The organism is Actinoplanes couchii (genome assembly GCF_016862075.1).
GTDB classification, from domain to species: domain Bacteria; phylum Actinomycetota; class Actinomycetes; order Mycobacteriales; family Micromonosporaceae; genus Actinoplanes; species Actinoplanes couchii.
Map to the genome: position 1 here is coordinate 112,454 of NZ_BOMG01000052.1, position 47,105 is coordinate 159,558.

Here is a 47,105-nt window from a genome sequence, read left to right on the forward strand (position 1 = left end):
GAGTGGCTGATCCAGCCGAAATAGGTCGGGCCTGGGAGTGGCCCGGTCCAGCCGAAGAAGGGGTCAGTGACCCCAGCGCAGCAGGCAGGCGCCCATCGACATGCCGCCACCGAACCCGGCGAGCAGCACCAGCTCACCGTCACGCAGCGAACCGTTGCGGTTGGCGTCGTCCAGGGTGACCGGGAGCGAGGCGCTGCCCACGTTGCCGTACCACGGCAGCGTGAGGTGGGTGTGCGCGTTCTGGAAGCCCGCCGACTCGACCAGTTCCTGCAGCATGATGCCGTTGGCCTGGTGCGGGACGAAGTGGTCGACGTCCTCGGCCTTCAGCTCGTTGCGGCGCAGCAGCGCGTCCAGGGCCGGCGGGACCGCGGTCGACACGAAGTCCCGGACGCCCCGGCCGTCCATCCGGAAGTAGTGGTCACCGTCGGCGACCGTCTGCGGTGAGGCGGGCAGCCGGCTGCCGCCACCCTTGACGTAGATCAGGCCGTTGGCCTCGCCGCGCGAGGACAGGTCGAGGTCGATGATCCCGAAACCGTCCGGCACCCGGCCGACCACCGCGGCGCCGGCTCCGTCACCGAAGAGCACCGAGGTGCGCCGGTCGCCGAAGTCGAGGATCCGCGAGTAGATGTCCGACGCGATCACCAGGACCTTGGCGTCCGGGTTGGTCTGGATCAGGCCGTTCGCCACGCTGAGGGCGAAGACCCAGCCCGCGCAGACCGCGTTGACGTCGAAGCAGGCCGCGCCGGTGGCGCCGATCAGGTTCTGCACCAGGTTCGACGTCGGCGGCTGCGGTGAGTCACCGGTGGAGGTGGAGACGATGATGAAGTCGATCTCGCCGGCCGTGAGCCCGGCCCGCTCCAGCGCCGCCGAGGCGGCCTTGGCGGCCAGGTCGGAGGTGGCCTCGTCGGGGGCCGCGAAGCGGCGCGCCTCGATCAGGGTCTTGCGGGACACCCATTCCGGGTCGGCGTCCGGGACCAGGGACCGTAGATCCACATTGGTCACCACCTGCTCGGGGAGATAGGAGCCAGTTCCGAGAATTCCTACCGCCACGCCGATCCCCCCAGGTACTGCCGTGTTCCGTAAACCGTTCACGTCTCCGCCCTGCAAACCCTAGCCATGCGGGGCGGAGACGTGGGGATCGAACAGCTGACGGTTCGGTCATAAAAGCCGGACAACCGGCTGACCTGGGAAATCAGCCCATTACGAGCGGTCGCGGTACGTCCACGAAGCGTCGCCGAGGGTGGACCGGCCGGCCCGTCCCTGGGGCTGCTGACTCGCCGGCGGACCACCGAACTGGGCCTGCTGGACGGGCGGCTGCGGGTTCGCCAGCCGGTCCTCCATGCGCTGCGCGAGGTAGGCGATGGCCTCCCGGTCCTCCTCGGTGGGCGCGGACACCAGGGCGTACCCCATGCCGATGATCGCGAAGACGACCGCGGCGCCGACCGGCACGAGCAGACCGGCGGCGGTGGCGCCCTCGACCGAGCCGAAGGTGTTGGGTTCACCGGTCACCGACATGGCGAGCATGCCGGTGAAGTGCATGCCGTTGACCGCGATGCCCATCACCAGGGCGGAGATGAAGATCGCGATCGGCTTGGTGACGGTGATCGCGAGGTAGAGCGCGACGGTGGCCGCGATCACGGCGATCGCGATGGAGAGCCCGACCTCACGGCCGGCGTAGTGGATCTCGCCGCGCAGTTCCATCGCGGCCATGCCGCAGTAGTGCATCGCGGCGACGCCCAGACCGGCCAGCACGCCGCCGATCAGGATGCGGCCCTTGGAGGCGGTCCGGCCGAGCAGCGCGATCGCGAGACCGACGCCGACCGAGACCAGGGCGATGAGTGCGCTCGCCACGGTCAGGCCGATGTCGTACCGGATCGGGGTGCCCTCGACGTCGAAGCCGAGCATGGCGACGAAGTGCATGCTCCAGATCGCCGTGGCGCCGATGGCGACCGCGGCCAGGGTGAGCCACCAGAAGCGCTCGCCACGGGTCTTCGATGACCGGAGACGCACAGCGCTGGTGAGGCCGAGTAGGGATCCGAGTACAGAGAGGATGTAACTGACCGTGGGGGTCAGGGCACCGTATTCGAAGTGATGGATCTGCGCCATCTCGCGCTGTTCCTCTCGTTTCGCGATTCCGCGGGGCTGAATGCGGCCGTACCACTGCCATGGGCGTGACTGATTGTGACGCACGTTTCCTTACCGGGAAACGAGCATCAGGTCTCGATTCAGATCACGCCGAAGATGACGCCGTAGGGCTCTGCCCGCACCTATCGCGACACACGGGCACAGATCATTGCACAGTGATCACCAGGACAACAGTGCCGACTGAGGTAACTATCCGTAATGTTTGGGAAAGCGGAAGAAAAGCACGGATCAGCCCGCTCGAGCGAGAAGTACCAATGCCTGGGCCCGCTGCGAATGCAGGATCTGGACGGTGTCCTCGGTGCAGGTACCCGGCTTGAAGTCCATCACACACAACGTTCCGACCACGTGCCCCTCGGCCGAGTTGAGCGGCACGCTGGCGTACGAGCGGACTCCGCTGACCGAGAACAGCGGTGAGGTGGCGTACTCCTCGTCGGTGGTGCTGTCGCCGATCAGCACCGGGACGTCCTCGGCCACCACGATGGTGTCCGGTGACCATTCGACGGGCACGCCGCCGGCCTCGCGGACCCACCGGGGCATGCCGTGCGATCCGGCGACCACCACGCTGTCGTTGAGCACCAGCGTGATCGCGGCCGACGGCACCCCGGTCAGTTCGGAGAGCCGCTCGGCGAAGGCGTCCAGCGCCTCGGCGTGGGCCGGCCGGGTCAGGTAGTCGGAGACGGCGAGCAGCCGGCCCACGTCGACGAGCTGGCCGGCCGGGTCCTGGTGGTGGTCGATCGCCCCGTCGATGCGGGACGCCAGCAGTTCGTTGGCGGCGTCGAGCACGTGTTTCGGGCGTACCGGCTTGGAGATCGTCATGTCGCACAGCCCGCGGGCGGCGGCGGGTGTCGCGGCGGACAGCATGATCACCGGAATTCCGGCGGTGGCCGGGGCGCCGCGCAGCCGGCCGGCCACGTCCAGCCCGCTCAGGCCGGGCATGTGGTGGTCGAGGATGACCAGATCCGGACCCTCTTCGGAGATCATGTCCAGGGCGCCCTGGCCCGAGTCCGCGGTCCGCACGGTGTGACCGGCGTTGCTCAGGACGGTGGAGAGCAGCGAAGCGATGTCACTGTCATCCTCCGCGACCACGATCGACGCCATATGGTGTTCTCCCTCGCTCGGCCCGACGATAACCCCATCGGCCGGAACCCCGGCGATGAACAGGGAATACCTCGAGATTCACGGTCGACGTAGGGTTGGCCCATGCGGGAGCGTCTGACCAACTGGGCCGGGAACATCGTCTTCGGAGCACAACGGCTGCACCGGCCGGGAAGTGTCGACGAGCTGCGGGAGACACTGGCCGGCACCACCCGGGCCCGGGTGCTCGGAAGCGGACACTCCTTCAACCGTCTCGCCGACACCGACGGCGACCTGATCTCCCTGGCCGGTCTGCCGCGCACGGTCGAGATCGGTCCCGGCCGGGCCACGGTCCGCACCGACGGCGGCATCCGCTACGGCGAGCTGGCCACCCGGCTCGCCGCCGAGGGGCTGGCCGTGCACAACATGGCGTCGCTGCCGCACATCTCGGTGGCCGGTGCGGTCGCCACCGCCACCCACGGTTCCGGCGTCCGGCACGGCAACCTGGCGACCGCGGTCTCCGGGCTGGAGATAGTCCGCGCCGACGGGACGCTCGCCGTGCTGACCCGCGCCGACCCGGAGTTCGCCGGTGCGGTGGTCCATCTCGGCGCGCTCGGGGTGATCACCGCGCTGACGCTCGACGTGGTCGAGGCGTTCGAGCTGCGGCAGTACGTCTACGAGAACCTCCCCGCCGAAGCCCTCGACGAGCACCTGGACGAGATCCTGGCGTCCGGTTACAGCGTCAGCCTGTTCACCCGCTGGACCGGCACCGGCATCGACCAGGTCTGGCTGAAACGGGCCGAGCCGCTGACCGGTGACCTGTTCGGCGCCACCCCGGCCGACGGACCGCGCCACCCGGTGCCCGGCATGCCCGCGCTGAACTGCACCGAGCAGGGCGGGGTGCCCGGCCCGTGGCAGGAGCGGCTGCCGCATTTCCGGATGGAGTTCACCCCGAGCAGCGGCGAGGAGCTGCAGTCCGAGTGGCATGTGCCGCGGACGGCCGGGCGGGCGGCGCTGGCCGCGGTCGCCGGGCTGCGCGAGCGGGTGTCGGCGGTGCTGCAGGTCTGCGAGATCCGGACGATCGCCGCCGACGACCTGTGGCTGAGCCCGAACCACGAGCGCGACAGTCTGGCCCTGCACTTCACCTGGATCGCCGACACCGGGGCCGTGCTGCCGGTGGTGGCCGAGCTGGAGGCGGCGCTGGCCCCGCTGGGCGCCCGGCCGCACTGGGGCAAGGTCTTCACCACCGATCCGGCCGGGCTGCGGGCCGCCTACCCCCGGTTCGGTGACTTCGCCGAGCTGGTCGCCCGGTTCGACCCGGCCGGGAAGTTCCGTAACGCGTGGCTGGAGTCCCTGCTCGGGGCGTGATCAGCAGCCGCAGTGCGCGCCGGCCGGGGCGGTCAGGTCGTCGACCGGGCGGCTGACGAGGCCGGTCGCGCACTGCACCGGGAATCCTTCGCGCACCCAGTACTCGTACCCGCCGATCATCTCTTTGACCTGGTAGCCGAGCCGGGCGAACTCCAGCGCGGCCCGGGTCGCCCCGTTGCACCCCGGCCCCCAGCAGTAGGTGACCACCGCGCTGCCGGCCGGGACCAGTGCGGCGGCCCGCCCGGCGATCTCCCGGGTGGGCAGGTGGACGGCGCCCGGCAGGTGCCCCTGGTCCCAGGCCTCGATGCTCCGGGAGTCGATCACCAGATGGCCCGGGGTGCCGGCCGCCAGGGCCTGCTGGACGTCGCTCACGTCGGTCTCGAAGCGGAGCCGGTTACTGAAGTGCTCGATCGCGCTGGTCATGCCCCTGATCGTGCCGCCGCCCGACCCGAATCCCCAGTGGCGCGCAGGACACCGGCCGCTAAGATCCCGCCATGCGTAGTGTCGCGGTCCTGGCGTACGACGGCATGTCCGTCTTCGAGACCGGCATCGTCACCGAGGTGTTCGGACTGCCGAGACCCGAGTTCGACTTCCCCTGGTACGAGCTGACCATCTGCGCCGAGACCCCCGGCCCGGTCCGGCTGGTCGGCGGCGCCAGCCTGCACACCGACCGGGGCCTGGACGTCTTCGCCGCCGCGGACACGCTGATCGTCCCCGGCGTCCCGGACGTGCGCCGGGAGACGTCCCCCGCGCTGGCCGCCACCCTGCGGTCGGCGCACGCTCGTGGCGCCCGGGTCATGTCGATCTGTTCGGGGGCTTTCGCCCTGGCCGGGGCCGGCCTGCTGGACGGCCGCCGGGCCACCACCCACTGGCGGTACGCGGACGTCCTGCGCCGCCGTTTCCCCGCCGTCGAGGTGGACGCCGACGTGCTCTACATCGACCACGGTGACGTGCTGACCAGCGCGGGCAGCGCCGCCGGCCTGGACCTGTGCCTGCACGTGATCCGCCGTGACCACGGCCCGACGGTCGCCAACACGGTGGCCCGCCGCCTGGTGGTCCAGCCACACCGCGACGGCGGTCAGGCCCAGTTCGTCGAGGCGCCGGTGACCGGGGATCCGGAGGACGCCCGGGTGGCCCGCAGCATGGACTGGGCCCTCGGCAATCTGGCGGCACCGATCACGGTGGCGCTGCTGGCGAGGCAGGCGCACATGTCGTCCCGCACGTACCTACGTCATTTCCAGCGCGCGACCGGCACCAGCCCGATCCGCTGGCTAATCGACAAGCGGGTGCAGGCGAGCCTGCCCCTGCTGGAGACGACCCGCACCCCGATCGAGGAGGTGGCGACGACTGTCGGCTTCGAGACCGCGGTGACGTTCCGCCACCACTTCACCCAGACGATGCGGACCTCCCCCTCCGCGTACCGCCGGGCGTTCCAGACCGCCTAGGTCCGGAAGGTCAGGATCGTCGAGCCGCCGGGCTGCACCGTCACCGACGCCGGGACCGGGCGGCCCGTTGTCGCGTCGTGGGCGGGGGCCGGCAGCGGGACCTGGCCGGGGACGTCGCCGTGGTTGAACAGGAAGAGCAGGTCGCCCCGGCGGACCGCCTCGACCTTCGGTGGCAGGCCGGGCAGCACCGGCATCACACCCGCCTCGGCGGCCACCTGGTCCAGCAGGCGGCGCAGCGCGTCGTCGTCCAGTCCCGGCGAGAGGTACCAGGCGGCGCCGAGACCGAGGCGGTTGTGGGTGATCGCGGGAGCGCCGGCCAGCACGTCGCCGGCGTACCTGACCAGGGTCTCCGCTCCGGCCGTCTCGACCCGTTCGCTCCACCGCAGTCCGCGGTCGCCGTTGTCGAGGGCGATCGACTCGCCGCCGGCCAGCGGCCGCCACTCGACCACGCGTACCCCGAGGACGTCGCGGAACGCGCCGGGATAGCCGCCGAGACGGATCCGCCCGTCCGGTTCGGCGATGCCGCTGAGATGGTCCACCACCAGGTGGCCTCCGGCGGCGACAAATTCCCGCAGGGCGGCCGCGGCCTGGTCGGAGACGAGATAAAGATGCGGAAGAATCACTATTTTGTACGATCGGAGCCGCGCCGCGAAGTCGTCCGTCCCGGGGAAGACGAAGTCGGTCGCGACGCCGGACCGGTACAGCGCCCGGTGCGCCTGCTGCACCGCCCCGGCGTAATCGATCTCCTTCGACGGCAGCCCGCCGCCCTGCAGCGCCCACCACGACGGCGCGTCCCAGGCGATCGCGACCTGCGCCGTGTTCGCACCGAGCTCCTGCCGGCCGAGCGTTTTCAGGGTGCGGCCGAGCCCGATCGCCTCCCGGAAGACCGGGCTGTCCGGGCCGGCGTGCGGCACCAGCGCCGAGTGGAACATCTCGGCCCCGCCGCGCGGCTGCCGCCACTGGAAGTACATCGCCCCGCGGGAGCCCCGGGCCAGGTAGGACAGGCTGTTGCGGGTCAGCTGGCCGGGTTCCTTGGCGTGCATCCGGCCGGGTGTGTAGACCAGGTTCGGCGCGGTCTCCATCAGCAGCCACGATCCGTCGCCCCAGCCGCGGGCCAGGTCACCGCCGAACGCGGTCTCCACCTCGGCGTCGTACCCGGAGGTCGCCGGGTAGTGGTCGACGGCCACCAGGTCCACTTCGGAGGCCCAGCGCGCGTGGTCGACGCTGACCCAGCCGCCCTGCACGAAGTTGGTGGTGACCGGCACCGCCGGGTTGGCCTCGCGCAGCAGGTCACGCTGCTCGACGTAACCACCGAGCAGCTCGTCGGAGAGGAACCGGCGGAAGTCCAGCACGTGCGCCGGGTTCGGCAGGTACTGGGTGGCGCGGGGCGGCAGGATCTGCGCCCAGTCCGAGTAGCGCTGGCTCCAGAACGCCGTGGTCCAGGCCTCGTTCAGCGCGTCCAGCTCGCCGTGTTTCTTCTGCAGCCAGCTCCGGAAGGCGGCGGCGGTGAAGTCGCAGCGGCAGTCGGTGCCGTACTCGTTGTGCACGTGCCACATCGCCAGCGCCGGATGGTGGGCGTACCGCTCGGCCAGCTTGCCGGCGATGGTCCGGGCGGCGGCGCGGTAGGCGGGGGCCGACACGCAGTAAGTGTCCCGGCTGCCGTGGCTGAGCCGCACCCCGTCGGCGGTGACCGGCATCGCCTCCGGGTGGGCCAGGGTGAACCAGGGCGGCGGCGACGCGGTCGGGGTGGCCAGGGCGACCCGGATGCCGCCCTCGTGCAGCCGGTCGAGCACCCGGTCCAGCCAGGCGAACTCGAAGCGGCCCGGCTCGGGCTGCAGATTCGACCAGGAGAAGACACCGACCGTGGCGATCGTCACGTTCGCCTGACGCATCAGCGTGACATCCTCGTCCAGGACCTCCTCCGGCCACTGCTCCGGGTTGTGGTCCCCGCCGAAGAAGATCATCTGTACCCACCCTTGACATTTAGTTTGGTCTCTAAACAAAGTATTGACCGTGCAGAGCCCCGTCAATCCATCGTTCCGTGACTCGACCAGCGCCGAGGACTGGGAACACGCCCTGATCAGTGGAAACGGCCGGCAGGGCGCGCTCTGCCACGGATCACCCACCGTGCTGCGTTTCACCCTCGCGCACGAGGATCTCTTCCAGCCGGTCACCGAACCACTGCCCGCACCGCACACCGCCCCGGCCCTGCCCCGGCTGCGGGGGCTGCTGGCCACCGACCGGTTCCGCGACGCGGCCCGCGCGGTGTGCGACATCGCGGTTCACGAGCATTCCGGGTACCGGGAAACACGCTGGATCGATCCGCTGATCGGCGCGGGAACGCTGACTTTCACCCCGGCGTCACCCGGCTCCGGTTATCAACGCGGCACCGACTTCGCCACCGGCGTGGTCCGCCAGACGTGGGACGGGGTGACCGTCGACGCGTTCGTGTCCCGGGTCGCCGACGCGCTCGTCATCCGGATCACCGGCACCGACGGGGTGGTCGGCATCGATCCGATCGACGGCGAGCCGGAGAAACCGGTCCGGCACACCGTCGACCGGCTCGGCGACGACCTGGTGCTCACCGGCACATTCCCGGGGGAACTGTGGACGGGAGCACTGGACGGCTGGACCGTGGCGGTGCGGGTCCGGCGTACCGCGCAATCGGTGTTGATCGTGGCCCGGACCGCGACCGGAACGCGCACGCCCGCCACCGCCCTGGCCGCCCTGCCCACCGAAGACTTCGACGAACTGCTGAAAGAGCACGCCGCCGTGCACCGCGACCTGTACGAACGGTCCGAACTGGACCTCGGCGGGCATCGGGCGCAGACCCTGTTCGACGCCGGCCGGTACGCGATCATCAGCAGCACCGGCGCCACCCCGCCCACCCTGCAGGGCGTCTGGAGCGGCACCTGGTCACCGCCGTGGCGCAGCGGCTGGACCATCGACGGCAACCTGCAGGCCGCCCTGCTCGCCGTGCACACCACCGGCACCCCGGAGCTGATGCCGCCGCTGTTCGACCTGCTCGACCGCCAACTCGGCGACTACCGGGAGAACGCGCGCCGCCTCTACGGACTGCCCGGCCTGTTCATCCCCGCGCACCTGGGCACCCACGGCCGGGCGAACCACTTCGGCCCGGTCTGGTGCCTCACCATGTGGACCACCGGCGCCGCCTGGCTGGCCCGCCTCTACCTGGAGCACTGGCAGCACACCGGCGACCGGGAGTTCCTGGCGGACCGGGCGCTGCCGTTCCTGCGCGAGGCCGCCGCGTTCCACCTCGGGTTCGCCGAGATCCACGACGGGCGGGCCCGGTTCAGCCCGTCCTACTCCCCCGAGAACGACCCCGGCCAGGACGGTGATCAGGCATGTGTGGACGCCACCCTGGACGTGCAGGCGGTCGGCGCCCTGCTCCGCGGCCTGCTGACGATCACCGCGGAGCTGGGGATCGACGACCCGGACGCGGTCCGCTGGCGGGCGCTGCTGGCCGCGCTGCCGGCCTACCGGATCAACGACGCCGGTGAGCTGGCCGAATGGATCGACGGGCGTTTCCCCGACAACCACGAGCATCGGCACTGCAGCCACCTCTACCCGTTCTACTACGGCGGCGACCCGGCGTTCGACGAAGATCAAGCCCTCAGAGCGGCTGCGGTACGGGCGGTGCGGGCCCGGTTGCGGTGGTGGCTGTCCGAGGCGTCCGACGAGATGGGGTACGGGCTGGCACTGCTCGGTGTGGCAGCGGCCCATCTGGGGCTGGCCGAGGAGGCGTACGCGGCGCTGACCCGGATCGGTGAGGCCTACTGGCGCCCGAACATGGTCCCCACCCACAACCGGGACCACATGTTCAACGTGGACCTGGCCGGTGGTTATCCGGCCCTGGTGGTGGCGATGCTGCTGCACAGCCGGGACGTGCGGACCGACGGTGTCGCCCGGATCGAGCTGCTGCCCGCGCTGCCGTCGGCCTGGCCGTCCGGCCGGGTCCGCGGACTGATCGCCCGGGGCCCGGTGACCGTCGATCTGACCTGGACCCCGTCGTCGGTGACAGCGGTGCTGACGTCCGCGGTGGACCGCACCGTGGAACTCTCGTTCCCCGGCGGCTCGGCGACCCTGCGGCTGGCCGCCGGAGTTCCGGTCACCGTCGACCGGGCCCGGTAGGTGGATCCGGGCCGGCGCCTGCCCCGCGCCGGCCCGGACGATCCTCAGCCCTTGACGGCTCCGATGATCACGCCCTTGGTGAAGTGGCGCTGCACGAACGGGTAGATGATCAGGGCGGGGACGATCGTCACCACCACTACGGCCATCTTGATCGCCAGGCTGGGCGGGACGGCCGAGCCCAGGCCGGGGATCGCCACCGCGGCGCCGGACGTGGACGGGGTCTGGCCGGCCAGGATGAACTGCTGGAGCACCCGCTGGACCGGCTGCAGGTCGTTGCGGTCGATGTAGAGGATCGCGTTGAAGAACGCGTTCCAGTACCCGACCGCGTAGAACAGGCCGACCACCGCGGTGACCGCTTTCGACAGCGGCAGCACGATCCGCCACAGGATCCGGAACTCGCCGGCACCGTCCATCCGGGCGCTGTCGTACAGCTCGCCGGGGATGTTCATGAAGAACGCCCGCAGCACCACCAGGTTGAACGCGCTGATCGCGGTCGGCAGGATCAACGCGAGCAGGTTGTCCTTCAGGCCCAGCCCGGTGACCACCAGATAGCTCGGGATCATGCCGGGGTAGATCAGGAACGTGAGCAGGAAGTAGAACAGGATCGGCCGGTGCCCGAGGGTGCCGGGACGGGACAGGCCGTACGCGGCGAGCACCGTGACGACCAGGCTGATCGCCGTGCCGGCGAGCGTGACGATCGTGCTGACCAGGATCGCGTCGGTGATCTGCCCGCCCGAGAAGATCACCACGTAGGCGGACGGGTTGAACTCGCGCGGCAGGAAGACGTAGCCACCGGCCTCGTTGATCGTCTTCTCGGACGAGAGGCTGGTGACCACGACCACCCAGAGCGGGACGATCACGACCGCCACCACCAGGGTGAGGATCGTGCCCTTGCCGAACTGGCCGAGCAGGGTCGGCGGTTCCTCCCAGGCCGGTCCGGCATTCTTGCGGCGGGGACGGATCGCGGTGTCCGCGCTCACGAGTTTCACGGTGTCTGCGCTCATGACTTCGAATAGATCCCTTGCTCGCCGAACCGGTGTGCCAGCTTGTTCGCGCCCACGATCAACAGGATGCCGATCACGGCCTTGAACAGGCCCGCGGCGGCGCCGACACCCCACTGCTGGACGGCGATGCCCTGGTAGTAGACGTAGGTGTCGAGCACCTCGGCCGCCTCCCGGCCGACCATCTCGCGCTGCAGCACGAACTGCTCGAAGCCGACGTTCAGCGCGTCACCGAGCCGCAGGATCAGCAGCAGGATGATCACCGATCGCAGTCCGGGCAGGGTGATGTGCCACATCCGGCGCCACCGGCCGGCCCCGTCCGCGGCGGACGCCTCGTACAGCGCGGGGTCGATCGCCGCCAGCGCCGCCAGGAAGACGATCATGCCCCAGCCGGCGTCCTTCCAGACCGCCTCCGAGGTGACCAGGAAGATGAAGGTGTCCGGGTTCGTCATGATCTCCGGGGGCGTGTACCCGGCCTGCCGCAACGTCTGGGAGAGCAGTCCCGCCCCGCCGAGCATCATCTGGAACAGCGACACCACCAGCACCCAGCTGAAGAAGTGCGGCAGGTAGACGACGGCCTGCACCAGCGTCCGGATCTTCGGCGACATGATGCTGTTCAGCAGGATCGCCAGCAGGATCGGGATCGGGAAGTAGAACACCAGCTGGAACGCGGTGATCGACAGCGTGGTGAGCACCGAGTCCCAGAACGCCGGGTTCTTGAACAGGTACTCGAAGTTCCCGAATCCGATCCACTCGCTGTAGAGGAACGCCTCGAGCGGATCGTCGCCGACGAACGGGTTGTAATCTTGGAACGCGATCACGTTGCCGAGCGCCGGGACGTAGTGGAACACCAGCAACAACAGCATCGCCGGTACGCACATGAGCAGCAGCGGCCAGTCCCGCCGCAGCCGCTGCCCGATGGACAGCTGCTGCCTTTTCGTCTTCGGTGTCGTCTTCGCCTTCGGTGGGGAAACCGGAGCGATCGGTGGGGCGCTCATCGTCCGTTGTCAGCCAGGACCTTGGCGTAGAAGTCGCGGCCCGCGTCGCCACCACCGGCCCGCCAGTCAGCGAGAACCTTGTCGAAGCTGCTGACCGGCGCCCGGCCGCGCAGGATGTCGGTGATCTTGTCCTCGGTGGGAGTCGCGAGAGCCGCCTGCTGGCTGGGGGTCTCGACCTTGATGCCGTCCCAGGGGTTCGTCTCCAGGTACTGCGCCGCGTCGTTGCCCCAGTTCACGAAGTCGGCCGCGTACGTCGGGATGTCCGGTCCGCCGACCACCACCGGCGGGCGGCCGCCGAGGAAGATGAACTGGTTGGCGAACTCCTTCACCCACAGGTCGTTGGTGACCGGGGCACCGGAGGCGTCCCGCTTGAAGTGGGTGCCCTCGATCCCGAACTGCTGCAGCTCCCACTCCTTGGTGCCGAACGGCGCCGCGGTGTAGTTGAGCACCCGCAGCAGCTCCTGCACGCGCTCCGCGCCCTGGCCCTTCTTGATGAAGGTCCACAGGATGCCGGGCCGGGTGCGCCAGCGGACCGGGTTCTTGCCCTTCTCCGAGCCGAAGACCTTCACGGCCTGCATGTTGAACTTCGGATTGATCTGTACGGCCGGGCGCCAGGTCTCCTTCCAGGAACCGCCGCCGGTGGCGTACATGAAGATCTTGCCGCCCTTGAACAGCGTCGTCACGTCACCGCCGTCACCGCTGGCGATGTCCGGGTGGATCAGCTTCTCCGCATAGAGCCGGGCCATGAACTCGATGGCCTGCTTGTACTCCGGCAGCTCCATCCGGTGCACGACCTTGCCGTCGGCCTGCTTGAGCCAGCCGTTCTCCGAGCCGCCGGCGCCGCAGATCTGCTGCACCTCCAGCCAGATGTCACCGAACGCCCACTCGCCCTTGCCGGCGTTGGTGAACTTCTTGCCGAAGTCGTACAGCTCGTCCAGGGTGGTCGGCGCCGCGATGCCCCGCTCGTCGGCGACGTCCTTGCGGTAGAACAGCACCGACGGGTAGGGCGCGTCCGTCGGGAACGGGACGCCCATCAGCTTGCCGCCCCACACCGAGTCCTGCCAGGCAGCGGTGTCCAGGCCGGCCAGCATCGGGTACGCGTTGACCTTGTCCCCGGTCAGGAACGGCCCCAGGTCCTCGAACAGGGCGGGCACCGCCTCGGAGAACCGGGCCAGCTTGGCGATCTCCCAACCCGGGATACAGGTCAGATCCGGTACGTCCCGGGCGCCGAGCATCGTGTTCAGCTTGTCGCCGTAGGTGTTGCCGTCCTGGATGCTGAAGTTGATCGTCGCGCCCATGTCCGCGTTGACCGCTTCGACCAGCTTGTTCGCGGTCGGCGGGGCCGGGCCCCACCACGGGGTGCTCGCGGTGATCGGCTTGCCGCTGGGGGCCGCCTTCTCGGTGATCGCGTCGGCGAGCGACGTCGGGTACTTCGTGTAGCCGTCGGCCATCGGCCGGACACCCTTGATGTCCGGCGGGACCAGGGTGGAGTCCTTGAACTGCGGGAGAAGACCGGCGGCCTGCTGGGCGTTGGTCGCCCCGCCCCGGGAAGCCGGCTCCTTGCTGCACCCCGCGAGCGCGCCGCCGCTCGCCATCGTGGCGGCGCCGAGGCCCACCAGCCCCAGGAAGTTCCGCCTGCTCGTTGACGCGCCCACGGCGCACCACCCTTCCGTTATGGGTTTAGTTTGGTTAGCGTCTAAACTAAGTACATCGAAGACAAGCTAACCGACGCGGTGACAACCCGACAAGAACCAATTGGGAGCGCACCCATCCCCGTGGAACGTCATGACCAAGGACTCGATGTGAAGAACACCCGACCGGCCGACTTCACCGATGTGCGCGCTACGAACCTGTCCGTGGTCCTGCACCATCTGCGCGCCGAGGGGCCCAGCTCACGGGCCGCGATCGCCGCGTCGACCGGGCTCAACAAGGCCACCGTCTCCAGCCTCACCGGCACCCTGATCGAGCAGCGGCTGCTGCGCGAGACCGGCCACACCGGCAACCGCATCGGGCGCCCCGGCACCGCGCTCGCCCTGGACGGATCCGCCTACGCGGCGATCGGCCTCCAGGTCGCCGCTGACCGGCTCACCGCCCTGGCCGTCGACTTCGCCGGCGACCAGATGCTGCTGTGGCACCGGGCCTTCAGCACCGGGGCGTTCTCGTCGGGCCGCGGCGTCAGCGCGATCACCGCCCTCGCCCAGCGGGCCGCCACCCGGGTCCGGCAGCAGGGCCGGCAGGTTCTCGGCGTCACCGTCGCCGTCCCCGGCCTGGTCGAGGAGAGCGGCACCGTCCGGCTGTCACCGCCGCTCGGCTGGTCCGACGTCGACCTGCGCGGGCAGCTCAGCGGCTCGCTGCGGCAGCCCGGGCTGGAGGTGGCGGTCGCCAACCACGCCGGGCTCGCCGCCGTCGCCGAGCTGCGGCACGGCGGGCACCCCGGGGCCGACCTCACCTATGTGACGGGCGCCGCCGGCATCGAGGCGGGCATCGTCGTCGACGGCCGGCTGCTGCACGGATCCCGCGGCTTCACCGGGCAGATCGGACGGTTCGCCCTCGGGCCGGCCGGGTCACCCACCCTCGCCGACCTGGCCGGGATCGAGCCGCTGGTCCGGCGCGCCCTGCCCGGTTACGACCCGGCGTCACTGACCGACCTGGCGCCCGCCGTCGAGCAGGTGGCGATCCTGGCCCGCGCCGGCGACAGCGGCGCCCTCGACGCGCTGCGCGACACCGGCACCCACCTGGGGCAGGGGCTGGCCCTGGTGGCGAACCTGGTCAACCCGTCCGCGATCATCCTCGGCGATCACTACGCGGCGCTGGCCGAGTGGCTGATCCCGGCCGCCTCCGCCGAACTGTCCCGGCACACCCTGACCTCCACGCACCTGGCCGCCTCGGCGCTGGGCCTGCACGCGGCGGCCCTGGGCGGAGCCGTCACCCACCTGGACCGCATCGACACCGGCACCCTCCCCTGACCATCCGCCACTCCGCCCCTCCGCCCCTCCGCGCCGCCCCTGCACGCCGCACCTCCGCACCGGACCTCCGCGCTGGACCTCCGCGTCGCCCGACACCCCGGCCGCGGCCGCCCGCCGCTCGTGTGGTGGGCGGCATCAGTGCGAGCACGGCCCGACACCCCGCCGCAACCGCACCCCGCACGGCCCGACACCCCGCCGCAACCGGCCGCCGCGCCGTGCCCCGCGCCACCCGCCGTGCTGCCCCGCACCACGCTCCGCACCGCCGGTGCCGCGCCGCAACCGGCCGCCGCGCCGTGCCCCGCGCCACCCGGCGTGCTGCCCCGCGACGGGCGGGCGGTTGCGGCGCGGCTGGTAACAATCGATGACGGAACATGCTGCTTGCGCCTTGACCGAGGCGTAACTGTGGTGCGAGCCTCAGGGAACTCCGTCCGAAACATTCGCGAAACCACTCGCGGAGGCTTCTCCCGCGGCGTTGTCGAAGCGCTTCGACAACGCCGCTCGGCCCGAAGGAACACGTTGTGACCGATTCCCCCTCTCGCATCGTCTTTCGCGACCCGCACCAGAAGCTCGCCGCGCGGGTGTCCGACCTCCTGGGCCGGCTCGATCTGGCGGAGAAGATCGCCCTCCTGCACCAGCACCAGGCCGCCGTACCCCGGTGGGGCGTGGCGTCGTTCCGTACCGGAACCGAAGCTCTGCACGGGGTCGCCTGGCTGGGCACGGCAACCGCTTTCCCCCAGGCGGTGGGCCTCGCCTCCAGCTGGGATCCGGACCTGTTGCGCCGGGTCGGCACCGCGGTCGGCACCGAGGTCCGGGCGATGCACCACCGCGACCCGGAGAACGTCGGCCTGAACGTCTGGGCCCCGGTGGTGAACCTGCTCCGCGACCCGCGCTGGGGCCGCAACGAGGAGGGCTACTCCGAGGACCCGTGGCTGACCGGGGTGCTGAGCACGGCGTACTCCGGTGGGCTGGCCGGTGACGATCCGCGCCGGCTGCGGACCGCGCCGACGCTCAAGCACTTCCTCGGCTACAACAACGAGACCGATCGCTGTCTGACCTCGAGCAACATGCCGCCCCGGGTGCTGCACGAGTACGAGCTGCCGGCTTTCCGCCCGGCCCTGGCCGCGGGTGTGGCGGTCGCCGTGATGGCGTCGTACAACCTGATCAACGGCCGGCCGACCCACTTGAGCCCGCTGATCGACGAGGTGCTGCGTGGCTGGGCCGAGGACGACGTGATGGTCGTCGGTGACGCCTACGCGGTGCAGAACCTCGCCGGTGACCAGCGGATCTCCGAGGATCATCCGGCCGGGTTCGCCGCCGCGCTGCGGGCCGGCATCGACTGTGTGACCGAGCCGGGGCCGCTGTCCGAGGAGTCGTTCCGGGTGGCGCTGGACCGCGGTCTGATCACCGAGTCCGACGTGGACAAGGCCGTTCAACACATTCTTTCGGTACGGGTACGCCTGGGCGAGTTCAGCCCCGAGGACGACCCGTACCGTGGCACCGGCCCGGAGGTGATCGACTCCCCGGAGCATCGGGCGCTGGCCCGGGAGGCGGCCCGTGCCTCGGTGGTGCTGCTCGGCAACGACGGGATCCTGCCGCTCGACCCGTCGGCGGGCGCCCGGATCGCGGTGATCGGGCCACTGGGCGACACCACGTTCGACGACTGGTACAGCGGCACTCCCCCGTACCGCCGGACCGTGCGGGGCGCACTCGCCGACCGGATCGGTGCGGCGAACGTGGTGTTCCACGAGGGCACCGACCGGATCGCGCTGCGCTGTGCCGGTGGTCTGCTGACCGCGGCGGCCGGTGACGAGGGCGGCCCGCTCCGGGTGCGCGGCGAGGTGCCCGACTCGCACCGCAACTCGCCGCACGTGCTGTTCGACGTCCTGGACTGGGGCGAGGAGATGTTCTCCCTGCGCGCCGTGGCGAACGGCCGGTTCGTCGGCGCCGACGGCCTGGGCGCCGACGACCATCTGCTGGTCAACGACCGGCCGGGCCCGAACGGCTGGGAGGTCCGCGAGACCCTCAGGTTCGAGCCGGTGGACGACGGGCTGGTGCTCCGGCACGTGCAGAGCGGCCGTTATCTGCTGGCCGGCCCGGACGGTCAGGTCCGGACGGCCGCCACCGAGGCCGCCGCGGCGACCGTGTTCACGGTGGATCTGCTGGTCGACGGGGTGGCGGCGGCCGCCGAGGTGGCGGCGACCGCGGACGTGGTGGTGCTGGCCCTGGGCAACCATCCGCTGGTGGCCGGCCGGGAGACCGCGGACCGCCGGGATCTGGCCCTGCCGGGCACCCAGGACGACCTGATGCGGGCGGTGCACGCCGCGAACCCGCGGACCGTGCTGGCGCTGGCGAGCAGCTACCCGTACGCGGTGGGCTGGGCGGCGGACCGTCTGCCGGCTCTGCTCTGGTCGTCGCACGGTGGCCAGGAGCACGGGACGGCCGTCGCCGACGTGCTGTTCGGGAGCGACCGGGCCGGGACGCCGGTGGATCCGGCCGGCCGGCTGACCCAGACCTGGTACTCGGACGCCGGGGACCTGCCGGACCTGCTCGACTACGACATCATCGCGACCGACGCCACCTACCTCTACTACCGCGGCACCCCACTGTTCCCTTTCGGTCACGGGCTGTCGTATACCGGGTTCCGTTACGAGAACCTGCGGGTCAGCGCGGCGGAGATCGGCCCGGACGGCGAGGTGACGGTCACGGCCGACGTGGTCAACACCGGCGACCGGGCCGGCGTGGAGGTGGCGCAGTTCTACACCCGGCAGCAGCGGTCCCGGGTCAAGCAGCCGCTGCGGCGCCTGCGCGGTTACCGGCGGCTCGCCCTCGGGCCCGGCGAACGGTCCACCGTGGAATTCCTGCTCCCCGCCGCTGAGCTGGCCTTCTGGGACGTCACCCGGTCGCGCTGGGTGGTCGAGGAGGCGGTGCACACGATCGCGGTGGGCCGGTCCGCGACCGACTGGCGGCTGACCGGGACGCTGCGGGTGGCGGGTGAGCGGATCCCGGCCCGGTCGCCGCGGTCCCCGCTCCGGCTGATCGACAACGACGGGTACGCGGGAACCGTCCCGGTGGCGGTCGCCGAGAACCGCGGCGAGGCGCTGCGCAGCGGGCACCCGGGCGCCTGGGCGGTCTTCGACGGGATTGATTTCGGCCAGGGTGTCACGACTGTCCGGGCCCAACTGGCCGCCGCCGAGGAGCTGGGCGAGGTGGTGCTGCGCCTGGACGACCCGATCTCCGGGCCGGTTCTGGCCAGCCTGCCGGCCGTGGTCGGCGCCGAACCGGTCCAGGTGTCGGCGCCGGTGTCCCCGGTGTCCGGGGTGCACGACCTGTTCGTGCTCTTCGAGCAGGGCGGCGTGACCGCGACCGCCCTGACGTTCGATGATTGACCGATGAGTTCTCCCGGGCAGGCGCCGGCGTTCGCGAGCGTGGTCGGGTGGGTGGCGGTGTCGCCCTGCTGGACGGCACCGCCACCGATCAGAGCAGAACGCCGGTGACCGTGGTGCCGGTGCGGGTGACCTGGTAACCGACGGTCTCGCCGCTCCAGAAGACGAACGTCAGGGTCACCGGGGCGCCGTCGGTCACCTCGGCGAAGAACTCCGGCGTCAGCTTGATCGCCCCGGCCGGGTAGTCGGGGCTGAACGCCCGGTCGAACTCCTTGTAGGCGGTCCAGTTGTGCGGGCCGGCGAAACTCCCGTCGGCGTAGGTGGCGGTCATCGTCGCGAGCCGGTCGCCGTTGAACGTGGTGGGCACGGTGAACGTGTCGGTCGTGCCGGTGCTCGGCTGGACCACCGGGCGGTCGGAACTGATCACGTCGAGTCGCCACGGCACCCCGCAGGAGAATCGGAGGGACAGTGACGCTTTCACCCCGTACCCGGCAATCGTGGTCAGTTTTTGCAGCAACCCCGCGCTGAGCGTGAGGCGGTCGCCGGACACCTGGTAGTCGGGTCCGCGCCGCAGGGTGGTGTCGCCGAGCCGGACATGCGTGAAACCGGTGCCGTTGGGGTTGATCGTGATGGTGCGCGCGGTGACCGGCGCGGACCGCCGGACGAACAGCAGGTCGCTCTCGGCGGTGCCGCTGCGCGTCCGCCAGCTGGTGGAGATGTGGGCGAACAGCTCGGCGTCACGCCAATTTCCGGCCGTACGGTCGAAATGCTGCCCGTTGTCCCACAGCATCGTGGTGACCCCGGCGGTGCGGGCCAGGTGGCCGAAGAGCTCGAAGAACTTGAGCTTCTCGCCCTGTTCGATGGTTCCGGTGTGCCGATCGAAACCGAGCAGACCGTATTCGCCCAGGATCACCGGGATCCCCTTGCTGATCAGGCTGTCGGTGAGCCGCTGGAAGGTGCCGAGCATCTCGGCCCGGGCGGTCTCGTCGAAGCGGTAGCCACCGGCGACGTTGACGCTGAACGGCCAGTACCCGTAGTAGTGCACGGTGGCGATCAGGTTCGGGTCGTCCAGGGCGGCGAACTCGGCGGTCAGGGCGTCCAGCCGGCCCTGGTCGGCGTTGGTGTGCAGGGTGGGCAGGACCAGGAACCGCTTGCCGTTGCCGCCGCCGGTACCGCGCACGATCCGGTGGAAGGACGCGTTCAGCTCGGCGAGCAGAGCGTAGTTCTCGGCGTCGCCGGAGCTGCCGGCGAACTGCGGTTCGTTGACGCTCTCCAGCAGCAGTCGCGACGAGGTGTCCCGGAAGGCGGTGACCACCTGGGTCCAGATCGCCTCGTAGCGAGTGAGCACGGCGTCGTGGTCGGCCGGCATCGTGTTGATCCACTGCCACGAGTCGTGGTGGATGTTGAGCAGCACGTAGAAGCCCTCGTCCAGGGCCCAGTCGACCACCTCACGGACCCGGGCCAGGTAGGCGGGGTCGATGGTGTGCGCCGCGTCCTGGTGCTGGCCCCAGGTGACCGGGATCCGGATGCTCCTGAAGCCCTGCGCCCGGATGTTCCGCAGCAGCTCACGGGTGACCCGCGGGTTGCCCCACGAGGTCTCGTCGTCGCCGGTGGCGTCGAGGGTGTTGCCGAGGTTCCAGCCGGGCTGCATGGCCCTGGTGATCGCGGCGGCCGACCGGGCCGGAGCCGCCTGGGCAGGCCCGGGAAGCGCCAGTCCCGCGGTGATCAGGACGAGCGCGAGCAGCCTGCTGAGTAGTCGCGACATGACGCTCCTAGTAGCGAGGACGCGCGGGAATTGGGAGCGCTCCCGCATTAACCTGGGCAGACTATGTTCGGGCGTCAAACTATGTCAATGAATCGATGGAGGCGGGCCGCCTGCCGGTGAGCGGGGGATGCGCTCCTCGCCGGCGGACGGCCCTCGGTGATCCACCGCACCGACCGCCGCGTCGTCGAAGGGTGAGCCTTTCCGGTGATCCCATAAAAGGCGACCGCATCCGGTCCACTGCACCGAGTACTAGCCTCCGTGCATTCCACCAAAAGGCTGATCCACCTGATCCAGGCCTTTGTGGAGAACCGTTTCAGCCACGTTCGCAGGAAATTGCCGAGAAGGACTCGGGCGGTGAGGCACGGCCTCGTGAGCTGCAACTTTGCAAGTTGCAGCGCTATCATCCCAAGGGCATCCCTCCAAACTGGAATTGGCACGTCGAATTCGGCGCAACGCATTGTCGTGACGCTATTGCTCTCCGTACTCTGTTGGTCAACTGTCATCGACCTGCATAAGTACGATGCAGCGGGCCGAGCACTGTCACGGGGCTCGGAGGGGAGCAGCCATGCTTGTCAAAGTCCTCGACCAGATCACCGACGACGAGATGCACAAGGCCGCTTGGGAGCTCTACGAGCGAGCGCTGGGTGAGATGCGCGCTCTCGCAGTGCAGCGGCACCTGATGTACCAGTCGGAGTTCGACGAGGTCATGACCGACCGGCGGGTCGAGAAGTACGTCTGCATCGACGAGGAGGGCACCCTGGTCGGGCTCTCCACGTTCAGCAACGACCTCTACGCGGTGCCGTTGATCTCACCGGAGTACTTCGCCCACAAGTGGCCGGAGCTGTACCAGCAACGTCGAATCTGGTACGCCGGATTTGTCGCGGTGGACCGGGCCTCCCGGTCGTCCCGGGCGCTTCTGGAGCTGATGGAGGCCATGTTCAACACCGCCTCCGCCAAGAACGGCATCATCGCCCTCGACTTCTGCCGGTACAACGACGTCAAGCGGAACATGGGCAAGGCCACCGAACGCATCCTGAACCGGTTCGCCGGCGGCACGATGCGCGCCGAGCGGATGGACGAGGAACAGTTCTGGGCCTACGAGTTCCCGGCAGCCGCGTGAGAAGTACGGGCTCAGGCCATCGGCTCCCTCCACATCGACCACAACGGCGGCCCGTCGGGAAGATCGATCACGGACCGGACCCGGTATCCGTGTCGTAGGTAGAGGTCACGGTTGCGGGGATCGTTCGCCTCCAGATAGGCGGGGATCCCGGCCCGGTCGAGACGTGCGTGATGCCGGTCGAGCAGGGCGCCCCCGACGCCCCGGTTCTGCCGGCTCGGCCGGACCGCCAGGAAGGCCAGGTAGTGGTGGGGCTCGATCGGGTGCTCGGCTTCCAACGCGGCGTCGAGCAGGTGCACCCGGTCGGCCGCCTCCGCCGCGGCCTCCTTGACCCGGCGATCGTAGTCGGCGGGCGGCGGGATCAGCGACGTGAGCGGGAACCAGAGCGCGACGCCGTCCATCCGGCCCGACTCGTCGGTCATGCCGTAGACCTCGCCGTACTGGACCGCGTACTCGACGAAGATCTCGAAGTAGCGCGGCGAGTGCTGCCGCCGGGCCATCGGGTCCGGCAGGAGCCAGCGGGCGACCGGGCCGTCCCACATGGCATCGGCCACGAGTTCGGTGATCTCGGCGGTGTCCAGCGGCGAAACGTGCCGGACCACGAGTTCCTGAATTGCGTGGGTCATCAACGTTTCCCTACCTGATCGATTGGCCTGATCGGATGCACCTGACTGGCGCCGGCGACCGCGTGCGAGTGCGGCTTGCTGAAGTCCGCGAGATCGAGCAGCGCACGGCTGCCCCCGCCACCGCGGCCGATCATCGCGTAGTTGTGCGGCCACACCCGTCGCATGATCATCGCCCAGAGGATCCCGAGCACCGCGCAGACCGCGTAGGCGACCGGGAAGACCCAGCGGAACGGCGAGCCCTCCGGCACCTGGAGGATGTCGCCCAGCCCGATGACGGTGGCATCGAGCACCACACTGAGCAGGAAGAACGCCACGATCGGCGCCAGCATGCCGCGCCAGATGTTCTCTCTGCCCGGGTTGCGCAGGAAGAACGCGACGACCGCCGCCGAGGCGCTCCACATCAGAATCAGCACACCCAGGCCACCGATCGTGGTCAGCCAGGCGAACAGGTACACCAGCGGGTCGGCGTCCAGGAACGAGTAGAAGACGATCACGGCGAGAGCCAGGATGCTCTGCGCGATCGAGCCGACCACCGGCGCACCCGTGCGTGGATGTGTGTAACCCCAGATCCCCGGAAGCACACCCTCCCGGCCCAGAGCGAACTGGTACCGCGAGACCGCCGCGTGGAAGGCGAGCAGCGCGGCGAAGATACTGGTCATGAAGAGCAGGTAGCCGATGCTGACCAGCGCCTCGGGCACGTGCGGCGTGATCAGGGTGAAGACCAGGTCGGTCTTCTCCTCCGCGGCGACCGCCACGATCCGGTCCGGCCCGGTGGCGACCGACATCGCCCAGGCCGAGGCACCCAGCAGCAGACCCGCCGCGATCACCGAGAAGTGGGTGGCCCGGGCGATGGTCCGCTTCGGGTCCTTCGCCTCCTCGGAGAGCACCACGGTGGCCTCGAACCCGACGAAGCCGGCGATGGCGAGCACCATCATCGCGGCCACTTCCGGGGTCAGCAGCTGAGCCGGGCTGAGGGTGTCGAAGGTGACCTGACCGCCGGCCGGGTTCGCCACCATGATGAAGTCGTAGACCAGCACCACCGCGATCTCGGCCGCGAGCAGCGCACCGAGCACCTTGCCGCTGAGGTCGACCCAGAGGATGCCCAGCACCGAGACCAGCGCCCAGGCGACCAGGGCACAGACCGCCCAGGACGTCGTCAGGCCGAACGCCTCCAGCACCCCGGCGGCGACCACCCCGAACAGACCGAACAGACCGATCTGCATCATCGCGTAGGCGGGCAGCGCGACGAAGGCGGCGGCCACCCCGAGCTCCCGGTTGAAACCGTGACTGATGTACGAGTAGAAGGCGCCTGAGTTGACGATGTGCCTGCTCATCGCCACGAAACCGACGGTGAAGATGGACAGGATCGCGGCGACCACCAGGTAGACGACCGGTGCGGCGGTCTGGCCGATCACCGCGTAGACCGTCGAGATGCCGCCGATGACCACGGTCAGCGGGGCCGCACCGGCAACACCGAAGAAGACCACCGACGGTACGCCGAGCCGGTTGCTGGCCAGCGCACGGGAGATCAGGTCGGGCTCGGCCGATCGCCGGCGCCGCTCCGTCAGCAGATGCTCGGCCCAGTTGCCGACGTTGTCACGCCGTCGCTGATGACGACCCGCCGGACTCACCGGCGACCGACCGTGAGGGCCGAACCCACCAGGGACTCGGTGCACTCCACGATCTCGCGGAGGTCGCTGGGCAGCGAGGCGATCATGCCCGGCAGCGCGTGGTAGATGTGCGGGTAGTTCTCGAACCCGTACATCACGTGGCGGGTGAGGCCGGTCGCCACCACGACACCGACCAGCGTCCGGTCCGGCAGGTTGAGTTCCATCCCGCGGACCAGGATGTTGGCCACCCTCGTCGAGGCCCAGGCAGCGGCGTTGCGCTGACGGGCGGTGTTCGGCATGTAGAGGACCTGGGTGCTGCCGAGCATCCGGCGCTTGGTCACCATCTCGACGGCGCCCACCCGCATCAGGCGCTCGGCCACCCGCAACCCGGCGTCCTGCGCCAGGTAGGCCATCCAGGTCCGCATGTCCCGGTGCTGCGGCTGGGTGTTGAGCAGATCGAGGATGTCGTGGTTGAGCGCGTCACGGGGAGGTCGTTGGTCCAGGACCAGTAACTCACCGTCGTTGATACCGACGCGGCCCTCCAGAACCAACTCCGCCAATAATGCGGCAGCCAGCCCCAGGCCGGTCGCACGAGGATGCAACCGGGACCGCCCGGTGCGGTCTTCGTGTGCGATCAGGTAATACTGGTCAGCCAACACTGCGTCACGCCCCTTAGACGCAAGTTCCATTGATCATTTCGCCAAAGTAGGAAACAAGACAGAACTCGATGTCCGCAGCATCATGTACCCAACACCAAGGTCAATACAAGAAGTACTAGACTTCTTATTCAGGCCCCGCTGCTGAGTGAGTGCCATAAGTGATCATCAGAAATGGCGATCATGAATGAACAACTCGATCATGGGGTAGCGGTCGTAATATCGACTTCATCAGGACCGATGGGAGTCCAGGTGTCCGATATCGAGGGTCCCACGCTGCGACGCCGCCGATTGGGGGCGGAGCTCAAACGATGCCGGGAAGCCGCCGGCCTCACACAACAGGACGTGTCGCGCCATTTCGAGTGGCACTCCGCCAAGGTCACCAGGATCGAGACCGCCCGGGTCGCGGTCACCCCGCGCGACGTCCGTGACCTGCTCACCCTCTACAACGTGCGGGACCAGAGCTATCGCGAGGCGCTGGTCGAGCTGGCCCGGATGTCCCGGGAGCGGACATGGTGGACGGACTACCGCGACATCATGCGCCCCGGCAACTTCGTCGGGCTGGAGGCCGCCGCGTCGGCCGTGCGCGCCTGGGAGCCGGTGATCGTTCCCGGACTCCTGCAGACGCCCGCTTACATGCGGTCACTGATGAAAAGCGGACGGCCACTGGATCCCGAGGAGCACATCGACCGTCGCATCGCGTTACGCCTCACCCGTCAGGGCCGGCTGCGCAGCGAGCGCCCGCTGGAGTTCTCCGCGTTCATCGACGAGTCCGTGGTGCGCCGGGTGATCGGCGGCGAGGACGTCATGGCTGACCAGCTGCGCCATTTGATCGAAGTATCTAAATTGCCTAATGTGTTTCTGCGTATTCTCCCACTCACCGTCGGTGAGCACCTGTTCCTCGGCGGCTCCGTCACTCTTCTGGAGTTCCGAGAGACCACCCATATGGATGTTGTTTATATGGAAGGCCTTGCGGGAGACTTGTACGAGGAACAGCCAGACATGGTTGACTGGTATCGACAGGAGTTCGAGCGATTGAGCGCGAAGGCGCTCGACCACCGCACGACCATCAAGATGATCGAGAGCCTGCTCGTCGCTTAGCACTCCCCGAGAAAAGTCTCAGAAAGGGAGGTGCTTGTGTTGCTCGCGCACCAGATCGACGGTGCCGTCTGGAAGAAGGGCAGCCGTAGCAACGGCAGCGGCGGCAATAACTGCGTCGAGGTTGCATTCCTCGAGCAGGGAATTGCCGTCCGTGACAGCAAGGACCGAACGGGTCCGGCCCTCATGTTCACGCAGGCGGAGTGGACCGCCTTTGTGGACTCCGCCAAGGACGGCGAATTCGACATCACCACTACGTAAGAGCCTACCTATAGGTGTACTCCGTTGGAAGTGGTTTGACTTTCACGATGTGCACCTTGCGGAGCAGCGGCCTTCACCATCTGAAGAGTCGTAGCGAGGGTGTGGCCCGGCCGTTACCCACGGCCGGGCCACACTTCATTTGTATATATGCAAATGCATTGAACCCAAAATCGTCGATAAATTTGACCGCCGACCCTCACCCCCCTGCCGGCGGGCATCCGCAGCTGGTCGCCGGCTCCCCCGGCAGGCCCCGACCTCGCTCTTTGGGTACCCGGTTACGGCGGGCGGCGGGCGGCGGGCGGCGGGCGGCGGGCGGCGGATCACACCACCCGGCACCGAGGCCGACCTCATCAGAATCACCGACAGCAACCTTGCCGATGATGAGGATCGGCCAAACCGGTAACCCGAGGTCGACATCAGCATCACCTGAAGTAACCGCGAAGCCGCACTGGCGGCCCGCAAGGTCGCGCCAAGGCATCGCGCATTCCGGGCCACAGCCACAGGCCCGGGGCAGCGATCACAAGCTGCGTGTCAAAGCCGCGGGGCAGGTCAGATGCCACAGGCCTAACACCGCGCGTTTGCGGATCCCGCGCAGCGAGCCAGCGCTTCGCATACCGCGCTCCGGGTCGCATGCCGAAGGCCGCGGATCCGCACGCTCCACACCACGCCACGAGTTCGCACACCGCACGCTGCGGGTCGAGGGGCGCGGAGGTGGCGTCGTTCCGGCGGTGCGGTCGAAGAGGTCGCGGGTTGGTCAGCGCCAGGTCCACTTCGCGAGTCAGGGCGCGAATCTGGACGCCAAGTCCAGTCCACCTTGCGGATCAGGCCGAGTCCATCTCGGCGGATCAGGCCGAGTCCATCTCGGCGGATCAGGCCGAGTCCATCTCGCCGCGGATCAGGCCGAGTCCATCTCGCCGATCAGAGCACCAGGTCCACGTCGCGGATCAGGACGCCGAGCCCACCCCGCGGGCCAGAGCGCCAAGTCCACGTCGCAGATCAGGCCGAGTCCATCTCGCGGATCAGGACGCCGAGCCCACCTTGTGGATCAGAGCGCCAAGTCGACCTCGCGGATCAGGGCGCGGCGGCCGGGGTGGGTGAGTCGTGCCGGGAGGGTCGCCTTTCGGGTTTCCGGGCCTGTGGTTGACTCCTGTACCGCCCGGTCTGCCTCGCGGAGCAGGCTGTCCCGGCTGCGGCGGGCCAGCTGGAGATCGTGCCAGGCGGCCTGCTCGGCGGCGACCGCCGCCGTGTACTCGCGCTCGCGATGGGCGGCATAGGCCCGGTGCAGGACCATCTCCTGCTCGACCGGATGCAGCGTCGCATCCCATCCAGCGCTTCCAGCCAAGGCGTCTCCAACGTTGCGAGTCAAGGCGTCTTCACCGTTGCAAGCCAGGGCGCCTCCGCCGCGGCCGACCCGGGCGCCTCCACCGCTGCCGGCCAGGGCATCTCCGCCGCGGTTGACCCAGACGTCTCCACCTCGGCCGACCAGAGCGTCTCCACCGCTGTTGGCCTGAACGCCTCCACCGCGGCCGGTCAGGAAATCATCACCGTTGCCAGGTAGGACATCCTCGCCGCGAAGCGCGGCGTCCACGGCGCGTACTACGCCGTCTTCTTTGCAGGGTTGGGCGTTCTCGGGGCGGGGTGTCAGGGTGGGGCCTTGGCCTTGGCCTTGCAGGTGGGTGGCGGTGAAGGTCTCTTCCACTTCGGAGGGTAGAAGGTCACCTTGGGCTGCGGGGAGTGGTAAGTCACCTTGGGCTGCGTAGGGTAGAAGGTCGCCTCGGGCTGCGGAGAGTGGTAGGTCGCCTCGGGCTGCGGCTGCGCGTAGTTCCCGGTGCAGGAAACGCTCTCGGTCTGCGTACTCTGCGGGGCTTTGTGGGGTTCGGGGGGTGCCGAAAGCTGCTGCTGAGCGGCTTCTCGCCTGGCGGGCTTCGGCCGTCTGCCAGGCCGTCCATGCCTCGTCCACCCGGGTGGACGCCTCCTGCCAATGGGTCTGCCAGCGGTTCACGGCCTCGGTCGCCTGGGTTGCGGCCACCCGCACCTCCTCGGCGTAGCGCACCGTCTGCGCCTTCGCTGCTTCTCGCCTTGCCTGTCTTGCCTGCCTGCGCTTGCGGTAGCGGCTCACGAACGTCGCCGTGTCCACCAGGGTCTGCCCTGGGTTGCGCACCCCGTCCGGGTTGGCCAGCACCACCAGGGCGGGGGTGGTGAGCACCATCAGGGAACCCCAGATGGCCATCGGGGCGGGCTCGGTCAGCAGCATCTCGGCGAGGATGTTCATGGTGGGTTCCGTTCCTCGGGGTCGCGGGCGGAAAGAACGAGCGGCAAGTTCAGGCGGCAAGTGCGGGCGGCAAGTGCGGGCGGCAAGAACAAACGGCAGGTGCGGGCGGACAGCGCGGGCGGCAAGAACGAGCGGCAGGTGCGGGCGGCAGGAACGAGCAGGAAGAGCGAGCGAAAGAGCCGGCGAGAACAGCGGGCGGAAAGAGCAGGGTCCGGCGCCGGATGCCGCTGGTGGTGAGCAGGTCGGCCACGGGAGGCCGGCACGGGACGCGGACGCGCCCGGCGGGTCTCAGACGGTGGCGGGAGGCGCGCGGGAAGCCGCGACGCCGGAGGTGAACTGGCTGGTCAGCGCGGCCGCGGCAGAAACACCGCCGGTCGCGGTCGCCCACCCGGTCGCGGAGATGCCGGTGATCACGGAGGAGGACACCGCGGCGGTACGGTCACCGCGCCCGGTCTCCACAACAGCAACGCCCGCAGTCACATCGCCCGGCTGGTCAGCGAAGGCGCCCCGGCTAGAGAAGGCGTCTCGGCTGGAGAAAGCGTCCCAGCCAGCGAAGGTGTCCCGGCCGGAGACGGAATCCCAGTCAGGGAAGGCGTCCCGGCTAGTGAAGGAATCCCGGCCGGTAAAGGTTTCCGGGCCGAAGGAGACGTCCCGGCCGGCGAAAGTGTCCTGGTCGGAGAAGGAATCCCGGGCGGCGGAAGCGGCCTGGCCGGAGGAGGCGTCCCGGCTGGAGAAGGCGTCCCGGGCGGCGGAAGTGGCCTGGTCGGTGGCGGCTGCGGGAGGGGGTGCGGCGCTGGAAAGGGTGACCCCGGCCGGGTGACCGTCAAACGGGGCCGCGGGGCCGAGGATTGGTGGGAAGAACGCCAGGAGCAGCGTGAACAGCACAGGGAGCGATCGGTGCAGCACTCTGCGCCCGACCATCACCATGTCCGCAACCTACCCTTGCACCCCTTTGGCCCCACTCAGCCGCGCCGAGGTGTGACCAGGACCATCGCCACGCCGAGGACAAACAGGACCAGAACCGTGATTTGCCCACGTTCCTCATCATTTAGGGATCGCTTGACCGATCCGGATCACTCACGTCAGGCCACTGCCAGCCGATGGGAGGGACCGACCCGGAAGCCATCCGGAGCTTTCGCCGACAGGAGCGGACATGCCGAAGCGACCCGGGGCCATCGACCCGGTCCTGCTGGGCCTGATGCTCCTCGGTGTCCTGATCGTGCCCTGGTTCCTGCGGCACGGCGAGCAGCGGACCGCGTCCTGGGCCATCCAGACCGGGCTCGATGTGGCGAACACCTACTTCCTGTGGCGTATGGCCACGAACCCGGTCATGTCACCGGACGGACGCCGGTTCTGGTGGGCCGCGGTGGTCGCCTGTGCCGCCTGCACGGTCGGTGACGGGTATCAGACCGCGTTGCTTTTTGCGCATCCCGCGATGACGACCATCAGCTCGGTGCAGACCGCTCTGGTGGTCGCCGGCATGGCGACGGTGGTCGGCGCGATGCTGCGGCATCCGCTCGGTGGTGCGGGCCGGCAGCGGCTGCGGCTCTGGTTCGACGCGACCACGGTCCTCACCGGGGTCGCGGTCTTCCTCTGGTACTTCATTCTGGCCACCGATCTGAGCGGGCGGCAGGCCACCGACCGGTGGGCCGCCGCGGCCACCACCGTGGTGATGCTGCTGATCACGTTCGGCCTGCTCAAGCTGATCCTCAGCGGGACCGCACCATTCACCCGGGCGGCCGGGATCACCGCGGCCCTGGGGGTGTCCGGCACCGCGTTCGCGGCTCCGGTGATCCTCGGGCTGATCGGCGATCCGGGGCCCGGCGGCACGCTCGTCGTGCAGTTGGTGCCGTGTGTGCTGGCGACCGCGGCGTTCCGGTTCCAGCAGTTGCAGGTGTGGCGGCTGGCCGGGCGGAAGGCCGGGTCGCGTCCCGGGCAGTCGAGCCGGTTGCCGTACCTCGCCGTGGTGGCCACCCAGATCCTGCTGGTCGTCTCGCTCCGGGACGGGCGGGTGGACCTGCGGGTGTGGGGTGTCGCGGTGGGCGCGGTGATCATCACGGCGCTGGTGCTGGGCCGGCAGGTCGCGGCGCTGCGGGACAACGAGCTGCTGCTCACCGAGCTGGACGGGCAGACGGAACGGTTCCGGGCGCTGGTGCAGAACACCACCGACATCACCATGGTGATCGACCACGAGGCGATGATCACCTACGCGTCGCCGGCCACGCTCCGGGTGCTGGGGTTGCCGGCCGAGGAGCTGATCGGGACGTCGCTGCACGACCGGACGCACCCGGAGGACCGGGAGTGGCACCTGGAGCAGGCGGAGCGGATCTTCGCGAATCCCGGCGCCGGGATCACCATGCAGGTGCGGTGGCGGCACGTGGACGGTTCGTACCGGTGGCTGGATCTGGTCGGCACCGATCTGGCGCACAACGCCAACGTGGGCGGCATCGTGCTGAACGCGCGGGACGCCACCGAGGCGCGGGCCCTGCACGACGAGTTGAGCCGGCAGGCCACCCACGACGCGCTGACCGGGCTGGCGAACCGGGTGCTGCTGCACCGGCGGATGGAGGAGTCACCGGACCGGCTGAGCCTGCTCCTGATCGACCTGGACGGCTTCAAGCCGATCAACGACCGGCACGGGCACCACACCGGCGACCTGGTGCTGCAGGAGGTGGCCCGGCGGCTGACCGGTCTGCTCGGCGCCGGGGAGCTGGCCGCCCGGCTGGGCGGGGACGAGTTCGCGGTGCTGCTGCCGGGTACCGGCGCCGAGGCCGCGGCCCGGCTGGCCGCACAGGTCGTCGCGGTGGTCGCCGAGCCGATGCCGGTCGGCGGCGAGGTGTTCCGGGTGGGCGCCAGTGTGGGCCTGGCGGAGGGGGCGGCGGCCGACGGTGACGGGCTGCTGCGGGAGGCCGACGCCGCCATGTACCGGCGCAAGCGGGAACGTCAGGCGCAGCCGGCCCGGACCTGATCGAACCGATTCCCATCGATGCCATTGCCTGTTACTTTTCGGTAACCCGAGGGGAACAGGTGATGAGGCCCATGCGGACCGCCGACCCGCTCGCCACGTTGGTGCACGATCTGGCCGGCGACGACCGGCTGGTCGACGACGTCGTGGCGGCGGCCCGGGCCCAGTCGCCGGAGTCGGCGCGGCTGCCCCGGGCGGAGAGCCGGCGGTACGTGGCGGCGCTGATCCGGGCCGGCTGTCTCACCTTCCTGCGGGCCGGGGAGCCGGAGGAGGGCGACTTCGCCGACGCCGCCCGGTTCGGGGCCGAGGGCGCCGCCCTGGGGGTGCCGATGGCCGCGCTGATCTCCGGGCTGCACGCGGGCCGCAGCCGGATCCTGGAGATCGCGATCGGCCGGGGCCGGGACGCCGGGCTGGCCGACGACGTGCTGCTGCAGGCGCTGTTGCGGCTGAACCGGTACGGCAACACCCTGGAACGGCACGTGCTCGACGGTTATCGCGCGGTGGAACGGGAGCTCGACGGTGATCGGCGGGCGGCCCGGATCCGGCTGCTGCGGCACCTGCTGCTGGGCGAGGAGAACGACGGCGCCGACCCGGCCCGGTTCGGCCTCTCCCCCACCGGCCGCTACCACTGTGTGGTCTCGGACGCGACCGATCCGGGCCGGGTCCGGGAGTTGGAGCAGGCGTTCGCCAGGTGCGGCGGGGTGCTGGCGCCGGTCCGGGGAAGGCTCTGCGGGCTCACGCCGCGGCTGCCGGGCGCCGCCGGAGCGGGGCCGTCGGTGGTCGTGACCACTCCACCCGTACCGCTGGAAAAGGTTGTCGAGGCGCACCGCCTGGCCCGGACCGCCCTGCTGGCGGCCCGCGAACGTGGTCTGACCGGGTTGTGCGACGTGGCCGAGCTGGCCGGGGAGTCGGCGCTGGCCGCGCAGCCGATGCTGGCCGGTTTCCTACGGGACGGGCTGCTGGCGGCGCTGGATCCCGGCGACGAGTTCCACCGGGAGCTGGCCGGGACCGCGCTGTCCTACCTGGATCACGGGCAGCGGCTGGATCTGACCGCGGGGGCGCTGCATCTGCACCCGAACACGGTCCGGTACCGGCTGCGCAGGCTGCGGGAGCTGACCGATTTCGGGGAGGGGCTCACCGTGCTGGAGACGGTGCGCTGGTGGTGGGCGCTGAGCGCCTGGCGCCGGGATCGCCCCGGCGCCAGGAACTCAGATCACCACTTGCGGTAGCTGGTCTGCGTCTGCGGGTTGATCTGCCAGGCGCGCTGCTTGTCCGTCTTGCCGAGCCGCCGGTCGTCGACCTTCAGGACGTCCAGACCCTTCTGGATGTCGTTGGAGTAGATGTGGCCGTTGTACCAGTAGGCCGACCACGAACCGCCGACGATCAGGCGGTCGGCGGCCAGCGGGCCACGCTCCCAGTAGGCGATCTCCTTCGGCTTCTTCGCGTCGGTGAAGTCCCAGACCGAGATGCCGCCCTGGTACCACGCCTGCACGATGATGTCGCGGCCGGGAACCGGGATCAGCGAGCCGTTGTGGGCCACGCAGTTCTCGGTGCTGGTGTTCTCCCGGGGGATCTTGAAGTAGCTCTGGAAGACCAGTTTGGCCTTCTTGCCCTTGCCCTGGATGGCGTAGATCGCGTCGGCGCCCTTCTGCGACCCGACCGTCGGGTTGCAGGTGGCGCCACCGCCGCCGCCCAGCTCGTCGGTGAAGACGATCTTGGTGGCGTCGTTGTTGAACGTGGCCGAGTGCCAGAACGCGAAGTTCTCCGCGTCCCGGACCGTGGTGACCACCTTCGGCGCGACCGGGTTCGAGATGTCGAAGAGGACACCGTCACCCATGCAGGCGCCGGCGGCCAGGTCCTTCTCCGGGTACGCCGTGATGTCGTGGCAGCCGGACGTCGCGGTGCTGTTCGGGTCGCCGGGGAAACCGCCGTCCGGGAAGAGCACCGGGGTCGCGGCGATCGCGGCCGCGGTCGGCTTCTTCAACGGCACCTTCACGATCGAGATCTTGTCGTGCGGCAGGGCACAGTTCGGCAGGCTGGCGGACGAGGTGTTGTACGACGAGACGTACACGTACAACGCCTTGTTCTTGTCCTTGCCCTTGCCGGGGACCAGCGTCAGGGTGTGCGAACCACAGGTGGTGTGCACCGACTTGACATACCGCGGGTTGCGCGGGTCGCTGATGTCCCAGATCCGGATGCCCTCCCAGCGCGGAGTGCCCTCCGGCTCGGTGTTCGGCACGGCGACGCTGTTGCACGAGTCGTCGTTGCGGATCGAGTCGGTCGCGGTGAAGAGCAGGTTGCCGTACACCGAGATGTCGTTCTGCCCACCGGGACAGACGACCTGGGTGACCGAGACCGGGGTACGCGGGTTGCTCACGTCGTAGACGGTGAAACCGTTGTAGTTGCCGGCGAATGCGTATTTGCCCTGGAAAGCCAGGTCGCTGTTGAGCGCGCTCTCCGGAGCGAAGGCCCCGGTCTTCGGTACGTTCGCGATCTGCCTGATGTTCGAGCTGCTGGCGATCTCGTCGACGCCCGGGATCGGGGCGGCGGCCTGCGCCGGCGCGGTGAACCCGAGCACGGCCAGTGTCGCCACCGCTCCCAAGCAGGCCAGGCGCTTGAAACGCCCTCGTGGGGCTGAGTGCCTCATGAAGCTCCTTCCGGCTGCGGCGCACCTACGGCACGGCGAGTCGTGTCATCCATACCGCCGGTGACAGCGATGTCGGTCGTTACGATAACCGTGTCAGACCGTTTGCGGGTGCCGCCTGCCGGAAAGGAAATACATGCAACACCGACGCGCATGGGCATTGACCGCCGCAACTCTGGCCCTTTGTGGAGCGATCGGTGTCGCGGTACTGGCGCGCGCCTCCGACAGAGCCGAACCCGTTGCCACACCCGACGTATCCTCCTCCGCGGTCCGGGTGCTGATCCCCGGCAAGCCCGGCGAGTCGGCGACGGTCACCGACGCGGATGACGTCCGGGCCCCGGAGCAGGCGCCCTACAACAAGGCCGACGTCACGTACGCCCAGATGATGATCGTGCACCACGCCCAGGCGATCGAGATGGCCGATCTGGCGCCCTCCCGGGCCGCCAACGCCGGGGTCCGCAACATGGCCTCGCGGATCAGCGCGGCACAGGGCCCGGAGATCAACACGCTGCGCGCCTGGCTGGCCGACCGGGGTCAGAACGAGTCCGACCCCGGCCATGACCACGCGACCATGCCGGGCATGCAGCCGGCGGAGAAGATGACCGCGCTGAAAGCCGCCACCGGCGCCGAGTTCGACAGGAAGTTCGTGGCGATGATGATCGAGCACCACTTCGGAGCCCAGACGATGGTCACCACCGTCCTGAAGGAGGGCTCCGACCAGATCATGGCCGAGTGGGCCAACGAGACCGCGGTCGAGCAGGTCAGCGAGATCCGCCGGATGCGCGACCTCGGAGTCGTCTGACCGTCCTCGGAGGAGCATGCCGCCGGAGGCCTCGATCCGCTGGCCGGTCACCCAACCGGTTACGAGAGGCGGACCGGCAGTTCCCACAGGCCGCGCAGCAGGGTGCCGGGGCGCCAGCGCAGCTCCTCCGGCGGGACGGCCAGCCGCAGGCCGGGGAACCGGTCGAGCAGGTGGGTGAAGGCGATCCGCGCCTCCAGCCGGGCCAGCGGGGCGCCGAGGCAGTAGTGGATGCCGTGGCCGAAGGCCAGGTGCGGGTTGGCCGGCCGGTCCAGCTGCAGGTCGTCGGCGTCGGGGAACCGGTCGCCGTCCCGGTTGGCGGAGAGCAGCACCGCGATCACCGGGTCGCCCGCCTCGATCGTGACGCCGCCGATCTCCAGCTGCTCACTGGCGACCCGGAAGGTGGACGTCTCGACCGGGCCCTCGAACCGCAGGAACTCCTCGATCGAGGTGTCCAGCAGGCCACGGTCGGCGGTCAGCCGCTCCCAGCGCTCCCGCTCGCTCAGCAGCAGGAAGGCGCCGTTGCCGATCAGGTTGACGGTGGTCTCGTGGCCGGCGATGAGCAGCAGGAAGACCATCGAGGACAGTTCCTGCTCGGTGAGGCGGTCCTCGGCGTCGCGCACCTGGATCAGCCCGGCCAGCAGGTCGTCGCCGCCGTTGGCCCGGCGGTCGGCGAGGAGCCGGCCGATGTAGGCGATCATCTCCCGCATCGACGTGGCGAACTGGTCGCTGCCGGCCATCGAACCGGTGACGATCACCGTGGACCACTCGCGGAAGTCGTCGCGGTCCTCGGCGGGCACCCCGAGCAGCTCGCAGATCACCTGGATGGGCAGCGGGAAGGCGAACGCGTCGATCAGGTCGATCTCGTCCCGGCCCTTGACCGCGTCCAGCAGGTCGGTGGCGATCTCCTCGATCCGCGGGCGCAGCGCCTCGATCCGGCGGACCGTGAAGGCGGCCGACACCAGACGGCGCAGGCGGGTGTGGTCCGGCGGGTCGACGGCCAGCATGTGCCGGGAGATCGCCGCGGTGAGCGCCTGCTGCCCACCGGCGGACGCCCCGGTCACCGGCAGCCCCTTGGAGAGCCGCGGGTCGGCCAGGACCCGGCGGGCGTCCTCGTAGCGGGTCACCAGCCACGCGTTCTGGCCACTGGGCAGGGCCACCCGACGGATCGGGCCGGTGCGGCGGAGATCCGCGTACGCCGGGTGCGGGTCGTTGATGAACGCCTGATCGGTGAAATCGAGCATTTCGCCCCTCCGTGCCGCCGGGAACCGAAACCCGACAATACGCGGCGGTACGGGTTCAAGTGGTCCCGTTGCGGCGGCGGAAGGGTGCCGGAAGCGGTCAGACCGGGCGCCGCCGGGGTGATCGGGGCGGCCGGATCGGCAGGTGCGGACGGCGCGCGGTGGGCCGCCACGGGCGGCGCGGGCGTGGTTCGGCGGACGCCACGACGATCACCACGTACGCCTGATCTGCTTCGGAACTGGCCACTGGTGCCGATCACCTCCAGAGAAGGCGTCCACCATCCCCCGCCCCGGGCCGTTCCGGGCATCCGTTCAGACTTTCTTAAAGATCATCTGTACTTCGGGTAAGCAACCTGGCGGGGGTCGAGTACAACTTGGCCGACTACCCTCCTGAAGTCCCCCCAACGCCGATGGAGTTGCCGCCTCGCCATGTCGTTCCGTTCCCTCCGGTACACCGCACTCGTAGCGTCGCTGCTGATCACGGCCGGTTGCAGCGCGAGCTCCGAGCACGCCGGCACACCCGCCGCCGCCCAGCCCGCGTCACCGTCGCCGGTGGTATCCGTGCCGCCCGGCCCCGTGCCGCCCAGCCCCGTGCCGTCCGGCCCGCAGGTCCGGCCGAACATCGTCTTCGTGCTGGTCGACGACCTGTCCAACGATCTCGTCCAGTACATGCCCAATGTGCTCAAGCTGCAGAAGGACGGCACCACGTTCACCAATTACACGGTGACCGACTCGCTGTGCTGCCCGTCCCGGGCGTCGATCTTCAAAGGACAGTTCCCGCACAACACCGGGATCATCAAGAACCACGGCTCGGACGGCGGGTTCCGGCTCTTCCACAGCCGCAACCAGGAGCAGTCCACCTACGCCACCGACATGAAGGCGGCCGGCTACCGGACCGCGTTCATGGGCAAATACCTGAACGAGTACTTCGCCAAGCTGACGATGGGCACCGGCAAGCCCTACGTGCCACCGGGCTGGGACGAGTGGGCGGCCGGCGGTAACGCGTACGACAACTTCAACTACGACCTGAACGAGAACGGCAAGGTCGTCAAGTACGGCAACAAGCCCGAGCACTACATGACCGACGTGCTGTCGGCCAAGGCGTCGAAGTTCATCACCACCACGGCGGCCACCGGGCAGCCGTTCGTGCTGGAGGTCTCCACATACGCGCCGCACTCGCCGTACACCCCGGCGCCGCGGGACGCCGCGCTCTTCCCCGGGCTGAAGCTGCCGCGGACCGCCGCCTGGGACAAGGTGCCGGAGAACTCCACCTGGCTGCCGAAGTCGATGAAGTTGACCAAGGTGCAGATCGACCGGATGGAGGTGGAGTTCCGCAAGCGGGTGCAGTCGGTGCAGTCGGTCGACAAGATGATCGGCGACCTGCGGCAGACGCTCACCACGGCCGGGATCGCCGACAAGACCCTGGTGATCTTCAACTCGGACAACGGGTACCACATGGGCCAGTACGCGCTGCCCTCCGGCAAGCAGACCGCCTTCGACACCGACGTCAACGTGCCGCTGATCGTCGCCGGGCACGGTGTCCGGGCCGGGCAGAGCGTCGAGCAGATCGTGGAGAACATCGACTTCCGGCCGACGTTCACCGACCTGGCCGGGGTGGCGCCGTCCCCGGAGACCGACGGGCACAGCTTCAAGCCGCTGCTCGCCGGGGAGGTGCCGGCCGACTGGCGGGGCACCGCGCTCGTCGAACACCACGACCCGGCCACCGACCCCGCCGACCCGGACTACCAGTACGACAGCAAGAACATCCCGCCGTCGTACGACGCCCTGCGGACCACCACGTTCACCTACGTCGAGTACGTGGACGGCGCGGTGGAGTATTTCGACCGCACGGCCGACCCGTACATGCTGAAGAACGTCGCCGGGACGCTGACCCCGGAGCGGCTCGCCGAGCTGCGCACCGTCCTCCGGGGGATGGCGACCTGTGTCGGCGCGGACGCCTGCGGCGCGGTCTCCCGCAAGATCAAGTAAGCCAGTCCGGGGCGCTCTGCCCGCTCGGCCCCGCATAGGCCGAGCCGGGCCGGGCGCCCCGCTGCGCCACCACCGGGTAGACGCTCGAGTGCACCTGCCAGGACGGCTGCCGGGGCTGCGCCTCGACCATCGCCTCGATCAGCACGTGCAGGATGTCGCCGAGCGCCACGTGCAGCCGCTCGTCGGTGACGAAGCCCGCCTCGTCCACCGAGGCCATCTCCAGAGGGAGCCGGACACAGCCCGCCTCCATCAGACGGGCGTTGCCGTGGCCCAGCACCGACTCCAGGGCCGCACGGGCGCCGTCGTCGCGACCCGGGCCGACCACCGAGAGCCAGGCGGCCGGCTTGCCCTCCAGATCACCGCCGTCGACAAGCCAGTCGAGCAGGTTCTTCAGGCTGCCGGGCAGCGAGCCCGCGTACTCCGGGGTGCTGAACAGGATCGCGTCGGCCTCGACCACGAGGGCGCGCAACCGCACGACCTCGGCCGGCGGCTCCTCACCGGGGGCGAAAGCCGGGAGGGCCCGTAGCCCGTCGTACAACCTGGTGGTGATCTCCGGCGGAGCGAAGCGAGCCGCGGTCCGCAGCGCGGCGGTGTGCAGGGCTCCGTCCCGGGTGCTTCCCGGGACGAGCAGAACGCTGGTCATACCGCTGAGCTTATAAAGCACTGAGGCCCCATCCGTCAGACGGATGGGGCCTCAGTCGATCGTGCGCCGCGTAGGACTTGAACCTACAACCCGCGGATTAAGAGTCCGCTGCTCTGCCAGTTGAGCTAGCGGCGCCTTTCGACGTGGAGAACATTAACACCCGCCGGACGTGGACCGCGAATCGGGGGGTGACCTGGGCTTTGTCCTGGAAATACAGTGAAGCCCCGCCCGATACCGGGCGGGGCTTCACTGAGTGGTGCGTCGCGTAGGACTTGAACCTACAACCCGCGGATTAAGAGTCCGCTGCTCTGCCAGTTGAGCTAGCGACGCTGGCCGTGCAACGAGATGAAGGTAGCACGGCCTAAGAAGATCCTTAAAATCGGCCCTTTACCCCCACAAGGGGGAACCGCAAGTTGCACGCATGCGTCAAGATGGCTGCGCTGAGAACTCCAGAACGGGGCCCGACGATGGTTCACCTCCGCCGCACCCTGGCGGCGATACTCGCCACAGGCCTGGTCGCCTCCCTCGCCGCCTGCGGCGACGATGAAAAACCCACCTTCTCCTCCGACTCCGCCGCCGCCGTCGCTCCCGCCACGGGCGCGTCCGGCACGCCGGTCACCGAGAGCACCACCGCGTCCGGTCCGGTCACCCTGACCGTCACCCCGGCCGCCGACAAGAAGAACGTCCCGGTCAGCGCCGAGATCGGGGTGAAGGTGAGCGAGGGCGCCGAGGTCTCCTCGGTCGAGCTCACCGACACCAAGGGCAAGAAGGTGGCCGGCGAGATGCGCGCGGACGGTTCGTCCTGGGTGCCGGCCAAGCCCCTCAAGACCAACACGAAGTACGCGGCCAAGGTCACCGCCACCGGCGGCGACGGGCAGTCCACCAGCGCCACCACGTCGTTCACCACGATGGGCGCGCCGGGGAAGAAGACCGGCACCGGCCTCTACCTGTTCGACGGCAACACCTACGGCGTGGCCATGCCGGTGGTCGTCGAGTTCAGCCCGGGCATCAAGAAGGCCGACCGGGCCGCCGTGCAGAAGCGGATGTTCGTCGAGACCACGCCGGCCCAGGAGGGCGTCTGGTCCTGGACCGACTCGGGCACCCAGGCCTACTACCGCGCCGAGAACTACTGGCAGACCGGCACCCAGATGACCGTGCGCATCGCGGTCGGCGGCCTGCCGACCGGCAAGGGCATCTACGGTGACCGGGATCGCTCGGCCAAGGTCAAGATCGGCCGCAAGCTGGAGATGAAGGTCGACAACAAGACCAAGAAGATGACCGTGCTCGAGGACGGCGCGGTGATCAAGACGATGCCGGTCAGCCTGGGCAAGTCCAGCACCCCGTCGTCCAGCGGCCACATGGTGGTGATGGAGAAGAAGGCGGCCACCGTCTTCGACACCACGGACACCGACGGCGCCAACGGCTATCGCACCAACATCCAGTACGCGCAGCGCCTGACCTGGAGCGGTCAGTACATCCACTCGGCGCCGTGGTCGGTCGGCGACCAGGGCCGGCGCAACGTCTCGCACGGCTGCGTCAACGTGGCTCCGTCGAACGCCCGCTGGATCTTCGAGAAGACCCTGATCGGCGACCCGGTCGTGGTGAAGGGCACCGGCGACAAGCTCTCGTACGGCAACGGCTGGACGCCGTGGGACGTGAGCTGGGAGAAGTTCAAGGAAGGCAGCGCCCTCTGACGTCCACTCGTGGATTCGTCTCCCCGGCGGGGTAGTACATCGATGGCGTCACACCGGTCACGGCACGAAACCGGGATTGGTGGGAGGCTGTTTCAGGAGCACTATTGGGCGCCGGGGAGAACGACGCCGTGAGGGGACCATGGACATGTTGGGAAATCGGTCTGCGGAACGATCCGGCCGGGGGCGACTGCGCCTGGCCGTGACCGTGGTGCTGGCCAGCACGCTGATGCTGACCGCCGCGTGCAGTGGCAGCGACAAGGCGTCCTGGCAGGGCGGGGGTAGCACCGAGTCCACCACGTCGCCGGACGGCGGGGCGTCGCCCGCGCCGACCCAGAGCACCGTCGCGGTCACCTCACCGGAGGCCGACGCGAAGAGCGTCGAGATCTGGTCCGAGGTGAAGTACAGCAGCGAGGACCCGGCGAACACCGAGGTCGTCGTCAAGAACGCCAAGGGCGACGAGGTCAAGGGCACCGTCGACAAGGACAAGAACGTCTGGACCCCGGCCGACTCGATGGCGTGGAACACGAAGTACACCGTGACCGTCACCACTCCGGCCGCCGACGGCAAGACCACCACCACCGACAGCTCCTTCACCACGATGAAGGAGCCGTCGAAGGTGGTCCGGGTGACGAGCTTCATGGGTGACGGCCAGACCGTCGGTGTCGGCATGCCGCTGATCATGAAGTTCGGCCGTTCCATCCCGGAGAAGTACCGCGGCGAGGTCGAGCGCCGGATGAAGGTCACCGCCACCCCGGCGCAGGAGGGCACCTGGCGCTGGATCAGCGCCACCGAGGTGCACTACCGGCCGAAGGTGTACTGGAAGGCCGGCACGAAGATCTTCTACAGCGTCCAGCTGAAGGGCGTGGAGATCGGTGACGGTTGGTACGGCCGGTCCAACCTGACCGTCGACCTGAAGATCGGTCGCGAAATGATCATGACGGTCTCGAACAAGACCAAGAAGATGACGGTCAAGCAGGACGGCAAGGTCATCAAGACCATCCCGGTCAGCCTCGGCAAGAAGAGCACCCCCTCGTCCAGCGGCACCATGGTCGTGATGGAGAAGGCGGCACACACCGTCTTCGACACCACCGACGAGGACCCGGTGAACGGGTACAAGACGCCGATCGACTGGGCGCAGCGGATCACCTACAGCGGCCAGTTCATCCACGCCGCCCCGTGGTCCGAGGGCAAGCAGGGCAACACCAACGTGTCGCACGGCTGTGTCAACGTCTCCGAGGCCCTCGGTGAGTGGCTGTTCGGCAAGACCCTGATGGGCGACGTGATCACCGTCTCCGGCACCGAGGAGAAGCTGAAGAACGGCAACGGCTGGACCGACTGGAACATGAGCTGGGACGAGTACAAGAAGGGCAGTTACCTGAACAGCTGACGGCTCGTCCCCGGCTCGTCACAGGTTCTGACATCGGGCGGTTCCCCACTCGGGGAGCCGCCCTTTTTCAGGATCCCGTTCAACTGGGCCGCACCCCGTGACGTGTGACTCTTCACCGCCCCGACCGAGATCCCGAGGATCAGGGCCACTTCCCGCTCCGGTACGTCGAACGCGTACCGCAGAACCACGCACTCACGCCGGCGGGGTGGGAGACGCTGCAGCGCCGCCCGTACGTCCAGAACCGCCGGGGTGTCGCTCTCCCCCTGATCGCGGCGCAACAGGCCCAGACGCAGCAGCCCGGACCGCTCCCTGGTCCGCCGTTTGATCCACTGCCGGGCCAGATTGGTCACGATGCCGCGGGCGTACGCCACCGGGCTGTCCGCGGCCTGAACCCGCTCCCAGTGCCGCCACACCTCCACGAACGCGTCGGCGGCCAGATCGTCGGCGGCCTGCGAGTCACCGGTCACCAGATAGGCGAGCCGGGACAGGTCGGTGTGATGGTCGTCGAAGAACCGCCGGAAGGCGGCGTCGATGCCGAACTCGGACAAGGGCCGTTCCTGACCGTCGGGGATGTGAGGAACGACGTCCGCCCGGGGCGATCGTGATCCACACCCCTGTGGTCCGCCGGGCACAAAAGGTTGCCCACTCCCACCGACAATTTTCCCGCGGCTCCGATGCCGCCTTCACACCCCGCGCGCCCTCACACCCCGCGCCCCGCGCTCTCGCGGACAGGATCTTGCCCCGCACTCTCGCAGCCGGCGGCCCCGCGCCTTTGCCCCTTCAGTCCGCGGGCCCGCGCCTTCGCCCCTTTAGTTCGCGGGCCCTCGCCCGCGGCCCGCCTTCGTGTCCAGCGTCCTTGCGGCCCGGACCCTCGCCGCGCTCTCCGCGCTGGAACAAGAAAAGCCCCGTCTTTCGACGGGGCTTTCTCGATGGGGTGATCGACGGGACTTGAACCCGCGACCCCCTGGACCACAACCAGGTGCTCTACCAACTGAGCTACGACCACCATGCCCGCTCGGTCATTCAACCGTGCGGTGCGAGCCAATCATAACGACAGCCCCCGGGGTCTCGTCGAGCGGGTTACCTACAGACTCGCGGCGACCGCTTTCGCGGCCTCCACGTCCGGCCCCGGCTGAGGCACGAAGACGGTGCGCCGGTAGTACTCCAGCTCGCGGATGCTCTCCCGGATGTCGGCGAGCGCACGGTGCGAGAGACCCTTCGCGGGCTGCCCGAAATACACCCGCGGGTACCACCGGCGGGTCAGCTCCTTGATCGAGGAGACGTCGATCATGCGGTAGTGCAGGTGGGCGTCGAGCGCCGGCATGTCCCGGGCGAGGAACCCCCGGTCGGTCGCGATCGAGTTGCCACAGAGCGGCGCGGTGCGGGGATTGGGCACGTACTCCTTGATGTACGCCAGCACCGCCTCCTCCGCCTCGGCCATTGTGACCGCCGACCGGCGCACCTCTTCGGTGAGCCCGGACTTGGCATGCATGTCACGCACCACGGGGGGCATCGCGTCCAGCGCCGCGTCATCGGCGTGGATGACCAGATCCACGCCTTCACCCAACACGTTCAGCTCAGGATCGGTGACCAGGGCCGCAACCTCGATGAGCTTGTCCTTGCCCAGGTCGAGACCGGTCATCTCACAGTCGATCCACACCAGAAGATCCGCCACGCCGACCAGCCTACGCCGCGTCGCACACCGTTGTTCGGCACGTACGGGGCCGCACTCGATGATCGTGCCGTTTGTCCGGTTTGTTGCTCGGACTTCCCACTTCGCCAATTGCGGGGTAAAGTGTACTTAACGGACGAAGCCCCCCTTCGGTTACTCCGTTCCCCCCGGTAAAGGGCCCCCCGTGTCGGCAGCGCGGGGGGCTCTTTCATTCCCACCGCACCTCCGGCCCAGTCCGCGGCGCCACAAAATCCACCAGACGGGCCGCCGCCTCGTCGACCGCCGCACGGTCCCGCGCCGCCAGGGGCCGGAACGGGGCGATGGTCACCGTCGAGCCCGTCATCGACCAGGTGGCCGCCACGAACCCGTCGACCAGCACCGTCGGCCGCACGATCGACCAGCCCGGCATCACCAGCGGCCGATCATCGGAAGCCAGGATCCGCGACCGGTCGGCGTGCCCCAGGACCGCGTTGTCGAACTCCGGCAGCAACACCACAGGCACTGCTCCGCCGTCGTCCTCGAGCGCGGCGCCCGGCAGGTCGTACAGCTCGGTCCCGCCTTCGTCCCGAAAGACCGGCAATCCCTCAAACAATTTTCTGGTACGGGTGAGCCCCGACCAGACCTGAAAATCCTTCACCGAAGCCGGCCCGAATGCTGCCAGATAGCGCCGAACCAGCGTCCCCGGATCGGGCGGCGTCAACGGCTCCCCCAGCCAGGTCTCGGCAGGCACACAGGTGACCCGCCCATGATGGCCCCACATGCCGGCGGGCGGAGGATGCAGAAGAGCAAATTTCAGGTGTACGACCAACGCCAGCTCAGCCGGGTTCACATCAGGAAACCGGGCAGCCAGTCGCCGAGCGATTTCCGGCCTGGTCAAAGCCCCCTCGGCCATCACTTCGACAGCCGCCTCCGCGAAGGTGGCCGGATCACAGCCGGTCAGTCGCCCGGCCCGTCCCGCCATCCGTTCCAGCGACTCGTGCAGGGTGGGCCGAAGCCAGCGGTAGTCGGCGCCGGTGCAGAGATGCTGGGTGCCCCTCAGCAGGGCGCTGCGAACCACGGTCCGTTCCTGCAGCAGACCCGCCAGTTCCGCACGCTGAAATGCGGACGACCGAGCCCACAACCCGAGGTAGGGCGAGTCGGACTCCTGCCCTTGAACAGCCACCAGCCGCTCGACAACGTCGACGGCCCGGAGCGTCTCCCGCCCGCCCAGCAGTTGGCGACGCAGATAGGTCCGATTCAGCACCCGGTTGGAGAGGACTGTCATGCCCCGACGCTAGGCCCCGATCCGGCCAGTTCCTGTCGGCAATTCGGAGAGGACTGTTATACCCTGACGCTAGGCCCAGATCCGGCCGGTTCCGTCGGCAATACAGCGATGGGCCACCCCGTCGACGGGGGCGGCCCATCACATCGCGGCAATCTCAGCCGTTCTCCGGTTCAGCCTCGGACGGCGTCCCGGCGGTAGCGGGTTTGGCCTGGCCCGACACGGTCCGACGGCGGCGACGGTCGCTGCTCTGGGCCAGCAGTTCAGCGGCTTCCTCCCGGTAGTCGAGCGCCCGCCCAGGCTTCTTCTCCTCAACCGGTTGCCCGGCCGCCCGGGCAGCCACCGACTCAGCCGCCTTGATCCAGGCAGCCGGCGCACGCCGAGCACCAGGAGCAGGCCGAGCCGAAACACCCTTGACCGGCGCATTCGCACCAGAGGCACGCCCCGACAATCGGTCAGCACCACTCGCCCCGGCCTGCTTCCTACCCCGCCCCACCAACCCTTGCTCCGCCACAGAAGCCCGCCCCGCCACAGAAGCCTGCACCTCCCCCGTTCCCCGGCCATCCGCCGCAACCCGGCCGTCCGCGGCAACCCGGCCATCCGCGGCAACCCGGCCGTCTGCCGCAGCACGCGCCGCCTCAGCCTGCGCCTCCCCCGACCCTCGCCCCTCCGCCACAACCCGGCCGTCCGCCGCCACCCGATCGCCCACCGCGCCCTGGCCGTCCGCCGCAACCCGGTCGTCTGCCGCCACCCGATCGCCCACCGCGCCTTGGCCGTCCGCCGCAACCGGGTCATCCGCCGCAGCACGGTCGTCTGCCGCAGCACGCGCCACCGCCTCAGCCTGCGCCTCCCCCGACTCTCGGCCCTCCGCCATAACCCGGCCGTCTACCTCAACACGCGCCACCGCCTCAGCCTGCTCCCTCGCGGCAGCCTGCTCCGGCATTGCGGCCCGCTCCCCCACTGCGACCTGTTCCTTTGCCTCGACCGTTCCCGCCGCCCTACTCCCGGACACCTGACTTACAACCGCATGCGCCGCAACCGGCTGACCTTCGGATGGCCGAGTTCCGGACGACCGGACTGTGGACGACTGCCTCACCGTCGTCCGATCCACAATCGGTTGACCTGTGGATAACTGGCCTGTGGATGACTGGCCTGTGGATGACTGGCCTGTGGATGACTGGCCTGTGGATGACTCGGTCACCGTCGACCGATCCGCGGTGGGCCGGGTTGCGGCCGGTCGGGGCGTGGCCGAGCGGTCCTTTGCCGGGCGGCCCGAGGCCTCGCCGTCCGAGGCCGATTTGCTAGCGGCCAACTGGCTTGGAGTCGGCCCGTTCGGAGTCGGCCCGTTCGGGGCCGACTGAGTTGGCATCGGCTGAGTTGGGGCCGGCTGCTTTGGGGTCGGGTGGGGCAGGTCCGACGTCTGCGATTTCGCGGCGTGGATGGACGGGGAATCGGGGCGGGGCTTCTTGATGCCTTTCCCGGGACCACCAGGAGTGTGCGCTGGTTCCGTCGGGATCGGCTTAGCCGGAAGCGGGGCTACGGGACGGTGATCCGGAGTCTGATCAGTGGGAACATCGGTGGACGACCTGACATCGGGATCGGTCTTCCCGGCTGGAAAATTCTTCGCGGGCGGGTCGGACGGTTCTGCCAGCCCGGAGGACGAGGGGCTGGGCGGACCGAGGCGAGTCGTCGCGGTGGCTGTCCAGTCGGTCGCGGCGGGGCCGGTGTGCAGGGCCACCCGGGAGATGGCCACCGGGGAGATCGGCTGATCGGCTCGCTTCGGGAAGCTGGGTTCGGCGTTCGTGGACTTCTGCCCGCTGGCAGGTTTTGGCTTCTGCTTGCCAGAAGCTTCGGTCTTCTGCTTGCTAAGAGCTTCGGGCTTCTGCTCGCCGACAGATTCGGGCTTCTGCTCGCCGGCGGATTCGGGCTTCTGATCGGCGGCGGATTCGGGCTTCTGATCGGCGGCAGATTCGAAGATCTGCTTGCTGATTGTTGCTGGGGTCGTCTCGCCGACTGAATCCGCGGATTCGGGAGCGGTCTGACCGAATGCCTCGCCGCTGTCCGGGTTCGTGGTGGGAGAGGAACTCGTCTTCTCTGCCACGGTGGGGACGGCGGCTGGGGTCGCGGTATGGATGGCGACTGTGGCCGCGGCGCCAGGCGTGATGGGTGCCGGCGAGGCCGGCACGGTCGGGGCTGTGGATGCCGGAGCTGCGGACATCGAGGCTGTGGATACCGGGGCTGTGGACACCGGGGCTGTGGACACCGGGGCTGGGGACGCCGGAACTGTGGACACCGGAACTGTGGACACCGGAACTGTGGATGCCGGAACTGTGGATGCCGGGGCTGTCGAGGGTGGGATGGCTTCTTCGGTTGTTGTGAGGGCTTCTGGGGGTGGGGTGGGGAGTTTGTGGGCTCCGCTGTTGGAGCGGCGTGGGGTGGCGATCGGGATCGTGGCGGGGGGTGTGTTGCGGCTTCCGGGCTGGGTGGGGGTGAACTTTCCGGCGTTTCGGCGGGCCGCCTCGGCCAGGCTGGCTGCTGCTCGGGCCTCGGTCTGGCGGGCTCGTTCGGGGGCTGTGGCCGCTACCCAGGCTCCTACCGCGGTTGCCCGGAACTCTGGCAGGTCGCCGGATGCCGGGCGGTGAAGATCACCTCGGCGGGTCTGGGCCGGGCCTGACAGAGCGGAGAGACCGGGGGTGTCGCCGAGCAGGCTCAATGGTCGTCCCGGCTCAGGGGTGCGGGCCCCCGGCGGCAACCCGCGCGAAGCACTGGTCCCAGGCACAGGCCCGGCAGGCGCGATATCAGCGGGTGCGCTGTCGGTGAGTGCGACGCCGGTCGGTGCGGTACCAGCAGGCGCGGTACCAACAGGCGCGGTA

Annotated in this window: 36 protein-coding genes and 3 tRNA genes (1 of these 39 cut by a window edge); 15 read left to right on the forward strand and 24 right to left on the reverse strand. The window is 69.3% G+C overall.

Annotated features, from left to right (window positions below):
- A protein-coding gene (locus Aco03nite_RS20535) for a PRC-barrel domain-containing protein (RefSeq protein WP_203796987.1) crosses the window boundary here: on the forward strand, positions 1-24 show its end. The gene continues 321 nt to the left of window position 1, outside the view; the window shows 24 of its 345 coding nt (coding positions 322-345); its start codon lies beyond the left edge, outside the window; it ends in the stop codon at positions 22-24.
- A 39-nt stretch (positions 25-63) separates the two neighbouring features.
- Here the strand turns inward: Aco03nite_RS20535 and Aco03nite_RS20540 are convergent, their stop codons facing one another.
- The 3 genes from Aco03nite_RS20540 to Aco03nite_RS20550 form a co-directional block, all read right to left on the reverse strand.
- Positions 64-1,092 carry a 3-oxoacyl-ACP synthase III family protein gene (locus tag Aco03nite_RS20540; protein WP_307837652.1) on the reverse strand — a complete coding sequence of 343 codons (1,029 nt, stop codon included), beginning with the start codon at positions 1,090-1,092 and terminating at the stop codon, positions 64-66.
- Positions 1,093-1,200: 108 nt separating this feature from the next.
- Positions 1,201-2,106 (reverse strand): MHYT domain-containing protein, encoded by a 906-nt coding sequence (locus tag Aco03nite_RS20545; RefSeq protein ID WP_203796989.1) that lies wholly within the window; start codon positions 2,104-2,106, stop codon positions 1,201-1,203.
- Positions 2,107-2,373: 267 nt separating this feature from the next.
- Positions 2,374-3,243, reverse strand: coding sequence for a response regulator (locus Aco03nite_RS20550; protein ID WP_203796990.1), 870 nt, complete (start codon positions 3,241-3,243; stop codon positions 2,374-2,376).
- A gap of 102 nt (positions 3,244-3,345) precedes the next feature.
- On the opposite strand from Aco03nite_RS20550, the gene Aco03nite_RS20555 reads away from it, so the two are divergent.
- The gene (locus Aco03nite_RS20555; protein WP_203796991.1) at positions 3,346-4,587 is read left to right on the forward strand and encodes a D-arabinono-1,4-lactone oxidase; all 1,242 of its coding nucleotides are present in this window, start codon (positions 3,346-3,348) and stop codon (positions 4,585-4,587) included.
- Here Aco03nite_RS20555 and Aco03nite_RS20560 read toward each other — a convergent pair whose 3' ends face one another.
- Positions 4,588-5,010: a rhodanese-like domain-containing protein gene (locus Aco03nite_RS20560; protein WP_203796992.1), complete on the reverse strand. Its 423-nt coding sequence runs from the start codon at positions 5,008-5,010 to the stop codon at positions 4,588-4,590.
- 71 nt (positions 5,011-5,081) lie between these two features.
- On the opposite strand from Aco03nite_RS20560, the gene ftrA reads away from it, so the two are divergent.
- Positions 5,082-6,032 (forward strand): transcriptional regulator FtrA, encoded by a 951-nt coding sequence (ftrA, locus tag Aco03nite_RS20565; protein WP_203796993.1) that lies wholly within the window; start codon positions 5,082-5,084, stop codon positions 6,030-6,032.
- Here the strand turns inward: ftrA and Aco03nite_RS20570 are convergent.
- Positions 6,029-7,996 carry a beta-galactosidase gene (locus Aco03nite_RS20570; protein WP_203796994.1) on the reverse strand — a complete coding sequence of 656 codons (1,968 nt, stop codon included), beginning with the start codon at positions 7,994-7,996 and terminating at the stop codon, positions 6,029-6,031. The genes ftrA and Aco03nite_RS20570 overlap by 4 nt on opposite strands.
- A 49-nt stretch (positions 7,997-8,045) precedes the next feature.
- On the opposite strand from Aco03nite_RS20570, the gene Aco03nite_RS20575 reads away from it, so the two are divergent.
- Positions 8,046-10,184, forward strand: coding sequence for a glycosyl hydrolase family 95 catalytic domain-containing protein (locus Aco03nite_RS20575; protein WP_203796995.1), 2,139 nt, complete (start codon positions 8,046-8,048; stop codon positions 10,182-10,184).
- A 44-nt stretch (positions 10,185-10,228) separates the two neighbouring features.
- On the opposite strand, the gene Aco03nite_RS20580 is transcribed toward Aco03nite_RS20575, so the two are convergent.
- From Aco03nite_RS20580 to Aco03nite_RS20590, 3 genes are read right to left on the reverse strand one after another with little or no spacing between them, the layout of a single operon-like run.
- A complete protein-coding gene (locus Aco03nite_RS20580; RefSeq protein ID WP_203796996.1) occupies positions 10,229-11,188 on the reverse strand; it encodes a carbohydrate ABC transporter permease in 960 nt (319 codons plus the stop codon).
- Entirely contained in the window at positions 11,185-12,183 is a 999-nt protein-coding gene (locus Aco03nite_RS20585) for an ABC transporter permease (RefSeq protein ID WP_203796997.1), read from the reverse strand. The genes Aco03nite_RS20580 and Aco03nite_RS20585 overlap by 4 nt, the downstream gene beginning before the upstream one ends.
- Positions 12,180-13,838: an extracellular solute-binding protein gene (locus tag Aco03nite_RS20590; protein ID WP_203796998.1), complete on the reverse strand. Its 1,659-nt coding sequence runs from the start codon at positions 13,836-13,838 to the stop codon at positions 12,180-12,182. The genes Aco03nite_RS20585 and Aco03nite_RS20590 overlap by 4 nt, the downstream gene beginning before the upstream one ends.
- Before the next feature lie 147 nt (positions 13,839-13,985).
- Here Aco03nite_RS20590 and Aco03nite_RS20595 point away from each other — a divergent pair, with 147 nt between their 5' ends.
- Complete coding sequence (locus tag Aco03nite_RS20595) at positions 13,986-15,149, forward strand: ROK family transcriptional regulator (protein ID WP_203796999.1); 1,164 nt, start codon at positions 13,986-13,988, stop codon at positions 15,147-15,149.
- A 518-nt stretch (positions 15,150-15,667) separates the two neighbouring features.
- Positions 15,668-18,535, forward strand: coding sequence for a glycoside hydrolase family 3 protein (locus Aco03nite_RS20600; RefSeq protein WP_239145307.1), 2,868 nt, complete (start codon positions 15,668-15,670; stop codon positions 18,533-18,535).
- A gap of 88 nt (positions 18,536-18,623) precedes the next feature.
- Here the strand turns inward: Aco03nite_RS20600 and Aco03nite_RS20605 are convergent, their stop codons facing one another.
- Positions 18,624-20,297, reverse strand: coding sequence for a cellulase family glycosylhydrolase (locus Aco03nite_RS20605; protein WP_239145308.1), 1,674 nt, complete (start codon positions 20,295-20,297; stop codon positions 18,624-18,626).
- Positions 20,298-20,862: 565 nt separating this feature from the next.
- Between Aco03nite_RS20605 and Aco03nite_RS20610 the strand changes: the two genes are divergently transcribed.
- Positions 20,863-21,417 carry a hypothetical protein gene (locus tag Aco03nite_RS20610; RefSeq protein WP_203797001.1) on the forward strand — a complete coding sequence of 185 codons (555 nt, stop codon included), beginning with the start codon at positions 20,863-20,865 and terminating at the stop codon, positions 21,415-21,417.
- Between the two features lie 11 nt (positions 21,418-21,428).
- Here the strand turns inward: Aco03nite_RS20610 and Aco03nite_RS20615 are convergent, their stop codons facing one another.
- Genes Aco03nite_RS20615 through Aco03nite_RS20625 form a run of 3 tightly spaced genes read right to left on the reverse strand, consistent with a single transcriptional unit; the run spans position 21,429 to position 24,309 of the window.
- Positions 21,429-22,040: a GNAT family N-acetyltransferase gene (locus Aco03nite_RS20615; RefSeq protein ID WP_203797002.1), complete on the reverse strand. Its 612-nt coding sequence runs from the start codon at positions 22,038-22,040 to the stop codon at positions 21,429-21,431.
- Positions 22,040-23,671: an APC family permease gene (locus Aco03nite_RS20620; protein ID WP_203797003.1), complete on the reverse strand. Its 1,632-nt coding sequence runs from the start codon at positions 23,669-23,671 to the stop codon at positions 22,040-22,042. Before Aco03nite_RS20620 ends, Aco03nite_RS20615 begins: the two co-directional genes overlap by 1 nt.
- Positions 23,668-24,309, reverse strand: coding sequence for a GOLPH3/VPS74 family protein (locus tag Aco03nite_RS20625; protein WP_203797004.1), 642 nt, complete (start codon positions 24,307-24,309; stop codon positions 23,668-23,670). Before Aco03nite_RS20625 ends, Aco03nite_RS20620 begins: the two co-directional genes overlap by 4 nt.
- Positions 24,310-24,558: 249 nt before the next feature.
- Here Aco03nite_RS20625 and Aco03nite_RS20630 point away from each other — a divergent pair, with 249 nt between their 5' ends.
- Both Aco03nite_RS20630 and Aco03nite_RS20635 read left to right on the forward strand, forming a co-directional pair.
- Positions 24,559-25,407: a helix-turn-helix domain-containing protein gene (locus tag Aco03nite_RS20630; protein WP_203797005.1), complete on the forward strand. Its 849-nt coding sequence runs from the start codon at positions 24,559-24,561 to the stop codon at positions 25,405-25,407.
- A 39-nt stretch (positions 25,408-25,446) separates the two neighbouring features.
- Complete coding sequence (locus Aco03nite_RS20635; protein WP_203797036.1) at positions 25,447-25,665, forward strand: DUF397 domain-containing protein; 219 nt, start codon at positions 25,447-25,449, stop codon at positions 25,663-25,665.
- A gap of 1,045 nt (positions 25,666-26,710) precedes the next feature.
- On the opposite strand, the gene Aco03nite_RS20640 is transcribed toward Aco03nite_RS20635, so the two are convergent.
- Positions 26,711-27,937, reverse strand: a complete 1,227-nt coding sequence (locus tag Aco03nite_RS20640; RefSeq protein ID WP_203797006.1) for a hypothetical protein — start codon at positions 27,935-27,937, stop codon at positions 26,711-26,713.
- Between the two features lie 288 nt (positions 27,938-28,225).
- A complete protein-coding gene (locus Aco03nite_RS20645) occupies positions 28,226-28,864 on the reverse strand; it encodes a hypothetical protein (protein WP_203797007.1) in 639 nt (212 codons plus the stop codon).
- 226 nt (positions 28,865-29,090) lie between these two features.
- Between Aco03nite_RS20645 and Aco03nite_RS20650 the strand changes: the two genes are divergently transcribed.
- Both Aco03nite_RS20650 and Aco03nite_RS20655 read left to right on the forward strand, forming a co-directional pair.
- Positions 29,091-30,905, forward strand: coding sequence for a sensor domain-containing diguanylate cyclase (locus tag Aco03nite_RS20650; protein ID WP_203797008.1), 1,815 nt, complete (start codon positions 29,091-29,093; stop codon positions 30,903-30,905).
- Between the two features lie 71 nt (positions 30,906-30,976).
- Positions 30,977-32,131, forward strand: coding sequence for an RsbRD N-terminal domain-containing protein (locus Aco03nite_RS20655; RefSeq protein ID WP_239145309.1), 1,155 nt, complete (start codon positions 30,977-30,979; stop codon positions 32,129-32,131).
- Here the strand turns inward: Aco03nite_RS20655 and Aco03nite_RS20660 are convergent.
- Positions 32,116-33,549: an LVIVD repeat-containing protein gene (locus Aco03nite_RS20660; RefSeq protein WP_203797010.1), complete on the reverse strand. Its 1,434-nt coding sequence runs from the start codon at positions 33,547-33,549 to the stop codon at positions 32,116-32,118. The genes Aco03nite_RS20655 and Aco03nite_RS20660 overlap by 16 nt on opposite strands.
- 133 nt (positions 33,550-33,682) lie before the next feature.
- Here Aco03nite_RS20660 and Aco03nite_RS20665 point away from each other — a divergent pair, with 133 nt between their 5' ends.
- Positions 33,683-34,348: a DUF305 domain-containing protein gene (locus Aco03nite_RS20665; RefSeq protein ID WP_203797011.1), complete on the forward strand. Its 666-nt coding sequence runs from the start codon at positions 33,683-33,685 to the stop codon at positions 34,346-34,348.
- Between the two features lie 59 nt (positions 34,349-34,407).
- Here Aco03nite_RS20665 and Aco03nite_RS20670 read toward each other — a convergent pair whose 3' ends face one another.
- Positions 34,408-35,589 (reverse strand): cytochrome P450 family protein, encoded by a 1,182-nt coding sequence (locus Aco03nite_RS20670; protein WP_203797012.1) that lies wholly within the window; start codon positions 35,587-35,589, stop codon positions 34,408-34,410.
- A gap of 426 nt (positions 35,590-36,015) precedes the next feature.
- On the opposite strand from Aco03nite_RS20670, the gene Aco03nite_RS20675 reads away from it, so the two are divergent.
- Entirely contained in the window at positions 36,016-37,575 is a 1,560-nt protein-coding gene (locus tag Aco03nite_RS20675; RefSeq protein WP_203797013.1) for a sulfatase family protein, read from the forward strand.
- Here Aco03nite_RS20675 and Aco03nite_RS20680 read toward each other — a convergent pair.
- The 3 genes from Aco03nite_RS20680 to Aco03nite_RS20690 form a co-directional block, all read right to left on the reverse strand.
- Positions 37,568-38,218, reverse strand: coding sequence for an NADPH-dependent FMN reductase (locus Aco03nite_RS20680; protein WP_203797014.1), 651 nt, complete (start codon positions 38,216-38,218; stop codon positions 37,568-37,570). The genes Aco03nite_RS20675 and Aco03nite_RS20680 overlap by 8 nt on opposite strands.
- 62 nt (positions 38,219-38,280) lie before the next feature.
- Positions 38,281-38,353: transfer RNA gene (locus tag Aco03nite_RS20685), tRNA-Lys, on the reverse strand.
- A gap of 119 nt (positions 38,354-38,472) precedes the next feature.
- Positions 38,473-38,548, reverse strand: a tRNA-Lys gene (locus Aco03nite_RS20690).
- A gap of 137 nt (positions 38,549-38,685) precedes the next feature.
- Between Aco03nite_RS20690 and Aco03nite_RS20695 the strand changes: the two genes are divergently transcribed.
- Both Aco03nite_RS20695 and Aco03nite_RS20700 read left to right on the forward strand, forming a co-directional pair.
- Positions 38,686-39,912 (forward strand): L,D-transpeptidase, encoded by a 1,227-nt coding sequence (locus Aco03nite_RS20695; RefSeq protein WP_203797015.1) that lies wholly within the window; start codon positions 38,686-38,688, stop codon positions 39,910-39,912.
- A 139-nt stretch (positions 39,913-40,051) separates the two neighbouring features.
- Entirely contained in the window at positions 40,052-41,299 is a 1,248-nt protein-coding gene (locus Aco03nite_RS20700) for a L,D-transpeptidase (RefSeq protein WP_203797016.1), read from the forward strand.
- On the opposite strand, the gene Aco03nite_RS20705 is transcribed toward Aco03nite_RS20700, so the two are convergent.
- The 5 genes from Aco03nite_RS20705 to Aco03nite_RS20725 all read right to left on the reverse strand — a co-directional run bounded on the left by Aco03nite_RS20705 (position 41,284) and on the right by Aco03nite_RS20725 (position 44,575).
- Positions 41,284-41,847, reverse strand: coding sequence for a SigE family RNA polymerase sigma factor (locus Aco03nite_RS20705; RefSeq protein ID WP_203797017.1), 564 nt, complete (start codon positions 41,845-41,847; stop codon positions 41,284-41,286). The two genes, Aco03nite_RS20700 and Aco03nite_RS20705, sit on opposite strands and share 16 nt — an antisense overlap.
- A 382-nt stretch (positions 41,848-42,229) precedes the next feature.
- Positions 42,230-42,305: transfer RNA gene (locus tag Aco03nite_RS20710), tRNA-His, on the reverse strand.
- 78 nt (positions 42,306-42,383) lie between these two features.
- Positions 42,384-42,974, reverse strand: coding sequence for an oligoribonuclease (gene orn, locus Aco03nite_RS20715; RefSeq protein WP_203797018.1), 591 nt, complete (start codon positions 42,972-42,974; stop codon positions 42,384-42,386).
- Positions 42,975-43,179: 205 nt separating this feature from the next.
- A complete protein-coding gene (locus Aco03nite_RS20720) occupies positions 43,180-44,235 on the reverse strand; it encodes a winged helix DNA-binding domain-containing protein (RefSeq protein WP_203797019.1) in 1,056 nt (351 codons plus the stop codon).
- Positions 44,236-44,389: 154 nt separating this feature from the next.
- Complete coding sequence (locus Aco03nite_RS20725; protein ID WP_203797020.1) at positions 44,390-44,575, reverse strand: hypothetical protein; 186 nt, start codon at positions 44,573-44,575, stop codon at positions 44,390-44,392.
- Positions 44,576-47,105 lie beyond the last annotated feature (2,530 nt).

What these genes read in the sequence shown, in the direction of transcription:
- Aco03nite_RS20545 (WP_203796989.1), bottom strand. Translation starts at nt 2,106, where the DNA reads ATGGCGCAGATCCATCACTTCGAATACGGTGCCCTGACCCCCACGGTC.
- Aco03nite_RS20550 (WP_203796990.1), bottom strand. Translation starts at nt 3,243, where the DNA reads ATGGCGTCGATCGTGGTCGCGGAGGATGACAGTGACATCGCTTCGCTG.
- Aco03nite_RS20555 (WP_203796991.1), top strand. Translation starts at nt 3,346, where the DNA reads ATGCGGGAGCGTCTGACCAACTGGGCCGGGAACATCGTCTTCGGAGCA.
- Aco03nite_RS20560 (WP_203796992.1), bottom strand. Translation starts at nt 5,010, where the DNA reads ATGACCAGCGCGATCGAGCACTTCAGTAACCGGCTCCGCTTCGAGACC.
- ftrA (WP_203796993.1), top strand. Translation starts at nt 5,082, where the DNA reads ATGCGTAGTGTCGCGGTCCTGGCGTACGACGGCATGTCCGTCTTCGAG.
- Aco03nite_RS20570 (WP_203796994.1), bottom strand. Translation starts at nt 7,996, where the DNA reads ATGATCTTCTTCGGCGGGGACCACAACCCGGAGCAGTGGCCGGAGGAG.
- Aco03nite_RS20580 (WP_203796996.1), bottom strand. Translation starts at nt 11,188, where the DNA reads ATGAGCGCAGACACCGTGAAACTCGTGAGCGCGGACACCGCGATCCGT.
- Aco03nite_RS20585 (WP_203796997.1), bottom strand. Translation starts at nt 12,183, where the DNA reads ATGAGCGCCCCACCGATCGCTCCGGTTTCCCCACCGAAGGCGAAGACG.
- Aco03nite_RS20605 (WP_239145308.1), bottom strand. Translation starts at nt 20,297, where the DNA reads ATGTCGCGACTACTCAGCAGGCTGCTCGCGCTCGTCCTGATCACCGCG.
- Aco03nite_RS20610 (WP_203797001.1), top strand. Translation starts at nt 20,863, where the DNA reads ATGCTTGTCAAAGTCCTCGACCAGATCACCGACGACGAGATGCACAAG.
- Aco03nite_RS20615 (WP_203797002.1), bottom strand. Translation starts at nt 22,040, where the DNA reads ATGACCCACGCAATTCAGGAACTCGTGGTCCGGCACGTTTCGCCGCTG.
- Aco03nite_RS20640 (WP_203797006.1), bottom strand. Translation starts at nt 27,937, where the DNA reads ATGAACATCCTCGCCGAGATGCTGCTGACCGAGCCCGCCCCGATGGCC.
- Aco03nite_RS20645 (WP_203797007.1), bottom strand. Translation starts at nt 28,864, where the DNA reads ATGGTGATGGTCGGGCGCAGAGTGCTGCACCGATCGCTCCCTGTGCTG.
- Aco03nite_RS20650 (WP_203797008.1), top strand. Translation starts at nt 29,091, where the DNA reads ATGCCGAAGCGACCCGGGGCCATCGACCCGGTCCTGCTGGGCCTGATG.
- Aco03nite_RS20655 (WP_239145309.1), top strand. Translation starts at nt 30,977, where the DNA reads ATGCGGACCGCCGACCCGCTCGCCACGTTGGTGCACGATCTGGCCGGC.
- Aco03nite_RS20660 (WP_203797010.1), bottom strand. Translation starts at nt 33,549, where the DNA reads ATGAGGCACTCAGCCCCACGAGGGCGTTTCAAGCGCCTGGCCTGCTTG.
- Aco03nite_RS20665 (WP_203797011.1), top strand. Translation starts at nt 33,683, where the DNA reads ATGCAACACCGACGCGCATGGGCATTGACCGCCGCAACTCTGGCCCTT.
- Aco03nite_RS20670 (WP_203797012.1), bottom strand. Translation starts at nt 35,589, where the DNA reads ATGCTCGATTTCACCGATCAGGCGTTCATCAACGACCCGCACCCGGCG.
- Aco03nite_RS20675 (WP_203797013.1), top strand. Translation starts at nt 36,016, where the DNA reads ATGTCGTTCCGTTCCCTCCGGTACACCGCACTCGTAGCGTCGCTGCTG.
- Aco03nite_RS20680 (WP_203797014.1), bottom strand. Translation starts at nt 38,218, where the DNA reads ATGACCAGCGTTCTGCTCGTCCCGGGAAGCACCCGGGACGGAGCCCTG.
- Aco03nite_RS20695 (WP_203797015.1), top strand. Translation starts at nt 38,686, where the DNA reads ATGGTTCACCTCCGCCGCACCCTGGCGGCGATACTCGCCACAGGCCTG.
- Aco03nite_RS20700 (WP_203797016.1), top strand. Translation starts at nt 40,052, where the DNA reads ATGGACATGTTGGGAAATCGGTCTGCGGAACGATCCGGCCGGGGGCGA.
- Aco03nite_RS20720 (WP_203797019.1), bottom strand. Translation starts at nt 44,235, where the DNA reads ATGACAGTCCTCTCCAACCGGGTGCTGAATCGGACCTATCTGCGTCGC.